At 71.5% G+C, this 56,430-nt stretch carries 53 protein-coding genes; 19 read left to right on the top strand and 34 right to left on the bottom strand.

The window, feature by feature from the left end:
* Positions 1–26: 26 nt before the first annotated feature.
* From ABZ016_RS00265 to ABZ016_RS00230, 8 genes are all read right to left on the bottom strand, one after another.
* The gene (locus tag ABZ016_RS00265; protein WP_356914265.1) at positions 27–1,667 is read right to left on the bottom strand and encodes an alpha/beta fold hydrolase; all 1,641 of its coding nucleotides are present in this window, start codon (positions 1,665–1,667) and stop codon (positions 27–29) included.
* Between the two features lie 40 nt (positions 1,668–1,707).
* Positions 1,708–2,292 carry a hypothetical protein gene (locus tag ABZ016_RS00260; RefSeq protein ID WP_356914264.1) on the bottom strand — a complete coding sequence of 195 codons (585 nt, stop codon included), beginning with the start codon at positions 2,290–2,292 and terminating at the stop codon, positions 1,708–1,710.
* A 4-nt stretch (positions 2,293–2,296) separates the two neighbouring features.
* Positions 2,297–3,214, bottom strand: coding sequence for a zinc metalloprotease HtpX (gene htpX / locus ABZ016_RS00255; RefSeq protein ID WP_356914263.1), 918 nt, complete (start codon positions 3,212–3,214; stop codon positions 2,297–2,299).
* A 99-nt stretch (positions 3,215–3,313) separates the two neighbouring features.
* Positions 3,314–3,694 (bottom strand): signal peptidase I, encoded by a 381-nt coding sequence (locus ABZ016_RS00250; protein ID WP_356914262.1) that lies wholly within the window; start codon positions 3,692–3,694, stop codon positions 3,314–3,316.
* 11 nt (positions 3,695–3,705) lie between these two features.
* Entirely contained in the window at positions 3,706–5,169 is a 1,464-nt protein-coding gene (locus tag ABZ016_RS00245; RefSeq protein ID WP_356914261.1) for a hypothetical protein, read from the bottom strand.
* 77 nt (positions 5,170–5,246) lie between these two features.
* Complete coding sequence (locus ABZ016_RS00240) at positions 5,247–5,513, bottom strand: hypothetical protein (protein ID WP_356914260.1); 267 nt, start codon at positions 5,511–5,513, stop codon at positions 5,247–5,249.
* A gap of 27 nt (positions 5,514–5,540) precedes the next feature.
* Positions 5,541–5,747 (bottom strand): hypothetical protein, encoded by a 207-nt coding sequence (locus tag ABZ016_RS00235; protein WP_356914259.1) that lies wholly within the window; start codon positions 5,745–5,747, stop codon positions 5,541–5,543.
* A 10-nt stretch (positions 5,748–5,757) separates the two neighbouring features.
* Complete coding sequence (locus ABZ016_RS00230; protein ID WP_356914258.1) at positions 5,758–7,155, bottom strand: hypothetical protein; 1,398 nt, start codon at positions 7,153–7,155, stop codon at positions 5,758–5,760.
* 281 nt (positions 7,156–7,436) lie between these two features.
* On the opposite strand from ABZ016_RS00230, the gene ABZ016_RS00225 reads away from it, so the two are divergent.
* On the top strand, positions 7,437–8,294 hold the full coding sequence (locus ABZ016_RS00225; protein WP_356914257.1) for a hypothetical protein: 858 nt from the start codon (positions 7,437–7,439) through the stop codon (positions 8,292–8,294).
* Positions 8,295–8,367: 73 nt separating this feature from the next.
* Here ABZ016_RS00225 and glnA read toward each other — a convergent pair whose 3' ends face one another.
* Complete coding sequence (glnA, locus tag ABZ016_RS00220) at positions 8,368–9,777, bottom strand: type I glutamate--ammonia ligase (protein ID WP_356914256.1); 1,410 nt, start codon at positions 9,775–9,777, stop codon at positions 8,368–8,370.
* Positions 9,778–9,986: 209 nt separating this feature from the next.
* Here glnA and ABZ016_RS00215 point away from each other — a divergent pair, with 209 nt between their 5' ends.
* Complete coding sequence (locus ABZ016_RS00215; RefSeq protein ID WP_356914255.1) at positions 9,987–10,454, top strand: RDD family protein; 468 nt, start codon at positions 9,987–9,989, stop codon at positions 10,452–10,454.
* A 108-nt stretch (positions 10,455–10,562) separates the two neighbouring features.
* On the opposite strand, the gene ABZ016_RS00210 is transcribed toward ABZ016_RS00215, so the two are convergent.
* From ABZ016_RS00210 to lipB, 4 genes are all read right to left on the bottom strand, one after another.
* Complete coding sequence (locus ABZ016_RS00210) at positions 10,563–11,264, bottom strand: DUF4191 domain-containing protein (protein ID WP_356914254.1); 702 nt, start codon at positions 11,262–11,264, stop codon at positions 10,563–10,565.
* Between the two features lie 79 nt (positions 11,265–11,343).
* A complete protein-coding gene (locus ABZ016_RS00205; protein WP_345659245.1) occupies positions 11,344–11,550 on the bottom strand; it encodes a hypothetical protein in 207 nt (68 codons plus the stop codon).
* A 262-nt stretch (positions 11,551–11,812) separates the two neighbouring features.
* Entirely contained in the window at positions 11,813–12,778 is a 966-nt protein-coding gene (lipA, locus tag ABZ016_RS00200; RefSeq protein ID WP_356914253.1) for a lipoyl synthase, read from the bottom strand.
* A 93-nt stretch (positions 12,779–12,871) separates the two neighbouring features.
* The gene (gene lipB, locus ABZ016_RS00195; RefSeq protein ID WP_356914252.1) at positions 12,872–13,672 is read right to left on the bottom strand and encodes a lipoyl(octanoyl) transferase LipB; all 801 of its coding nucleotides are present in this window, start codon (positions 13,670–13,672) and stop codon (positions 12,872–12,874) included.
* Between the two features lie 248 nt (positions 13,673–13,920).
* On the opposite strand from lipB, the gene ABZ016_RS00190 reads away from it, so the two are divergent.
* Positions 13,921–15,390 carry a regulator gene (locus ABZ016_RS00190; protein WP_356914251.1) on the top strand — a complete coding sequence of 490 codons (1,470 nt, stop codon included), beginning with the start codon at positions 13,921–13,923 and terminating at the stop codon, positions 15,388–15,390.
* A gap of 96 nt (positions 15,391–15,486) precedes the next feature.
* Here the strand turns inward: ABZ016_RS00190 and ABZ016_RS00185 are convergent, their stop codons facing one another.
* Together ABZ016_RS00185 and ABZ016_RS00180 are read right to left on the bottom strand one after the other, a co-directional pair.
* Positions 15,487–16,893, bottom strand: a complete 1,407-nt coding sequence (locus ABZ016_RS00185; RefSeq protein WP_356914250.1) for an NAD(P)/FAD-dependent oxidoreductase — start codon at positions 16,891–16,893, stop codon at positions 15,487–15,489.
* A 240-nt stretch (positions 16,894–17,133) separates the two neighbouring features.
* On the bottom strand, positions 17,134–18,030 hold the full coding sequence (locus tag ABZ016_RS00180) for a TIGR01777 family oxidoreductase (protein ID WP_356914249.1): 897 nt from the start codon (positions 18,028–18,030) through the stop codon (positions 17,134–17,136).
* A 70-nt stretch (positions 18,031–18,100) separates the two neighbouring features.
* Between ABZ016_RS00180 and ABZ016_RS00175 the strand changes: the two genes are divergently transcribed.
* The gene (locus ABZ016_RS00175) at positions 18,101–18,598 is read left to right on the top strand and encodes a GNAT family N-acetyltransferase (RefSeq protein ID WP_356914248.1); all 498 of its coding nucleotides are present in this window, start codon (positions 18,101–18,103) and stop codon (positions 18,596–18,598) included.
* Positions 18,599–18,604: 6 nt separating this feature from the next.
* Here the strand turns inward: ABZ016_RS00175 and ABZ016_RS00170 are convergent, their stop codons facing one another.
* Entirely contained in the window at positions 18,605–19,789 is a 1,185-nt protein-coding gene (locus ABZ016_RS00170; RefSeq protein ID WP_356914247.1) for a MarP family serine protease, read from the bottom strand.
* Between the two features lie 190 nt (positions 19,790–19,979).
* Here ABZ016_RS00170 and ABZ016_RS00165 point away from each other — a divergent pair, with 190 nt between their 5' ends.
* Positions 19,980–20,897, top strand: coding sequence for a peptidoglycan recognition protein (locus tag ABZ016_RS00165; protein ID WP_356914246.1), 918 nt, complete (start codon positions 19,980–19,982; stop codon positions 20,895–20,897).
* Positions 20,894–21,118 carry a hypothetical protein gene (locus tag ABZ016_RS00160; RefSeq protein ID WP_356914245.1) on the top strand — a complete coding sequence of 75 codons (225 nt, stop codon included), beginning with the start codon at positions 20,894–20,896 and terminating at the stop codon, positions 21,116–21,118. The genes ABZ016_RS00165 and ABZ016_RS00160 overlap by 4 nt, the downstream gene beginning before the upstream one ends.
* On the opposite strand, the gene ABZ016_RS00155 is transcribed toward ABZ016_RS00160, so the two are convergent.
* The 7 genes from ABZ016_RS00155 to ABZ016_RS00125 all read right to left on the bottom strand — a co-directional run bounded on the left by ABZ016_RS00155 (position 21,119) and on the right by ABZ016_RS00125 (position 31,652).
* Positions 21,119–21,637, bottom strand: coding sequence for a DUF4240 domain-containing protein (locus ABZ016_RS00155; RefSeq protein ID WP_356915023.1), 519 nt, complete (start codon positions 21,635–21,637; stop codon positions 21,119–21,121).
* A gap of 56 nt (positions 21,638–21,693) precedes the next feature.
* Positions 21,694–22,695 (bottom strand): WYL domain-containing protein, encoded by a 1,002-nt coding sequence (locus tag ABZ016_RS00150; RefSeq protein WP_356914244.1) that lies wholly within the window; start codon positions 22,693–22,695, stop codon positions 21,694–21,696.
* Positions 22,696–22,772: 77 nt separating this feature from the next.
* Positions 22,773–25,475 carry a pyruvate dehydrogenase (acetyl-transferring), homodimeric type gene (gene aceE, locus ABZ016_RS00145; RefSeq protein WP_356914243.1) on the bottom strand — a complete coding sequence of 901 codons (2,703 nt, stop codon included), beginning with the start codon at positions 25,473–25,475 and terminating at the stop codon, positions 22,773–22,775.
* 270 nt (positions 25,476–25,745) lie between these two features.
* A complete protein-coding gene (locus ABZ016_RS00140) occupies positions 25,746–26,369 on the bottom strand; it encodes a GntR family transcriptional regulator (RefSeq protein ID WP_356914242.1) in 624 nt (207 codons plus the stop codon).
* A 251-nt stretch (positions 26,370–26,620) separates the two neighbouring features.
* Positions 26,621–28,384, bottom strand: coding sequence for a 2-oxoglutarate dehydrogenase, E2 component, dihydrolipoamide succinyltransferase (sucB, locus tag ABZ016_RS00135; protein WP_356914241.1), 1,764 nt, complete (start codon positions 28,382–28,384; stop codon positions 26,621–26,623).
* Positions 28,385–28,445: 61 nt separating this feature from the next.
* The gene (gene lpdA, locus ABZ016_RS00130) at positions 28,446–29,834 is read right to left on the bottom strand and encodes a dihydrolipoyl dehydrogenase (RefSeq protein ID WP_356914240.1); all 1,389 of its coding nucleotides are present in this window, start codon (positions 29,832–29,834) and stop codon (positions 28,446–28,448) included.
* 291 nt (positions 29,835–30,125) lie between these two features.
* Positions 30,126–31,652, bottom strand: a complete 1,527-nt coding sequence (locus ABZ016_RS00125) for a leucyl aminopeptidase (RefSeq protein ID WP_356914239.1) — start codon at positions 31,650–31,652, stop codon at positions 30,126–30,128.
* Between the two features lie 376 nt (positions 31,653–32,028).
* Here ABZ016_RS00125 and ABZ016_RS00120 point away from each other — a divergent pair, with 376 nt between their 5' ends.
* Positions 32,029–32,808: an endo alpha-1,4 polygalactosaminidase gene (locus ABZ016_RS00120; protein ID WP_356914238.1), complete on the top strand. Its 780-nt coding sequence runs from the start codon at positions 32,029–32,031 to the stop codon at positions 32,806–32,808.
* On the opposite strand, the gene ABZ016_RS00115 is transcribed toward ABZ016_RS00120, so the two are convergent.
* On the bottom strand, positions 32,768–33,016 hold the full coding sequence (locus ABZ016_RS00115; protein ID WP_356914237.1) for a hypothetical protein: 249 nt from the start codon (positions 33,014–33,016) through the stop codon (positions 32,768–32,770). The genes ABZ016_RS00120 and ABZ016_RS00115 overlap by 41 nt on opposite strands.
* Positions 33,017–33,457: 441 nt before the next feature.
* Positions 33,458–34,240, bottom strand: a complete 783-nt coding sequence (locus ABZ016_RS00110; protein WP_356914236.1) for an adenosylcobinamide-GDP ribazoletransferase — start codon at positions 34,238–34,240, stop codon at positions 33,458–33,460.
* Between the two features lie 60 nt (positions 34,241–34,300).
* Here ABZ016_RS00110 and ABZ016_RS00105 point away from each other — a divergent pair, with 60 nt between their 5' ends.
* Positions 34,301–35,062, top strand: coding sequence for a hypothetical protein (locus ABZ016_RS00105; RefSeq protein ID WP_356914235.1), 762 nt, complete (start codon positions 34,301–34,303; stop codon positions 35,060–35,062).
* Here ABZ016_RS00105 and ABZ016_RS00100 read toward each other — a convergent pair.
* Both ABZ016_RS00100 and cobT read right to left on the bottom strand, forming a co-directional pair.
* Complete coding sequence (locus tag ABZ016_RS00100; protein WP_356914234.1) at positions 34,963–35,700, bottom strand: hypothetical protein; 738 nt, start codon at positions 35,698–35,700, stop codon at positions 34,963–34,965. The two genes, ABZ016_RS00105 and ABZ016_RS00100, sit on opposite strands and share 100 nt — an antisense overlap.
* Positions 35,701–35,836: 136 nt before the next feature.
* Positions 35,837–36,955, bottom strand: a complete 1,119-nt coding sequence (cobT, locus tag ABZ016_RS00095) for a nicotinate-nucleotide--dimethylbenzimidazole phosphoribosyltransferase (protein ID WP_356914233.1) — start codon at positions 36,953–36,955, stop codon at positions 35,837–35,839.
* 156 nt (positions 36,956–37,111) lie between these two features.
* On the opposite strand from cobT, the gene ABZ016_RS00090 reads away from it, so the two are divergent.
* Positions 37,112–38,158 (top strand): class I SAM-dependent methyltransferase, encoded by a 1,047-nt coding sequence (locus ABZ016_RS00090; protein ID WP_356914232.1) that lies wholly within the window; start codon positions 37,112–37,114, stop codon positions 38,156–38,158.
* A 168-nt stretch (positions 38,159–38,326) separates the two neighbouring features.
* On the opposite strand, the gene ABZ016_RS00085 is transcribed toward ABZ016_RS00090, so the two are convergent.
* Positions 38,327–39,526: a bifunctional adenosylcobinamide kinase/adenosylcobinamide-phosphate guanylyltransferase gene (locus tag ABZ016_RS00085; protein ID WP_356914231.1), complete on the bottom strand. Its 1,200-nt coding sequence runs from the start codon at positions 39,524–39,526 to the stop codon at positions 38,327–38,329.
* A 174-nt stretch (positions 39,527–39,700) separates the two neighbouring features.
* Between ABZ016_RS00085 and ABZ016_RS00080 the strand changes: the two genes are divergently transcribed.
* Positions 39,701–39,913: a hypothetical protein gene (locus ABZ016_RS00080; protein WP_356914230.1), complete on the top strand. Its 213-nt coding sequence runs from the start codon at positions 39,701–39,703 to the stop codon at positions 39,911–39,913.
* A 54-nt stretch (positions 39,914–39,967) separates the two neighbouring features.
* On the opposite strand, the gene ABZ016_RS00075 is transcribed toward ABZ016_RS00080, so the two are convergent.
* Both ABZ016_RS00075 and ABZ016_RS00070 read right to left on the bottom strand, forming a co-directional pair.
* Entirely contained in the window at positions 39,968–40,669 is a 702-nt protein-coding gene (locus ABZ016_RS00075; protein WP_356914229.1) for a methyltransferase domain-containing protein, read from the bottom strand.
* Positions 40,670–40,752: 83 nt separating this feature from the next.
* The gene (locus ABZ016_RS00070) at positions 40,753–41,352 is read right to left on the bottom strand and encodes a DUF3043 domain-containing protein (RefSeq protein ID WP_356914228.1); all 600 of its coding nucleotides are present in this window, start codon (positions 41,350–41,352) and stop codon (positions 40,753–40,755) included.
* Between the two features lie 333 nt (positions 41,353–41,685).
* On the opposite strand from ABZ016_RS00070, the gene ABZ016_RS00065 reads away from it, so the two are divergent.
* From ABZ016_RS00065 to ABZ016_RS00045, 5 genes are all read left to right on the top strand, one after another.
* Entirely contained in the window at positions 41,686–42,453 is a 768-nt protein-coding gene (locus tag ABZ016_RS00065; protein WP_356915022.1) for a PspA/IM30 family protein, read from the top strand.
* 23 nt (positions 42,454–42,476) lie between these two features.
* Positions 42,477–42,755, top strand: a complete 279-nt coding sequence (locus tag ABZ016_RS00060) for a hypothetical protein (protein WP_356914227.1) — start codon at positions 42,477–42,479, stop codon at positions 42,753–42,755.
* A gap of 220 nt (positions 42,756–42,975) precedes the next feature.
* Positions 42,976–44,196 (top strand): sensor histidine kinase, encoded by a 1,221-nt coding sequence (locus tag ABZ016_RS00055; protein WP_356914226.1) that lies wholly within the window; start codon positions 42,976–42,978, stop codon positions 44,194–44,196.
* On the top strand, positions 44,193–44,879 hold the full coding sequence (locus ABZ016_RS00050; RefSeq protein ID WP_356914225.1) for a response regulator transcription factor: 687 nt from the start codon (positions 44,193–44,195) through the stop codon (positions 44,877–44,879). The genes ABZ016_RS00055 and ABZ016_RS00050 overlap by 4 nt, the downstream gene beginning before the upstream one ends.
* A 159-nt stretch (positions 44,880–45,038) precedes the next feature.
* Positions 45,039–48,155: an efflux RND transporter permease subunit gene (locus ABZ016_RS00045; RefSeq protein WP_356914224.1), complete on the top strand. Its 3,117-nt coding sequence runs from the start codon at positions 45,039–45,041 to the stop codon at positions 48,153–48,155.
* 67 nt (positions 48,156–48,222) lie between these two features.
* Here ABZ016_RS00045 and nadA read toward each other — a convergent pair whose 3' ends face one another.
* The gene (gene nadA, locus ABZ016_RS00040; protein WP_356914223.1) at positions 48,223–49,407 is read right to left on the bottom strand and encodes a quinolinate synthase NadA; all 1,185 of its coding nucleotides are present in this window, start codon (positions 49,405–49,407) and stop codon (positions 48,223–48,225) included.
* Between the two features lie 281 nt (positions 49,408–49,688).
* On the opposite strand from nadA, the gene ABZ016_RS00035 reads away from it, so the two are divergent.
* Entirely contained in the window at positions 49,689–50,045 is a 357-nt protein-coding gene (locus ABZ016_RS00035; protein WP_003989692.1) for an iron-sulfur cluster assembly accessory protein, read from the top strand.
* Positions 50,046–50,171: 126 nt separating this feature from the next.
* Here ABZ016_RS00035 and ABZ016_RS00030 read toward each other — a convergent pair whose 3' ends face one another.
* Both ABZ016_RS00030 and ABZ016_RS00025 read right to left on the bottom strand, forming a co-directional pair.
* A complete protein-coding gene (locus ABZ016_RS00030; protein ID WP_356914222.1) occupies positions 50,172–52,064 on the bottom strand; it encodes a hypothetical protein in 1,893 nt (630 codons plus the stop codon).
* A gap of 147 nt (positions 52,065–52,211) precedes the next feature.
* On the bottom strand, positions 52,212–52,421 hold the full coding sequence (locus tag ABZ016_RS00025) for a hypothetical protein (protein ID WP_356914221.1): 210 nt from the start codon (positions 52,419–52,421) through the stop codon (positions 52,212–52,214).
* Between the two features lie 132 nt (positions 52,422–52,553).
* Between ABZ016_RS00025 and ABZ016_RS00020 the strand changes: the two genes are divergently transcribed.
* Entirely contained in the window at positions 52,554–53,528 is a 975-nt protein-coding gene (locus ABZ016_RS00020; RefSeq protein ID WP_356914220.1) for a carbohydrate kinase family protein, read from the top strand.
* Between the two features lie 24 nt (positions 53,529–53,552).
* On the opposite strand, the gene ABZ016_RS00015 is transcribed toward ABZ016_RS00020, so the two are convergent.
* A complete protein-coding gene (locus ABZ016_RS00015) occupies positions 53,553–54,932 on the bottom strand; it encodes an aminotransferase class V-fold PLP-dependent enzyme (protein ID WP_356914219.1) in 1,380 nt (459 codons plus the stop codon).
* Positions 54,933–55,196: 264 nt separating this feature from the next.
* Between ABZ016_RS00015 and coxB the strand changes: the two genes are divergently transcribed.
* Both coxB and ABZ016_RS00005 read left to right on the top strand, forming a co-directional pair.
* Entirely contained in the window at positions 55,197–56,162 is a 966-nt protein-coding gene (gene coxB, locus ABZ016_RS00010; RefSeq protein ID WP_356914218.1) for a cytochrome c oxidase subunit II, read from the top strand.
* A partial coding sequence (locus ABZ016_RS00005) for a cbb3-type cytochrome c oxidase subunit I (RefSeq protein WP_356914217.1) occupies positions 56,159–56,430 on the top strand: 272 nt, incomplete at its 3' end. The genes coxB and ABZ016_RS00005, both read left to right, overlap by 4 nt.

Below are 56,430 nucleotides of genomic sequence, written 5' to 3'. Positions count from 1 at the left end.
GACCGCCGTCCGCCCCCAGCCGTCGCTCAGGCGTACCGCTCCAGCAGCTCCGCCACATACGCCTCCAGCCGCCCGGCCAGCACCTCGGGCGTCAGATCGGTGCGGCCCAGCTCCCGCCAGGGGCCCGCCAGTTTCGCCGCGTCGGGGACGTAGGCCAGCGTGTCGAGCAGCCGCCAGTACAGATGGTCCGGCCCGTCGGAGAGCGGGCGCCCGCCGTGCGCCTCGTAGCGCTCCCGGAAACGGAGGCCGTGCTCCGGCCCGTGCAGCAGTGCGAGTCCCGTCGAGCAGTGGGCGACGTCCAGATCGGCGGGTCCCCACGAGGTCTCCACCCAGTCGACGACACCGCTGATCAGCAGACCGTCCCCCGAGCCCGTGAACAGCACGTTCCCGGGGTGGAAGTCCCGGTGCAGGAAGCAGCCCTCGTACGCCGGCGGATCCCGGCGGATCACGTCCACCGCCCGCTCCCACATCGCCCCCTCCGGGGCGCGCACCCGCTCGGGAGAGGTCCACGCCTGGTAGGCACGGGGCCGCACCCCGGGAACCACCCGATGGATCCGGGCCAACTGGGCCGCCAGCAGGTCCACCCGGCGGTCCAGGTCCTCCTCGTCGACCCGGACCCGCCCCGGCAGCAGGGACATCAGCAGGGACGGGTGGTCGCAGTGCTCGGCGGTCGCGTCCACACCGACCAGCCCGGGAGCCGGCACACCGTCCTCCCCGGCCAGCAGGGTGAACATCTCCGCCTCGCGGGCCAGCAGCCCGGGTGCGTGCCGCCGGAAGAAGGGCTTCACGAAGGTCCGCAGGGCGAGAGCGGTGCCGTCGTCCAGGGTGAGCCGCCGCATCTGGGCGCTCCAACCACCCGACAGGAACGTCGACTTGTCGACGGTACGCCCCTCCGGGAGCTGCTTGGCCACCCACGCGCGGGTCGCCGTCCAGCCCCGCTCGCCGAGCCCGGTCAGTACCGCGCCGACGAACTCCCGTCCGTCCTCGGGATGGTCGCGGAACCACAGACCCAGCCGGTGCTCCGCCTCGGGAAGCTCCCAGTGGGTGAACTGTGCACGCCGGGCCAGCGCCTCCGAGACGGCCTCCGTCACGGCGGGCGGGATGACCTCGTCCGTGCCCGGCACCGCGAGCACGGCCCGCCCCTCGTACGCCCGCAGTACGTCGAGCGCGGGCGACCCCCGCCAGCTGCCCGGCCGCCGGATGATCTCGCTGAACCGCCCGTCGCCCGCGCCGAACGGCACCTCCCAGGCCTCCGCCGCGTACACCGCGGGCGCACACAGGCCCAGCGCCTCGACCCGCTCCCCGTAGTGCCGTACGAGGTCGGCCACCGTCTGGCCGCTCATGCTGAACCCGACCAGGACCAGCGGCTCGTCCCCGCGCGCGTGCGCGTCGATGACGGAGACGGCCTGTTCGAAACGGCGGCGCAGGCTCAGCTCGCGCAGCCGGCCGGTGCTCTCGCCGTGCCCGGAGAAGTCGAAGGCGAGGGCGCGGCAACCATGCGCGGCGAACTCCGAGAGCAGCGGCACCAGCCGTTCCTTGCTGCCGCTGCCCGCGCCGTGCAGCAGGACGGCGGTCGCTCTCGCCGGCTCACCGGCAGGAGCGCCGCCGTACCACCCGCTGAGGCGTTCTCCGTCGACGGCATGCGTGAAGGGGATCAGCTCGCTCATACGGCCATTCACTCACGCGGGGCGGCACCCTGAACCGTGATCACAGGCCCGGGGCTCCCCAGACCGGGAACCAGCGGCTCAGGTCCTGCTCGATGCGCAGATCGTCACCGAGCACGGCCCGCACCTGCAGTTCCAGCGCGTTGTCGCGCCGCTGCGCCCTGCCCGGCAGGGGCGCGAACGCGTAGAACGTGCCGCGCTTGTAGAGGTAGACCAGCGCGAGCCGCCGGCCCGACCGGTCCCGGAACCCGGCCAGGGAGCACAGCAGTTGGGGACCGAACCCGTTGACCTCCATCTGACTGTTGACGGCGTGCAGGTCGTTCACGAGCTCGGGAAGCCGGCCGGGGGCGCGGTGCGAGACCAGCCAGGAGTAGCCGTAGTCGTCCTGCCGGAGCTCCACCGGCGGGCCGTCGCGGTCGGTGTCCGCGTCCAGCAGCGCCTGCACCTCGCGGTGGGTCTGCTCGAAGGCCGCACCCTCGACCGTGGCGAAGCAGACCGCGCCCTGACCGGTCGGGGTGAAGCCCGCGGCGGCCTCCAGCGTCACGGCCGCCGACGGAAGGGCGAAGAGCCGGTCGAGATCCGGCGCGACCGGCTTCGTCCTGCCGAGCAGAATGTCCAGCAGCCCCATTCGCTCACACCCCTCCGGGTGTCGCCGCCTCGCCCAGCTCGGCGGAGATCCGGCCCAGCTGGTCGAGCCGCTGCTCCAGGCTCGGGTGGGTCGAGAAGAGCCGCACGACACCGGGCTCGCTGCCCAGCGCCGGAGTGAAGTAGAAGGCGTTGAAGGCCTGCGCGGTGCGCAGGTCGTCCGTGGGGATGCGGGCGATGTCCCCCGACACCTTGGTCAGCGCGGAGGCCAGTGCCGAGGGCCGGCCGGTGAGCAGCGCCGCCGCCCGGTCCGCCGCCAGCTCCCGGTACCGGGACAGGGCCCGGATCAGCAGAAAGCTGATCGCGTACACGGCCGCCGACACACCCATCACGACGGCGAAGACGGCAGCCGCGTTCTGATCCCTCCTGGCCCCGCCGAACACCTGGGAGTAGAAGGCGAACCGCACGATCAGCCCCGCGATCACGCCCAGGAACGACGCGACCGTGATCACGGCGACGTCCTTGTGCGCCACGTGTGACAGCTCGTGCGCGAGCACGCCCTCCAGCTCGGCGGGCTCCAGCCGCCGGAGCAGCCCGGTCGTCACACAGACCACGGCATGATCGGGATTTCGCCCGGTCGCGAACGCGTTCGGCATGTCCATAGCGGACACGGCGACCACCGGCTTGGGCATGTCGGCGATGGCACACAGCCGGTCGATCACGCTGTGCAGCTCGGGATACTCCTCCCGCTCCACGACCCGCCCGCGCATCGCGAACAGCGCCACGCGGTCCGAGAACCAGTACTGAGCGCCCAGCAGCCCCGCCGCGACCACCACGACCAGCACCCACGACTTCAGCACCACGATCAGCGCGGCGACGAAGCCCACGTACAACAACCCGAGCAGAAACAGCGTGATCCCCATCCGGGTGGTCAATCGCCGGTCGCTCCGGAAGCGGCTCTGCATCTGCATCACCCCGCAGTCAGGCACTCGTCCCACTGCCAGTGTGCACCCGCCGCCACCCATGAACGGGTCGCGCTCGCCCCCAGGACGAGCAAAGGAGCGCTACGGCGTGACCGGCTCCCCGCCCACCGCGTATCCGGGCACGGACGGCCATCGAACGGTCAGCACCACCGACTCCTCCTCCGCGAACCAGGAGTGATCGACTCCACGCCCCCACACGACGTAGTCCCCCTGCCGCTCCAGCAGCACACTGCGCCCGGGCAGCTCCACCCGGAACCGCCCACTGATCAGCACCAGCAGCGCGGTCCGCCCCTCCCCCCGCACCCACGCGGCACGCTCATCCCCCCGGGGATGAACCCCCCACTTGACCTCGACATCCTCACTGCGCCGCGGATCCCCGACGCCCTTGAAGTGCCCGAGTATCCATCCCCGGTCCAACGCGGCATCCGCACCGGCGTTGCCCACGTACACACTGTCGCTCACGGGGCCGGACGCTAGCAGCCGCTCTCGAGCAGTCGCCGGGCCCGTTCCAGCAGCTGACCGCCCTCGGCGTCGGCACGCACCGCCGCCGGGTACCAGGCCCCCGCCGACTGCGCCGCCCGAGTACGCAGTTTCCCGTCGGTGTCGCCCAACAGCCCGACCGCGGCCCGCAGCCGCACGATCCCACCCTGTGCCTCCAGCAGCCGGAACGCGGCGATACGCACGTGCCGGGGCGATTCCCGCGCGAGGCGCCGCGTCAGGTACGCCTCGGGCAACAGGGCCGCGGAGGGCAGCAGAGCGGCAGTGGTCTCCCGTACGACGGCGGGTGCGGGGTCGTCGAGCAGGGGTCGCAGCCGCTCCACGTCGGTCACCTCCAGCGTGCGCAACCCGGCTACCGCCCGGGCCCGCACCGACGGCGCAGGGTGCGTGAGCAGCGGGTACAGCAGCTCGGCGTCCGCGCGCTCCCCGCACTCCGCCAGTCCGATCGCCGCACCGGGAGGCAGGGCCGGGTCGCTCGCGTCGGCGCACAGGTCCCGGTAAAGGGGGAGCGGCTCCGCCCCGGACTGCCGTACGACATACCGTGCACAAGCCCGCACCAGGGCCGACCGGTCGCCCAGGAACTCCGGGGCCCGTTCGGTCCGGCCGGCCCGCCGCAGAGCGGTGACGCCGGCGGAACGGGCACGCGGGTTACGGGCCGCGAGCAGCGGTTCGAGCACGTCGTCGTGGTCGCAGTCCTCCCGCACTGCGGCCAGTGCGGCCTCGGCACACAGGGTCTGGACGACGACGTCGTCGTCCCAGGCGGCCGTGCGAGCCAGTCGCCCTGGGGACAGCAGGCCCTCCTCGCAGGCAAGCCGGTACGCGAACCGCCGCACTCCGCGGTCGGGGTGGACGAACAGGGAGGCGAGCCGCCCACGCGGCGATGCCTGGCGGAGCACTTCGGCGAGCAGCTCGACGCCGTACGCGCCCCGGTCGCGGCGGCCGATCCGCAGGACCAGGGGCGCGAGGGAGACGGCGGTCTCCACGTCGAGCCGTGTCCGCAGCAGTTCCCGTGCCCTGTCGCGCACCGGGGCGGCCCAGTCGGCGGCGCGTATGACGATCAGGGGCAAGAGAGCCGGATATTCCGCGGCCCGGGCGAGGGCCGCCTCGCGGGTCCGGCCGTCCGGGTGGCAGAGGGCGAGCGCGAGTCGCGGCTCGAGCGCCACCTCGGTGTCGCCGGGCTCGGCGCCGGGCTCGGGCCGCCGCCGGGCGAGCCGGAGGAGACCGCGGCCTGCGGTGCCCGTCGACTCCGGGGCGTGGCCCCGGGCGTCGACCCAGGCCGTGTCCGGCAGTTCCCCGGGCCGGTACCACGCCCAGGTCCTCACACCGATGTCCAAGGCGGTCCACGCACCCGGATCTGCCATGTCCAGAACTTCGTCGAGCAGCACTCCGCGAGCCAGCCGTGCCGCAGCCGCTTCACCGCTCAGGAGATCCTCGTCCATCCCCGCCCCCGCTTGACCTGCCGTTTCGGGGATAGTAGGGCGAACAGCCGCGGCCGGTCGCGCGATTATCCGGCCCCCTAGTACGGCGCCCGGAAGTTGATGTACCCGAGGAGCAGGATCACCGCCGCGACGCTGCCGAGGACGATGGCCGTGGAGATTAAGGACGACCGGGAGCGGCGGCCGGAGGATCTGTGGTCGGGGTCAGGCCGGAAGGGGACGGGCCCGGGCGGATTGTGCTTCCAGCGGGCGGCGAGCATACGGGCCCGTGCCGAGGGCTCCTTGTGTTCGGCCCGGTCCGCCCATCTGAGGTCGAACTCGCGCTGGTTGTCGTCCTGCTCAGGCATCCCCGTTACCTCTCTCGAACAACAGTGTCAGGGACAATCCTCCCCCGACGACTGGCCGTCTGTGAAGCCGGATTCATCGGACGTACCGCTACCGCCGCTGAGCTCCCGGCGCACCTCACGCCAGGCCCGGATGATCTGTGGCAACCGCCCCAGCACTTCGCTGACCTGCGACAACAGCAGTGTCACGCAGCCGCACGCGGCGAGGATCGCCAGGGTGACGTCGTCCCATTCCATGGAGCGCCCCTCAGCCGAACAGAGAACGGGCGGCGATCCAGTCCAGCGCGGCCGTGCCCAGCCGGTCGGGCGCTTCGAGCAGGGCGGCCTCCACAGCAGCGAGGTCGCCGAGCGCATCAGGGGCGTCGGACCGGTCCAGTGCGGTGAGCCGCTCCATCGCCGAGGCGACGGCCGCGGGCCAACCCGGCATGCCGAAGTGGCCCGGGTCCCTGAACACGGCCGGCGCGGCTCTGTGCAGCAACGCCGCCCGCCACCCCTGTTCGCGCATGACCTTCGCGGTGAACCAGACCCGGTCGTCGACGTGCCGTGAGAACTCTGCCGTCGGCTCACCACTCGCCCGCAGCGTGAAGCGCGACCCGCCCGCCCACGGCAGGTCCACGTCCGCGGCGACAGCCTGGAAGGCGAGCAGTGCCTCGGGGCCGTTCTCCCGCGCCGCGACGAGCGCGGCCCGGGCCCTGCGGTAGAGATCGACGCTCTGCGCGAAGACCTCCCCGTCGCTCGGCCCGCCGGCGGCGACGTGGATCTCGTCCAGCGGGCCGTTCCGCCATGCATCGGCCACGAGACCGACCGCTGCGACGCTGACGAGCGTCTCCGTGTCGTCCGGGTCGATACCGAAGTGCGCCAGCACGCCGAGGAGTTCGCTCATGTCGAGGGCCTGCCGCTCGGGCGTCGCGGAGGGCGCCTGTTCCCCGTCGTACGCATGGGCGGGGGCTGCGCGCTCCACTACGACTCCATACTCGGCCAAATCCTCGAACACGGCGTCCGGACCGCAGTCGATGTGCTCGGTGTCGTGCCGCCCCGAGCAGTCCTCCGGGCACTCCAACTCCGCGCACACCTCCGGCTCCTCCGGCGCGGCCTGGTTGATCACGTGGTAGGCCAGCCGGTCCGCCACCGTCTCCCTCGCCGAGGTCATCTCCAGAAGCAGCCGGAACTCGGCTTCCCGCAGTGCGCTGTCCGCATCAATGGCGGCCGGCGGCTCGGGCTTGTCGTCCGTCGCCCAGGCGTGTGCCGACTCCAGCGACACCAGAAGCCAGGCGATCCGCAGCGGCTCGATGTCCTCGTCCCCGGCGAGCCGGGCCACGGCTTCAGCGGCCTCGCGTACGCGCTCGACGCCGGCCACGTACCGTTCCCGCGTCCGTGCCCAGGCGACCGCCTCCGCCTGCGCCCGCTCGGCGTCCTGCACGCGTGCCGCGTCTCGCGTCCGCCGCGCTCGCGCCACCAGACGGGTCAGACAGGGCCGGCAGCCGTACGGCCCGGACGTCATCCCCGGGCCCAGCGGCACGGGCGCGAGTTCCTTGCCGAACAGCCCGGCACACAGGCAGCATGCCAGGCCACCCACCTGCCGGGAGGTGGGCACGGCCGGCAGCGCGGTGCGAATGGTGGCATGGGCGTAGGAGGGGATGTGCATGGTCGGCAGCTCCTCGGACGAAGGCGCCGACCCCCATCGGCGCTGCCTTACATGGTGCTCGGCCCGATCCCTCGTTTGACAGTCACAGCTCTAATTGGCAAAAACTGACATGCCATCTGGCCTGCGGATCCTATGATTTGGCGAAACTTGACGACGCTCCGGAAGGCAGGTTACCCACGGTGGCCACAACATCGTCCGTCCAACCGGTCGGAGCACACCGGGAGTTGGTCGAAGCCCTCCAAGAGCTGCACCGGGCAGCGGGCCGGCCGAGTGTGCGACGGGTGAGCGCACTCACCGAGAATCGGGACGATCTCCCGGACAGCGTCAGCCATGAGGGAGTCCGGACCCTTCTCAAGGGCCTGCGCGTTCCTCGCTGGGAGACCGTTCACACGATCGTCGCCGTGCTGGCCGAACAGTGCACACCGCCCCGTGACCCGCAGGAGGAGGTGGCCCGGTTCCTTCCACTGTGGCGCATGATCGGCGAGGGCGAGGCAGGGGCGCTGAAGTCCGCGAGAGAACTGGTTCTCGGCGGCTGGGGCGGTGAGGACGGCCGGTGGACACCCGAGCAGGTCGCCGGCATGTTGATCAACCCGTTCAACGCGATCGAGATCCATCCCTCACTCGCGGCTCCGCACGAGCCGGTGCTGTCGGAGGACGAATGGGTTCGCGTGGGCGTGCGGCTCATCGAGGAGAGCGGAGCCGAGTTCGCGCTGCGAGCTCTGCTGCGCAATCTGAAGGGCGACTACGTGGGGGCCGAGGGCGGTGCGCCGTACGGTTACCAGGATCCGAGCTTCGAGGCCGCGCAGGCGTTCGCGGCGTTCCGGTACGGCTGCCAGGAGATCCTCCGGCGCCTCCGTGACGAGCCCAACCTCCTCGCGGATTCCATCCGCGCGATGCGCACCGACGAGACGATGGACCGCGACGACCGGGCCGAGCTGCTGGAGTCCGAGTCGGACGTGAGCCTCATGCGCGAGGTGATGATCGTGACTCCGGACACCTGGGACGAGGTTTCGGAGGAGGCGCATCACATGATCTTCGGCTACCTCATCAAGTCGATCAGCCCGGTGGGCCCGCCGGGCCTCCCCGACGTCGAAAGGTTCCAGATCGTCTGGCGCGTACCCGAGCCGTCGGCCCAGTGACCCCGGTACGGAACGGCGGAGGGCCGCCCCCCTCGCGGGTGGCGGCCCTCGGGCGCTGTCGGTAGCGCGTCGATCACACGTCGAAGTACAGCTCGAACTCGTGCGGGTGCGGGCGCAGCTGGAGCGGAGCGATCTCGTTCGTGCGCTTGTAGTCGATCCACGTCTCGATCAGGTCCGGCGTGAAGACGTCGCCCGCGAGCAGGAACTCGTGGTCGGCCTCCAGGCGGTCGAGAACGGCCGGGAGCGAGGTCGGGACCTGCGGGACGCCCGCGTGCTCCTCGGGGGCGAGCTCGTAGAGGTCCTTGTCGATCGGCTCGGCCGGCTCGATCTTGTTCTTGATGCCGTCCAGGCCCGCGAGGAGCAGCGCCGAGAAGGCCAGGTACGGGTTGCCGGAGGAGTCGGGCGCGCGGAACTCGACGCGCTTGGCCTTCGGGTTCGAGCCCGTGATCGGGATACGCATGGCCGCGGAGCGGTTGCGCTGCGAGTAGACCAGGTTGACCGGCGCCTCGAAGCCCGGCACCAGACGGTGGTACGAGTTCACCGTCGGGTTGGTGAAGGCCAGCAGCGACGGGGCGTGCTTGAGGATGCCGCCGATGTAGTAGCGGGCGGTGTCCGACAGGCCCGCGTAACCGGCCTCGTCGTAGAAGAGCGGCTGGCCGCCGGTCCACAGCGACTGGTGGACGTGCATGCCCGAGCCGTTGTCACCGAAGATCGGCTTCGGCATGAAGGTCGCGGTCTTGCCGTTCTGCCACGCCACGTTCTTCACGATGTACTTGAAGAGCTGCAGGTCGTCGGCCGCGGCGAGCAGCGTGTTGAACTTGTAGTTGATCTCGGCCTGGCCGGCGGTGCCCACTTCGTGGTGCTGGCGCTCGACCTGCAGGCCGGCGCGGTCCAGCTCGAGGGAGATCTGGGCACGCAGGTCGGCGAAGTGGTCGACCGGCGGGACCGGGAAGTAGCCGCCCTTGTAGCGGACCTTGTAACCACGGTTGTTCTCGATGGCGCCGGTGTTCCAGGCGCCGGCCTCGGAGTCGATGTGGTAGAAGGACTCGTTCGCGCTGGTCGCGAAGCGGACGGAGTCGAAGACGTAGAACTCGGCCTCGGGACCGAAGTACGCGGTGTCCGCGATACCGGTCGACGCGAGGTAGGCCTCGGCCTTCTTCGCCACGTTGCGCGGGTCACGGGAGTACTGCTCACCCGTGATCGGGTCGTGGATGAAGAAGTTGATGTTGACCGTCTTGTCGCGGCGGAACGGGTCGACCCGGGCGGTCGACAGGTCCGCGCGCAGCGCCATGTCGGACTCGTGGATGGCCTGGAAGCCGCGGATCGAGGAGCCGTCGAAGGCCAGCTCCTCGGCCGGGTCGAAGGCCGATGCAGGGATCGTGAAGTGCTGCATCACGCCCGGCAGGTCGCAGAAGCGGACGTCGATGAACTTGACGTCCTCGTCCGCGATGAACTTCTTGGCCTCGTCGGCGTTCTGGAACATCCAGCTCCTCCTACTCCCGACCGTCCCGCCGGGGTGGTAGTTCGATCGTGCGGCCAGTGCGGGTGGCACACGCTGACCTAGACCCTAGGGACGGGTGATTTCTCTGGCGTGACCCATTTGTTTCGCACAAGTTAACCGGCTCCCTCCCACCGTAGCCCGGACCCACCCCGACGTGCGCTGGTCATTTACGGGCGCAGTACCGTGGACGGGTGGACAACAGGCAAGCACTCGGATCGTGGCTTTCCGGGCCCCGCGCGGCCGCGGAAGAGGCCGGTGTCGACTTCGGATACCGGGGCGAGCAGCTCGGTCTGCCCGAAGAGGGGTCCGGCTCGATCGCCCGCCCGGGCCGGCGGCTCGGCGCACTCGCCGTGGACTGGGGGCTGAGCCTCCTGATCGCATACGGTCTCATCACGCAGAGCTACAACGAGGCGGCCCAGGTCTGGGCGCCGCTCATCATGTTCGCGCTGATGGTGCTCACGGTCGGTACGGTCGGCTTCACACCGGGCAAGCGGCTCCTCGGCCTGCGGGTGCTCGCCCTGGACACCGGCCGTGTCAGCCCGTGGCGCGCGGTGCTGCGCACGGTCCTGCTCTTCCTCGCGATCCCCGCCCTGATCTGGGACCGTGACGGCCGCGGCCTGCACGACCGGCTGGCCGGCACGGTCGAGGTCCGCATCTGACCCGGACGGCCGGCTGAACGAACGACGCTGAACGAACGACGCTGAACGAACGACCGAGGGGCGCCCGGAGTGATCCGGGCGCCCCTCGGTCATGTCGTGTGCGGGCGGTCAGCGGCCGTTCGGCCCGCCCCTCGGCATCCGCATGCCCTTCGGCATGGGCCCCTTCGGCAGCGGCATGTTGCTCATCAGGTCGCCGAGGGCGCGCAGCCGGTCGTTGGTGGAGGTGACCTGCGGGCCGGTCAGCACGCGCGGCAGCTTCAGCATGGTCGTGCGCAGCTTCTTCAGCTCGACCTGGCCCTCGCCCGTGCCCACCAGCAGGTCGTGCACCGGGACGTCCGCGACGATGCGGTTCATCTTCTTCTTCTCGGCGGCGAGCAGGGACTTCACCCGGTTCGGGTTGCCCTCGGCGACCAGGACGATGCCGGCCTTGCCGACCGCGCGGTGCACCACGTCCTGGTTGCGGTTCATCGCCACCGCGGGGGTCGTCGTCCAGCCCCGGCCGATGTTGTCGAGCACCGCCGCGGCAGCGCCGGGCTGGCCCTCCATCTGCCCGAAGGCGGCCCGCTCGGCTCGGCGCCCGAACACGATCGCCATCGCGAGGAAGGCGAGCAGGAGGCCCAGGATGCCGAGATAGATGGGGTGACCGATCAAGAAACCGATCGCGAGGAAGACACCGAAGGTGACGATTCCGATTGCCGCGAGTACAAGACCGATCTTCTTGTCGGCCTTGCGGGTCATCTTGTAGGTCAGAGCGATCTGCTTCAGTCGCCCGGGGTTCGCAGCGTCCGCTGCAGGTTCCTTCCTCGCCATGGCACGAAGTCTACGTGGCCCCACGAACGCCTACGACGGCAGTGTCCGCGGGGTGCCCGCGGGGGGAGGAGGGCGGAGGTCAGTGCCGGACGGAAACGGACACGGACTGTTCGAGGACGCGCTGCGCCTCGACCCGGTCCTTGGCGCGCCTGCGGTCCTCCAGCACGGAGGTCCAGGCGTTGCGGCGGGCGGTGCGCTGACCGCTGCTCATCAGCAGCGACTCGACTGCACGCAGGGCGGTGGTGAACGACGGGATCGCGGTGGCGCGAACGGGCGCGGCCTGCATGGGTGAGGTCCCCCCTCGGGAGCGGGTGTACGTGCTGTGAGTTCAGCGTCACTGATTGGTGTTACCAGGGCGTGACCGACCGGTCAAACACCCATGAAGTCCTGGCGGGGGAGGGGGGAACGCGGACGCGGTCCTGACATGTGCCCTCATCTGCGAGGACGGTCAGGACCGCGTCGATTCGGTCGCTACCTGCGAGTAGCCTCTTGTGCGCGAATTCACACGCTTGTCTCGCCCCGTGGTGGGCAGGGGCGGTGACGGTTCGTCAGACGGCCTGGGTGGCGATGCGCGCGTCCCGCTGCTCCATGGCCATCTTGTAGAGCCGCCCCGCGCGGTACGAGGAGCGCACCAGCGGGCCGGACATCACGCCGGAGAAGCCGATCTGCTCGGCCTCCTCCTGCAGCTCCACGAACTCGTGCGGCTTGACCCAGCGCTCCACCGGGTGGTGGCGCACGGAGGGGCGCAGGTACTGCGTGATGGTGACCAGCTCGCAGCCCGCGTCGTGCAGCTGCTTCAGCGCGTCGCTGACCTCCTCGCGGGTCTCGCCCATGCCGAGGATGAGGTTGGACTTGGTGACCAGGCCGAAGTCGCGCGCCTGCGTGATCACCTTCAGGGAGCGCTCGTAGCGGAAGCCGGGGCGGATCCGCTTGAAGATCCGCGGGACCGTCTCGACGTTGTGCGCGAAGACCTCGGGGCGGGAGGAGAAGACCTCCGCCAGCTGCTCCGGGACGGCGTTGAAGTCGGGGGCCAGCAGCTCGACCTTGGTGCGGCCTGCCTCACGCCCCGCGGTCTGCTCGTGGATCTGGCGCACGGTCTCGGCGTACAGCCAGGCGCCGCCGTCCTCCAGGTCGTCGCGGGCGACGCCGGTGATCGTGGCGTAGTTCAGGTCCATGGTGACCACGGACTCGCCGACCCGGCGCGGTTCGTCACGGTCGAGCGCCTCGGGCTTGCCGGTGTCGATCTGACAGAAGTCACAGCGCCGGGTGCACTGGTCGCCGCCGATGAGGAAGGTCGCCTCGCGGTCCTCCCAGCACTCGTAGATGTTCGGGCAGCCGGCTTCCTGGCAGACCGTGTGCAGGCCCTCGCTCTTCACGAGGTTCTGCATCTTGGTGTACTCGGGACCCATTTTCGCCCGGGTCTTGATCCACTCGGGCTTGCGCTCGATGGGGGTCTGGCTGTTGCGGACCTCCAGGCGCAGCATCTTGCGTCCGTCGGGTGCGACTGCGGACACGACCGGCTCCCTAGCGTTTGATTCTTCGGCGCCCTCAAGGGTACGCCCGTCGATTTGAATGCCGTGTGGGCGCTAACCCCTCCACGCGCGCACTTATGCCGCGGGCGTCTTCTCGATCTCCCGGGGCTTCAGCTCTGCGTTCTCCAGGACCTCCCGCAGGTGGCGCTCCACCACCGGCAGGACCTCCTCGATCGTCACGTCCCTGCCGAGCTCGTAGGCCAGCGACGCCACGCCGGCGTCGCGGATGCCACAGGGGATGATCCGGTCGAACCACTTCATGTCGGGGTTCACGTTGAACGAGAAGCCGTGCATCGTGACGCCCTTGGCCACCCGGATGCCGATCTGGGCGATCTTGCGGTCCTCCCGGCGCTGGCCCGCGTTGGAGGGCGCGTACTCCGGGCCGTTCATACGAGGGTCGAACTCCTCGTCGTCCAGACGGGGGTCGAGGTCCAGCGACAAACCGCCGAGCGCGGGGCGCTGTTCGACCGGGTCGCCCAGGACCCACACGCCGCTGCGCCCCTCGACCCGGGTGGTCTCCAGGCCGAACTCCGCGCACGTGCGGATCAGGGCCTCTTCGAGCCGGCGTACGTGGGCCACGACGTCCACCGGCCGCGGGAGCTTCTGGATGGGGTAGCCCACCAGCTGGCCGGGGCCGTGCCAGGTGATCTTGCCGCCGCGGTCCACGTCGATGACCGGCGTGCCGTCGAGGGGCCGCTCGCTGTCCGCCGTGCGCCGTCCCGCCGTGTAGACCGGAGGGTGCTCCAGCAGCAGAACGGTGTCGGGGACCTCGTCCGTGAAGCGCGCCGCGTGCACCCGGCGCTGCTCGTCCCACGCCTCCTGGTACTCGACGGCCTCGTCACCGAACCCCATGCGGACGAACCGCAACTCACTCACGGCAAGCGCCTCCCTCGAACGGGTGTGTAAGGCACGTGAAGCGCCCAAGCCACTGTACGTCCGGCCCGGACGCGTCAGTCCCGGGGGCAATCCTCACACGATCGGATGAATGTGCGGGAAAATGTGTGATGGGGTGCTTACTCTCCGCTACATTCGCGCCGTCCAGCAAGGCATAAGGCCTGCTCACAGGCGATCCGCGCACATCGCGAAACATCACGAAGGCCGGAAGGCAGGAGACCGCACCGCAGATGACGGAACGACCCGCGCAGCGCACCCCCAACCGACAGCTCGCCGCGCTCATCGCAGAAGCGGGGTTCTCCAACGCGGGTCTCGCCCGTCGCGTGGACCAGCTCGGTCTCGAACACGGCCTCGATCTCAGATACGACAAGACGTCCGTCACCCGGTGGCTGCGGGGCCAGCAGCCCCGGGGCACCACGCCCGCGCTGATCGCCGAGGTCTTCACCCGGCGCCTCGGCCGCCGCCTCACCGCCCAGGACCTCGGCCTGGACGCCTGCGCCCCTGTCTACGCGGGGCTGGAGTTCGCCGCCACCCCCGAGGAGGCCGTCGACATCGTCAGCGGGCTGTGGCGCAAGGACTCCGGCAGCCACGCCGAGCTCCGCAAGATCGCCTTCACACCGGCCGGGCTCGTCGTGCCGAGCCGGGACTGGCTGATCGGCCGGGCCGACGAGAAGGTGGCCCGCGGTGAGCCGGCCGCCGCCCGCATCCCGGCGCAGGGCCGCGCCGCCCTCCGGCCCCCGGCCGCGGCCGAGCAGGGCCTGCCCCGCCAGCGCGCCCAGGCAGAGCGCGGCCCCGGCCAGAGGGTGACCGCCGGCGACATCTCCGCCCTGCGCTCGGTCGGCGAGCTCTTCCGCACCCTCGACGACACCTACGGCGGCGGCCACGCCCGCCAGGCCCTCGTGCGCTATCTGGAGCACGAGTGCGAGCCGATGCTGCGCGGCACCTACGGCGAGCAGACCGGCCGCCGCCTCTTCGCCGCCGCCGCCGACCTGACCCGGCTCGCGGGCTGGACGTCGTACGACATCGCCGCGCACGGACTCGCCCAGCGCTACTTCGTGCAGGCGCTCCGGCTCGCCCAGGCGGCCGGAGACCGCGCGTACGGGGCGTACGTGCTGGTCACCATGAGCCGGCAGGCCGTCTACCTCGGGCACGGACGGGAGGCCGTGCAACTCGCGCGGGTGGCACAGCAGGGCGTCGGCACCTCCGCCCCGCCCGTCGTCCAGACACTGCTGCACGCCTGCGAGGCGCGCGGGCACGGGGTGCTGGGCGAGGTGCGGGCCTGCACAGCCGCACTGGTCCGGGCCGAGCGCGCCCTGGAGACGGCCCGGCCCGGTGACGACGTACCGCACTGGGCGCGGTTCTTCGACGAGGCCCAGCTCGCCGACGAGTTCGGACACTGCCACCGGGACCTGCAGCAGTTCCGCGCCGCCGCCCAGCACGCGGAGCGCTCACTCCAGCTCCGCGCCCCCTCCTACGCCCGCAGCCGCCTCTTCTGCCGCGTGGTCCTGGCCACCGCCCGCCTGGGCCTGGGCGAACTCGATCAGGCCTGCCAACTGGCGGCGGAGGCCGCCGGCCAGGCCGCGGAGATGCGTTCGGTGCGGGCGGTGGAGTACGTGAGGGACTTCGAGCGCCGCCTGGAGCCGTACAAGGACGCGGCCCCGGTGCGGACTTACCGCGACAAGGTAGCGGCCTTGGGGTAAGGGACTTCCTTTTTTTGGGGGCGCGGGGCTGTGCTGATGTGCGGCTCCGCCGCGTGGGCGCGATCAACCCCCACGCGCCCGCACCCGGCGAACCACCTAGGCAGCCCTTGGCACAGTCGGCACGGGGTCGGCGACATGCATGGACCGCCCTGCCCCGAGATCCGCCAAGATCGCCGCCGACGCCCGATGCCCCGAGTGCAAAGCCCCTTGCACCGTGCTGGTATCCCGGTGATCACCACACACATACAGCCCGGCCAGCAACCGCACCGGCCGCCGCAGATCATGCGGCGGCCGCATCGCCGGCACCGCCTCGGCCGTGTGACGCACGGCCAACGTCTCCCACCGAGCCGTCGACACCCCGTACAGCCGCGCCAGATGCATCCGCACAGCCGTGTCGACATCCCCCGGCGGCCGCCCCAGTACCGTCGAGGACACCAGCGTCCGCCCCGCCGGGGCACGAGACGGATCGACCCGGCTGATCACGGCCGTATGGGCGACCGGCCCGCCGAGATCCGCGTCGAGCAGCAGGGACGCCCCGGTCCCCGGCGGCTCGTCCGTGGTGTGGTGCACCACCGTCACCGGATGGAACTCCGGCACCCGCAACCCGGGCAGCAGCTCGGCCGCCGCCCGGGCGTCCGTGGCCACCAGCACGGCCCGGCAGCGGATCTCGCCGTGCTCGGCGGTCGTCACCGAGGTCGTGGAGACGGAGGTGACGCGCACGCCGGTGTGCACGGAGCCCGGCGGCAGCGTGCTCGCCAGCAGCTCCGGCAGGGCCTCCGCGCCGCCCTCCGGCACACACAGCCGCCCGCTCGCGAAGGAGCGCAGCGCCAGGTCCGCGCACCGGCTGGACGTTGTCAGGTCCGGGTCGCACAACAGGGCGGCGAGCAGCGGACGCAGGAAACCGTCGATCGTCCGGGCGGGCAGCCCGCGGGCCGCCAGGGCCTCGCCGGCGGGCAGTTCCGGGCGGGCCAGCAGCCGTTCGGCCGGGGTGCCCGCCAGCCGGGTCAGCGCGGCTCCCAGACGGGCCTGGTCGACGGCCGTGCCCAGCGGGGCGCCGGACCGGCTCCGGGGCACCGAGACCTGCCGGCCGGGCACGGCCACCGGCCTCCTGGGCGGGCGGGGCGCCGACGGCGGCCGAGGGGCGCTCGCCAGGGCACGCACTGCATGCAATGCGCCCCGTGCGCCCCCGGCACCGGGCTGGAGGCCCGCGCGATGGTGGCGTCCGTCGCCGTGCAGCAGGACACCGGGTGCGAAGGGGCGCAGCACGAGTCCGTCGAGGCCGGGTGTCTGCCGTAGCTCCGGATACGCCGTGGACAGCAACTGGCCGACCCTGTCGAGCCGGAAGCCGTCGACCTTCTCCGTCGCCATGCGGCCGCCGACGCCGTGGGCGGCCTCCAGGACCATGGTCGTCACTCCTGCGACGGTCAGCCGGTGCGCGGCCGAGAGTCCGGCGACCCCGGCCCCCACGACGACCACGTCCGCCTGGTACGCGGGCTCAAGCACGTGCCCCTCCTCGAGGTTGCGCGGGCGCTGGAGACGTCATGCCCTCAACAGGCCGCAGGGATACGCGAGTTCTGGTCGAGGGTAGGACCGTGATCGGTCAGGGGGAGTCGCGCATCGACAGGGCACGGTCGCACAGCGGTCGCATATGGACGCCTGGTGGGCATGAAGTGGTCGCAGGGGGCTGGTGTGCGGCGCGAAGCGCTGTCTCAGAACGACCGGTCGGGGTGCGCGCGAACGCCCTCACAGGGCCGCCCGGATGGCCCCCTCGATCTCCGGGAAGGCGAACCGAAAACCCGACTCCAGCAGTCGTGCCGGCAGCACCCGGGCGCTGCCGAGCACATCGCCCGACATCTCGCCGAGCACGGTCCGCAACACCGGCGCGGGCACGGCGAACAGGGTCGGACGGTGCAGCACGCGCCCCATGGCCGCCGTGATCTCACCGTTCGTCAGGGGGTTGGGGGCGGTGACGTTGAACGGCCCGGACAGGCCGTCGGTGTCGATGAGATGCCGGATCGCCGCCACCTCGTCGTGCAGCGCGACGAACGACCAGTACTGCCGCCCGTCCCCCATCCGCCCGCCGAGTCCCGCCCGGAACAGCGGGAACAGCCGCCCCCACGCCCCGCCCCGGCGGGACACGACCAGCCCGGTCCGGCTGAACACCGTGCGCACGCCCGCCTCCTGGGCCGGTGCCGCGGCGCCCTCCCACTCCACGCACAGGTCGGGCAGGAAGCCCTCGCCCGCCGGTGCGCTCTCGTCGACGGCACGGTCCCCGGTCTCGCCGTAGTAGCCGATGGCGCTGCCATTGACGAAGACCCGGGGCCGGTTCCGCTCGTCCAGCGAGGCGACCGCGCGGGCGAGCGCCGCGGTGCCGTTCACCCTGCTGTCCCGGATCCGCTGCTTGTAGGCGTCCGTCCAGCGGCGGTCGCCGACCCCGGCCCCCGCGAGGTTGACCACCGCGTGGCACCCGGCGAGCCCGTCCGCGTCCACGCGCCCGCCGTCGGGGTCCCACCGGACCTCGTCCGCCGCCCTGGGCGTTCGGCGCACGAGGCGCACCACTTCGTGCCCGTCCGCGGTCAGGGACCGCACCAGGGCGCTGCCGATGAGACCGGAGGCGCCGGTCACCGCGATGCGTCGCATGACTCAATCTTGCCGGTCGCCACCGTAAAACCCCCGTTGGCAGCGGCTGCCGCCGACGTAGATTGCCGCCATGCCGACTCCACACATACGCCCCGCACGGCTCGACGACGAGGAGACCCTGGGGCGGCTCGACCGCGAGACCTGGGCGCCGCTGCACTCCGTCCAGCCCCGCCCCGAGCCGCCGTACGGACCCTTCTTCGACGAACAGCACCCGCCGCGGGAGGTGCTCGTCGCCGAGCTCGCCGGAACCGTCGCCGGCTACCTCCGGCTGGGAACCGCCACACCGCTCGCCTGCAACGCCCACGTACGGATGATCCGGGGGCTCGCCGTCGCGGCGGAGGCCCGCGGACACGGCGTCGCGCGGGCCCTGCTGCGGGCGGCGGGAGAGGAGGCACGGCGGCAGGGAGCGCGGCGCATCACCCTGCGCGTGCTCGGGCACAACGCGCCGGCCCGAGGGCTCTACGAGTCCGAGGGCTTCGTGGTGGAGGGAGTCCTGCCGGAGGAGTTCTTCCTCGACGGCGCCTACGTCGACGACGTGTTCATGGGGCGCTCTCTGACGGTCGGCTGACGGCGGTCATGACGGGGCGAGATCTCCCGTGTCCACCGGGGACGTCGCGCCCGCCGCGCGCTCCGCGTCGGAGGAGACCTCGGCCGCCGTCAGGACGTAGCCCGTCTCCGCGTCCGAGGTGGAGCGGGCGAAGACCACGCCGAACACCCGGCCGTCCGTGGTCAGGAGGGGGCCTCCGGAGTTGCCGGGGCGGACCGTGGAGCGGATCGAGTAGATCTCCCGGGTGACGGTGTCGTCGTTGTAGATGTTCTGGCCCGTCGCGCGGACCCGGTTCGCCACCGTGGCCGCCTGGAGGTTCAGGTCGCCGTCCTGCGGGTAGCCCGCGACGACCGCCGAGTCGCCGCGCTCGGCGTTGTCGTCGAAGCGCAGCACGGGCGCCTCGAGGCCGGGCACGTACAGCACGGCCACGTCCTTCTGCGGATCGAAGAGCACCACCCGCGCCTCGTACGTCCGCCCGACCCCGCCGATCTGCACGGTCGGCTCGTCGATGCCGGCCACCACGTGGGCGTTGGTCATCACGTGCTCACGCGCGTACACGAAGCCGCTGCCCTCGCGGCCCTGGGTGCCGGCGATGCCCTCGACCTTCACCGTGCTCCGCTTGGCGGCGTTGGTGGCGGCGGCCGTGACACTGTCGCCGGAGGGCTCGGCGACCTCCGCCGTCGACTCGTTCTCGAACGGGTTGAAGACCTGCGGGAAGCCGGCCTCGGTCAGCGCCGACGTGGCCCCCGAGAACCACGCCGGCGTGGTGTCCGGCATCGTCCGCTGCACGGCGCCCAGCAGCCGTGAGTCCCGGATCGCCGACGTGACCAGCGGCGACGAGGACGCGCCCAGGACGCTCGCGGCCACCCACGCCACGATCAGCACGGCGACCGAGTTGGCCACGGCCCCGCCGATCCCGTCCGCCACCCTGAGCGGCCCCCTGTCCAGCTCCCGCCGCAGCCTGAGCGCGAGACGCCCCGCCAGCTCGTGCCCCACCACCGCCGGGAGCAGCACCGTGAACACCGCCGTCAGGGTCGCCGTCGTCGTCCCCGGCTCCACCAGGTCCATCACCCACGGCAGGACCCACACGCCGACGACCGCGCCGCCGACGAAACCCGCCAGCGACACACAGCCGGCCACCAGCCCGCGCCGGTACCCGGACGCCGCATACGCCAGGACGACCAGCAACAGCAGGATGTCGAGCAGGTCCACGCACGCCTTCTTTCTCTCGGAACCCCTTAATACGTGAGGGGAGGGCCCGGTGATCAGTCACGCGCGCACGGATGATCAGAACCGGCCACCCACCCGTGCACCTGGAAAAACGTCGCGGACCGTGACGATGGTTCCACCGGGTGGCACATCACACATCGCGGACGCACCGGATCGGGCCGACAGTGGGTCTATGCGTGTCTTCCGAAGACGGCGAGGTGCGCACAGGCACCGCGCCGCCCGGACACCCGGCATAGCCGGCCTGCCGCGCGCCGCCCGGGTGACACTCGGCTGCCTGCCGGGCCTCGCCGCCGTCGCCGCCCTGGTGCTGTGCGCGTACGGCGTCGAGAACGCCGCCGACACCACCGCACGCCCGGCCACGCCCCGCCCCACCGCCACGGCCTACGCCGCCCCCCGGCCGCACATCGTGCCGCGATCGCACTGGCTGGACGACCCCCACCCGCAGCCGCGCCCGCGCTACGACGACCGGGTCGCCGCCGTCTTCGTCCACCACACCGACTCGCCCAACGGCTACGACTGCGCCGACGCGCCCGGCATCATCCAGGACCTGTACACCGGCCAGACCGGCACCCGCGACTGGGACGACATCGGCTACAACTTCGTCGTCGACCGCTGCGGCACCATCTACGAGGGCCGCGCCGGCGGCGTCGAGCGCGCCGTCACCGGCGCCCACACCCAGGGCTTCAACCACCGCACCACGGGCATCGCCGCCCTCGGCACCTTCACCGCGGGCCTGCCCGTACCGAAGGCCATGGTGCAGGCCATCGCCGCGCTGTCCGCCTGGAAGCTGGGTCTGACCGGCATCGACCCGCGGGCGAGCGTCCGCCTGGTCTCCAGCAACGGCCTGAGCCGGTACGCGGCCGGCACCACCGCCGAGCTGCCCGCCCTGGCGGGCCACAACGACGGCTACATGACCAGCTGCCCCGGTGCCGCCCTGCACGCCCGCCTGCCGGAGATCAGGGAGCTGGCGGCCCGGATGCAGGGCCGGACGGGGGACCCACAGCAAGACCACAGCCGGCGCGCAGTGTCCTCAGAGCCCGGCGCCCTACGGTCGTCCCCACAGCCGGCCGACCCGAGGTGGGGATCATGAACAGCAGCCTTACGAAGGACGAGGCGGTGCACACCCGGCCCGGGGCGCCCCGGGGTCCCTGGGCGGTACTCTGCGCGGCCGTCACCGTCGTCCTGGGCCCGGCGGCGGTCACCGCCTCCGCCCTCGACCAGGCCAACGCGGCGCCGCTGCACCGGGCCGTCGAACCCGGCGGGACGCACGCGTACCTCCCGGCCGACACCAGCCGACGCAAGGCCGCCTGATCAGCCCCTGAAGCGCTCCCACAGCCGCGGATAGCGCTCCGCCAGCCGCCGCTCGTTCTCGAAGTCGAGCGGGGTGCCCTCCGGTTCCGCCGGCGCGGGCGGGATCTCCAGATCGGGGGCGACCACGCCGGTGAGCTGCTCGTAGGCCTCGTCGGCCACGTAGCCGAGCTCCTCGCCGTCGCCGTCGATCTCCTCGTCGAAGTCGCCCAGCAGGTCGGCGAGCGCGTCCGGGTCGTGCAGGGCGCCCTCGAAGACCTCCCGGCCCTGGCCGATCAGCCAGCACCGGAAGAAGTCGAAGGCGTCGTCGCTCGCCCCGTCCAGGAGCACCCACGCGGCACCCCACAGGTCCCAGCGGTAGGCCCGGTTGTAGCGGGACTCGAAGTGACGGGCGAAGTCCAGGACCATGTCGGGGTCGAGTTCCAGAAGCCGCGCCACGAGCAGGTCGGCCTGCTCCTCCGGGTCGCCCTCGGCGGCCTCCCGGGCGTCGTCCACCAGCTCCCAGAACTCCGTCTCGTCCATCACGGGTCAAGCATCGGCCCTGGGGCACAGGGACGCACCCGGAGTGCGCGGGATCGTTATGCGCCGTCCCGGGGGTGACGGGTCCCGGAGTGGTACAACCCTGCCAGCCGCAGCGCGTCCCCGGCGAACCGCTCGCGCAGGCTCTCCGGGGCCAGCACCTCCACCTCCGGGCCCAGCGCCGTCAGCTGGGTGTGGGCGACCTCCTCGGACTCCACCGGCAGGTCCACCGTCACCCATCCGTCGTCGTCCGGGCCGTCCGCCTCCGCCAGGGCCTCCCGGGCGGTCAGCGAGTCGAGGGCGTGCGGCAGTCCGCGCACCCCCTCGGGGGACAGCCGCACCACGACCCGCGCCCGCAAGATGGACCGGGCGAACTGCTCCGCCCGCTCCTCCCAGAACGCGGGCAGGTCGAACTCCGGCTCCCGCTCGAAGCGCTCGCCGTCCGCCTCCACCGCCGTGAACCGGTCGATGCGGTACACCCGGAAGGACGCGGACCCCGCCACCCGCGCGCACAGGTACCAGACGCCGGCCTTCAGCACGAGCCCGTACGGCTCCAGCTCCCGGACGACCTCGTCCTCCCCGCGCCGGTAGCGCGCGCCGATCCGCCGGTCGTCCCACACCGCGTCGGCCACGGCCGGCAGCAGCGCGGGCGTCTTCGGCTCCTTGAACCAGTTCGGCGCGTCCAGATGGAACCGCTGCGCCGCCGTCCGCGAGGCGTCCCGCAGGGAGGGCAGCAGGGCGGCCGACACCTTCAGCCGGGCGGCGGAGGCGGCGTCCTCCAGCCCCATCTCGCGCAGCGCACCCGGCACCCCCGACAGGAACAGCGCCTCGGCCTCACCGCGGTGCAGCCCGGTCAGCCGGGTCCGGTACCCGCCGACCAGCCGGTACCCGCCGGCCCGGCCCCGGTCCGCGTACACCGGCACCCCCGCCTCCGACAGGGCCTGCGCGTCCCGCGTGACCGTCCGCTCCGACACCTCCAGCTCACGGGCGAGCTCGGCGGCCGTCATGGCGGGCCGGGACTGGAGCAGCAGCACCATCTTGATGAGCCGGGCAGCACGCATGGCCACATCATGCAGCAGGCCCCCGCCCGAGGGGTCCTCGGGCGGGGGCCTGCCGGCGGCCGGTCCTTGGGGAGTCCTTACAGACCGTACTTCGCGCGCGCTTCCTTCACGGCCGTCGCCTTGACCTCGCCCTTCTTGGCGAGCTGGGCCAGGGCCGCGACGACGATCGACTCGGCGTCGACGCCGAAGTGGCGGCGGGCCGCCTCACGGGTGTCCGACAGGCCGAAGCCGTCGGCGCCCAGCGAGGACCAGTCCTGCTCGACCCACTGCGCGATCTGGTCCGGGACCTGGCGCATGTAGTCGGAGACCGCCAGCACCGGGCCCTCGGCACCCTGGAGCGCCTGCCGGACGAACGGCACCCGCTCCTCGCCGCGCAGCAGCGCCTCGTCCGCCTCCAGGGCGTCCCGGCGCAGTTCGCTCCAGGACGTCGCCGACCAGACGTCGGCCGCCACGCCCCACTCCTCGGCGAGCAGCGCTTGCGCCTTGAGCGCCCAGTGGATCGCCGTACCCGAGCCGAGCAGCTGGATCCGCGGGGCGTTGGCCGGGGGCGTGATGCCCGCGGACTCCGCCGTGTTGAAGCGGTACAGACCCTTGACGATGCCCTCGTCGACGCCCTCGACGGACGGCTTCGCGGGCTGCGGCAGCGGCTCGTTGTAGACGGTCAGGTAGTAGAAGACGTTCTGGTCCTCGCCCGGGGCCGCCTCGCCGTACATCCGGCGCAGACCGTCCTTGACGATGGCCGCGACCTCGTACGCGAACGCCGGGTCGTACGTCAGCGCCGCCGGGTTGGTCGCCGCGATGACGGGGGAGTGGCCGTCGGCGTGCTGGAGGCCCTCACCGGTCAGGGTGGTGCGGCCGGCCGTGGCGCCGACGAGGAAGCCGCGGCCGAGCTGGTCGCCGAGCTGCCACATCTGGTCGGCCGTGCGCTGCCAGCCGAACATCGAGTAGAAGATGTAGAACGGGATCATCGCCTCGCCGTGCGTCGCGTACGACGTCGAAGCGGCGATGAAGTCGGCCATCGAACCGGCCTCGGTGATCCCCTCGTTGAGGATCTGGCCGTTCTGGGCCTCCTTGTAGTACATCAGCTGGTCGCGGTCGACCGGCTCGTACGTCTGCCCCTTGGGCGAGTAGATGCCGAGCGACGGGAACAGCGACTCCATGCCGAAGGTGCGTGCCTCGTCCGGGACGATCGGCACCCAGCGCTTGCCCGACTCCTTGTCGCGGACCAGGTCCTTGACCAGACGGACGAACGCCATGGTGGTGGCCACGTTCTGCGAGCCGGAGCCCTTGTCGAAGGAGGCGAACGCCTTCTCCGCCGGGGCGGGCAGCGGGGCGACCGGGTGCACACGGCGGGCCGGGGCCGGACCGCCGAGGGCGGCACGGCGCTCTTGGAGGTAGCGGACCTCGGGGGAGTCAGCGCCCGGGTGGCCGTAGGGGACCACGCCGTCGACGAACGCGCTGTCGGAGATCGGCAGCTCCAGCAGGTCGCGCATGTTCTTGAACTCGTCCACCGTCAGCTTCTTCATCTGGTGGTTGGCGTTCTTCGACGCGAAGCCCTCACCGAGGGTGTGGCCCTTGACCGTCTGGGCCAGGATCACGGTCGGCGCGCCCTTGTGCTCGACGGCCGCACGGTATGCGGCGTACACCTTGCGCGCCTCGTGACCACCGCGCGAGAGGTGGAAACACTCGAGGATCTTGTCGTCGCTCAGCAGCTTCGCCAGCTCCACGAGGGCCGGGTCGGCGCCGAAGAAGTCCTGGCGGATGTAGGCCGCGTCGCGGGTCTGGTACGTCTGGATCTGCGCGTCCGGTACCTGGCGCAGCCGGCGTACCAGCGCGCCCGTGGTGTCGAGCTGGAACAGCTCGTCCCAGGCCGTGCCCCACAGCGTCTTGATCACGTTCCAGCCGGCGCCGCGGAACTGGGCCTCCAGCTCCTGCACGATCTTGAAGTTGGCGCGGACCGGGCCGTCGAGGCGCTGCAGGTTGCAGTTGATGACGAAGGTGAGGTTGTCCAGCTCCTCACGGGCCGCCAGCGCGAGGGCCGCCGTCGACTCGGGCTCGTCCATCTCGCCGTCGCCGAGGAACGCCCACACGTGCGAGGCGGAGGTGTCCTTGATACCGCGGTTGGCCAGGTAGCGGTTGAAGCGCGCCTGGTAGATGGCCGAGAGCGGGCCGAGGCCCATCGAGACCGTCGGGAACTCCCACAGCCAGGGCAGCCGGCGCGGGTGCGGGTAGGACGGCAGGCCGTCGCCGCCCGCCTCGCGGCGGAAGTTGTCGAGCTGGGCCTCGTTCAGCCGGCCGTCGAGGAAGGCGCGGGCGTAGATGCCGGGGGAGGCGTGGCCCTGGATGTAGAGCTGGTCGCCGGAGCCGTCGGCCTCTTTGCCCTTGAAGAAGTGGTTGAAGCCGGTCTCGTACAGCCACGCGGCGGAGGCGAAGGTGGCGATGTGGCCGCCGACGCCGTACTTGCTGCCGCGGGTCACCATCGCGGCCGCGTTCCAGCGGTTCCACGCGGTGATGCGCTGCTCCATCGCCTCGTCACCGGGCACGGCCGGCTCGGCGGAGGTGGGGATGGAGTTGACGTAGTCGGTCTCGAGGAGCTTCGGCAGCGCGATGCCGGCGCCCTCTGCGCGCTCCAGCGTGCGGCGCATCAGGTACGCGGCACGGTGCGGCCCGGCAGCCTTGGTGACCGCGTCCAGCGAGGCCTGCCATTCGGCGGTCTCCTCCGGGTCGCGGTCCGGGAGCTGGTCGAGCTCGCTCGGCTGGATGGCGTTGGGGTCGGTCATGTCGCCGCCTTCCTCAGTCGAAGGGGGTTCCCTCATCGGTAAGGGGATCGGGGTGCCCTTTGTCTTTGGCAGGACAGGGCTGAGGCTTGGGTGGCAAGCCCGTGGAGGACTGTAACTCCCTGATCGATGATCGATCAAAGGGTTGAGGGGCAAAACCTCTTGATCACGAGAAAGTCGGCACGGGGTGCCTTCGGCGATGGCACGGAGTGACCGCCCCGATCTGGAGTTTTCGCAGGTCGGAAGGCGTTTGAGCGGGGTCGTGCTCGGGTGTCACGCCCGGGGCGCGCAGCCCAGGACGTGAGCCTTCACCAGTTCCGCGATACGGGGGTCACGGCGCTTGAAGGCGGCGACGAGCTCCTCGTGCTCCTCCGCGTACGACTGCTGCTGGGTGCCCAGCCAGCGGATCGACAGGGCGGTGAACACCTCGATGCCGAGGCCTTCCCAGGTGTGCAGCAGGACGGAGTTGCCGGCCGCGCGGACCAGCTCGCGGTGGAAGGCGACGGTGTGGCGCACCTGGGCGGTGCCGTCGGCGACGCGGTCGGCCTCGTACAGGGCGGTGACGTGCGGCTCCAGGGCCGAGCAGTCCGTCGCCAGGCCCTGCGCGGCCAGCTCCGCCGCGATGGCCTCCAGACCGGCCCGGACCGGGTAGCTCTCCTCCAGGTCGGCGGCGGTGAGGTTGCGGACCCGGACGCCCTTGTTCGGAGCGGACTCGATGAGGCGCAGCGACTCCAGTTCCCGCAGGGCCTCGCGGACCGGGGTCTGGCTGACCTCCAGCTCGGTGGCGATCCGGCGCTCCACGATCCGCTCGCCCGGCTGCCAGCGTCCGCTGATGATCCCCTCCAGGATGTGCTCGCGGATCTGCTCGCGCAGCGAGTGGATGACGGGCGCGGTCATGTGAGCTCCTTAGGCGGGATTGACGTTTAGACAATACGGCCGGTTCGCTCCGTGGGTGTGGCCGACGTGGGCGCTGTCGCGCAGGTGAGACGAGGCGCACATGGTGTTTGCGGCGCCTGTGAGCTCGGACCGGACGGTCTACGGGCGGCTGCGGGCCGTCGGTGCTCGATCGCGCAGTTCGCGCCCCTGGGTACGACGGTGCCCCGCCCGGAAGATCCGGACGGGGCACCGATCAGCCGTGGATCCGAAGATCAGAGGCCGAGTTCGACCTCGAACTCGCCTGCTTCCAGGATGGCCTTGACCGCCGTCAGGTAGCGGGCGGCGTCGGCGCCGTCCACCAGGCGGTGGTCGTAGGACAGGGTCAGGTACGTCATGTCGCGGACGCCGATGACCGTGCCCTCCTCCGTCTCGATGACGGCGGGGCGCTTGACCGTGGCGCCGATGCCGAGGATCGCGACCTGGCCCGGCGGCACGATGATCGTGTCGAAGAGCGCACCGCGCGACCCGGTGTTGGAGATGGTGAAGGTCGCGCCGGACAGCTCGTCCGGGGTGATCTTGTTGGCGCGGACCTTGCCCGCCAGGTCGGCCGTGGCCTTCGCGATACCGGCGAGGTTGAGGTCGCCGGCGTTCTTGATGACCGGGGTCATCAGGCCCTTCTCGGAGTCCACCGCGATACCGACGTTCTCGGTGTCGAAGTAGGTGATGGTCCCCTCGGCCTCGTTGATCTTGGCGTTGATCGGCGCGTGCGCCTTCAGCGCCTGGGCCGCGGCCTTGACGAAGAACGGCATCGGGGAGAGCTTGACGCCCTCACGCGACGCGAACGCGTCCTTGGCACGGGCGCGCAGCTTCATCAGCCGCGTGACGTCGACCTCGACGACCGAGGACAGCTGGGCCTGCTCGTGCAGGGCCTTGACCATGTTGTCGCCGATGACCTTGCGGATCCGCGGCATCTTGACGGTCTGGCCGCGCAGCGGGGACGCCTCCAGCACCGGAGCCTTCTTGGTGGCGGCCGGAGCGGCAGCCGCGGCCGGGGCCGGGGCAGCGGCGGCGGTCTTCGCGGCCTCGGCGGCGGCGACGACATCCTGCTTGCGGATACGGCCACCGACACCGGTGCCCTTGACGGTGGCCAGGTCGACGCCCTGCTCGGCGGCGAGCTTGCGCACCAGCGGGGTGACGTAGGCACCGTCGTCGGCCGGCTTGGCGGCTGCCGGAGCGGCCGGGGCCTGGGCCGGAGCCGGGGCGGGCGCCGGAGCGGACGGGGCCGGCTCGGGAGCCGGGGTGACCTGCTGCTGCGGGGCCGGGGCGGGCTGCGCCGGGGCCGGAGCCGGGGTGGGCTCGGGCTGGGCCGGGGCGGCCGGGGCCTCCTGCGCCGGGGCGGCGGCCGGAGCGGCACCCGCCTCACCGATGACGGCGAGCTTGGCGCCGACCTCGGCGGTCTCGTCCTCGCCGACCACGATCTCCAGCAGGGTGCCGGAGGCGGGGGCGGGGATCTCGGTGTCGACCTTGTCCGTCGACACCTCCAGCAGCGGCTCGTCGGCCTCGACGCTGTCACCGACCGACTTCAGCCAGCGGGTGACGGTGCCCTCGGTGACGGACTCGCCGAGCGCGGGCAGGACCACGTCCGTGCCCTCGGCGGAGCCGCCGCCGGCGGCGGCGTCGGCGGTGGGAGCGGGCGCCGGGGCGGCCTGCTCGGTGGACGGGGCGGCCGGGGCCGGCTCGGGAGCGGGCTCGGCGACCTCCTCGGCCTGCGGGGCCGGGGCGGCAGCGGGCGCGCCGCTGCCGTCGTCGATCAGGGCCAGCTCGGCGCCGACCTCGACGGTCTCGTCCTCGGCGACCTTGATGGAGGCCAGGACGCCGGCGGCGGGGGAGGGGATCTCGGTGTCGACCTTGTCGGTGGAGACCTCGAGCAGCGGCTCGTCGGCCTCGACGCGCTCGCCCTCGGCCTTCAGCCAGCGAGTGACAGTGCCCTCGGTGACGCTCTCACCGAGCGCCGGAAGGGTTACGGAAACCGCCATGGTTTCGGTTGCTCCTTACGGAAAGTGCGGAAGTCTGTGTCGTCGCTTCTCGACCGAGGGGTCAGTCGTGCGAGTGGAGGGGCTTGCCGGCCAGGGCCAGGTGGGCCTCGCCGAGCGCCTCGTTCTGCGTCGGGTGGGCGTGGACGAGCTGCGCGACCTCGGCCGGCAGCGCCTCCCAGTTGTAGATCAGCTGGGCTTCGCCGACCTGCTCGCCCATGCGGTCGCCGACCATGTGGACGCCGACCACGGCACCGTCCTTGACCTGGACCAGCTTGATCTCGCCCGAGGTGTTCAGGATCTTGCTCTTGCCGTTGCCGGCGAGGTTGTACTTCAGAGCGACGACCTTGTCCGCGCCGTAGATCTCCTTGGCCTTGGCCTCGGTGATGCCGACGGAGGCGACCTCGGGGTGGCAGTACGTCACCCGCGGGACACCGTCGTAGTCGATCGGAACGGTCTTCAGACCGGCCAGACGCTCCGCCACCAGGATGCCCTCGGCGAAGCCGACGTGCGCGAGCTGGAGGGTCGGGACCAGGTCACCGACGGCGGAGATGGTCGGCACGTTGGTGCGCATGTACTCGTCGACCAGGACGTAGCCGCGGTCCATCGCGACGCCCTGCTCCTCGTAACCGAGGCCCTGGGAGACCGGGCCGCGGCCCACCGCCACCAGCAGGACCTCGGACTCGAACTCCTTGCCGTCGGCGAGCGTGACCTTGACACCGTCCTGGGTGTACTCGGCCTTCTCGAAGAAGGTGCCCAGGTTGAACTTGATGCCGCGCTTGCGGAAGGCGCGCTCGAGCAGCTTGGAGGAGTTCTCGTCCTCGACCGGGACGAGGTGCTTCAGGCCCTCGATGACCGTGACGTCCGCGCCGAAGGACTTCCAGGCGGAGGCGAACTCGACGCCGATGACACCGCCGCCGAGGATGATCGCGGACTTGGGCACACGGTCCAGGACGAGGGCGTGGTCGGAGGAGATGATCCGGTCGCCGTCGATCTCCAGGCCCGGCAGCGACTTCGGCACGGAGCCGGTCGCGAGGAGGACGTGGCGGCCCTGGACGCGCTGACCGTTCACATCGACGGAGGTGGGGGAGGACAGCCGGCCCTCACCCTCGATGTAGGTCACCTTGCGGGAGGCGACGAGTCCCTGCAGGCCCTTGTACAGGCCGGAGATCACGCCGTCCTTGTACTTGTGGACACCGGCGATGTCGATGCCCTCGAACGTGGCCTTCACACCGAACTGCTCGCTCTCGCGCGCCTGGTCGGCGATCTCGCCCGCGTGCAGCAGGGCCTTGGTGGGGATGCATCCTCGGTGCAGGCAGGTGCCGCCGACCTTGTCCTTCTCGATCAGGGCGACGTCCAGGCCCAGCTGTGCCCCGCGCAGGGCCGCGGCGTAACCACCGCTGCCACCGCCGAGGATCACTAGGTCGAAAACGGTGCTGGCGTCGTTCGCCACGTCACGTCCTCCATGCATGTGCGCCGTACGCCGGCCTTCACTGACCGGCAGGCGGCTGGTGTCCGGCCGCTCGTTCTTCGGCCCTTAGGTGGGGCCCTGTCCTGCCGAGCCCCATCTTCGCACTTGTCGACACACAAAGAGACGCCGGGCTGCTGTGTGAGACGCCCCACGTTCAGATGAGAGACGCCCCTTGCGAGGCGTCGCCCCGAAGGGGCGCGGGGAACTGCGCGAACAGCCCCCACGCCCCCGCACTCGCCACACAACGGGCGAGACCGGGCTCTCAGGCGCCGATCAGCCCAGGTCACCCGCAGCGGTCAGCTCGGCCAGCCGTACCAGCGTCCGCACACCACTGCCGGTCCCACCCTTCGGCGTGTACCCGAAGGGCCCGCCCTCATTGAAGGCCGGCCCGGCGATGTCGAGGTGCGCCCACGTGATCCCCTCGCCCACGAACTCCCGCAGGAACAGCCCGGCGACCAGCCCGCCGCCCATCCGCTCACCCATGTTCGCGATGTCGGCCGTGGCCGAGTCCATTCCCTTGCGCAGGTGCTCCGGCAGCGGCATCGGCCACGCCGGCTCCCCGACCTCCTCCGCGGCCTCGTGCAGCGCCGAACGGAAGGCGTCGTCGTTGCCCATGATCCCGAACGTCCGGTTGCCCAGCGCCAGCATCATCGCCCCGGTCAGCGTCGCCACGTCCACGATCGCGTCCGGCTTCTCCTGCGACGCCGCCCACAGCGCGTCGGCCAGCACCAGCCGGCCCTCCGCGTCGGTGTTGAGCACCTCCACCGTCTTGCCGCTGTACATCCGCAGCACGTCACCCGGACGAGTCGCGGAACCGGAGGGCATGTTCTCGGCCAGGGCCAGCCAGCCCGTGACGTTGACCTCCAGCCCCAGCCGGGCGGCGGCGACGACCGCGGCGAAGACCGACGCCGCGCCGCTCATGTCGCACTTCATCGTCTCGTTGTGACCGGCCGGCTTCAGCGAGATACCGCCCGAGTCGTACGTGATGCCCTTGCCGACGAAGGCGAGGTGCTTCTTCGCCTTCGAGGAGGTGTACGACAGCTTCACCAGGCGCGGCCCCGACGCCGAGCCGGCGCCGACGCCGAGGATGCCGCCGTAGCCGCCCTTGGTCAGGGCCTTCTCGTCGAGCACCTGCACCTTGATGCCGTGCTCCTTGGCCGCAGCCTGCGCGATCGCGGCGAACGCCTCCGGGTTCAGGTCGTTCGGCGGGGTGTTGACCAGGTCGCGGGCGCGGTTGAGCTCCTCGGCGACGGCGACCGCACGCTCGACGGCGGCCTTGTAGGCCTTGTCGCGGGGCTTGCCGCCGAGCAGGGCGACCTCGGCGAGAGGGGCCTTGCCGTTCTTCGCCTTGGGGTCCTTGCCGTTGTCCTTGTAGGTGTCGAAGGAGTACGCGCCGAGCAGCGCGCCCTCACCGATCGCGCCGGCGTCGGCGGCGTCGGTCAGCGGCAGGGCGAAGGCGGCCTTCTTGGAGCCGGTCAGGGTGCGGGCGGCGATGCCGGCGGCCTTGCGCAGGACCTCGGTGTCGTAGTCGGCGTCCTTCTCGGGCACCGCGCCCAGGCCCACCGCCAGCACGAGCGGTGCCTTGAAGCCGGACGGCGCCGGCAGCTTCGTCACCTCACCCTCGGCGCCCGAGGCACCGAGAGTCTCCAGAACGCCGGCCAGCCTGCCGTCGTACGCCTTGTCCACGGCCTCGGCGCCCGGTGCGACGACCGGCCCCTTGGCACCCTTGGCGACACCGATCACGATGGCGTCGGCCCGCAGACCGGGCGCCGCGGCGGTGCTGAGAGTGAGAGCAGTCACGGTGGTGAAATCTCGCTTCCGATGTGAAGTTGCGATGGTCGAACGGTGTGGGTCGACCGGGCCCGACAGCCGACCCTATTCCGACCTCAGGGTTCGGGTACTTACGGGGCCTTCCCCGGTGCGGCGAACACTCGACGTCGAGACTACGCGCGTGGCCCGGTTCGCTCATTCCTTCGGGTGTTCACCTCTGGGGGGCATGGTGGCCATTTCTTGATCCCTCACACCGGTGACCTGAGTCACACTCGTCGCGATCCGGAGTTCCCGGCGAGTGCAACCGCGTGTGACCTCGCGGCGTCGGTGGTGTGCGGCCCCGAGATCATCTTTGGGGCACACTGCCGTACATCCCGCACCGCACGAAAAGCACGGAGAACGCCCCGTGAAACGCCCGTCTTTGCTCGTCGCCCTGCTGCTCCTGCTGCTCGCGGGCTGTACCCAGGACCCCGACGACAAGCCCGGCCCCCGCTGGCAGCCCCGCCCCGGCACCGCCTGGCAGTGGCAGCTCAGCGGGCGCCTCGACACCTCGGTCGACGTGCCGGTCTACGACATCGACGGCTTCGACCACTCCGAGGACACGGTCGCCCGGCTGCACGACGACGGGCGCAAGGTCATCTGCTACCTCTCCACGGGCGCCTGGGAGGAGTTCCGCCCGGACGCGGGGAGGTTCCCGAAGAAGGTGCTCGGCCGGGGCAACGGCTGGAAGGGCGAGCGCTGGCTCGACATCCGCCGCACCGACGTCCTGGAGCCGCTCATGGCGGCGCGCATCGACATGTGCCGCGACAAGGGCTTCGACGCCGTGGAGCCCGACAACATGGACGGCTACCGCAACGACACCGGTTTCCCGCTCACGGCAGCCGACCAGCTCCGCTACAACCGCCTCGTCGCCCGCCTGGCCCACGACCGGGGCATGGCCGTCGGCCTGAAGAACGACCTGGACCAGATCCCGGAACTGGTAGGGGACTTCGACTTCGCGGTCAACGAACAGTGCGCCCAGTACGGCGAGTGCGCGGCCCTGAAGCCGTTCGTCGAGGCGGACAAGGCCGTCTTCCACGTCGAGTACGAGGTGCCGACCGCCCGCTTCTGTGCCGAGTCCCGTCGGCTGCGCCTGAGTTCGCTGCTCAAGAAGTACGAACTAGGGGTGTGGCGGCAGGCGTGCTGAGCCCGATCCCGGTGACCGACGTGCCCGCCACCCGGTCGGCGAGGGACCGGCGGCCGGGGGAGAGCACCGGCAGCGCGTTCAGCAGGAACAGCAGCACCGCCACCGCCCACACCAGCACCGACAACACGACCTGCCCCTCGACCAGCAGCACACAGGCCACCGCGTACACGGCGACGTCCGCGGCGGTGGTGACGGCGGCCCGCAGCACGGCCCGGCGCGGGGGGGCTCGGGGTGACCTTCAGCCCCGTGAGGGCCTTGCCGACCGTGCGCCCGGCCAGGGCCAGGCACGCCCACTGGTAGAGGAACACCGTCACGACCAGCAGCCCGAAGGCCTGCTCGACGTACAGCACCGACTTGTCCCACAGCCTGAGCCCCAGGCCCTGAGACGCGTCGAGCACGTCGCCGCGCGAGGTCAGCAGGTCGAGACCGCCGCGGGCGGCGAGCTCGGGCACGTCGGTGACGAGCGCGGAGACCCGGTGGAAGGTGAGCACGGCGAGCGCCGAGGCCAGCGCCACCACCAGCGCGAAGTCGACGGACCAGGCCACGACGCGGCGCAGCTTCGGCATGAACATCCCCCGATCACTTGTGTGTTCGGGGCAGGAAACTAGCGGCTGGGCGGCCGGGGCGGGTGGCGGAGCGGGAGATCGTTTCAGCCCAGTGACAGAACGACCAGGGCCGTGGTCGCCGCCGTCTCCGCGAGGCCGCCGAACACATCACCGGTGACCCCGCCGAAGCGGCGCGTGCAGTGGCGCAGGAGCGCTTCGGCGGCGGCCAGGGCCAGCACGACCGCGAGCACGGTCCGGGCCACGTCGTACGGTCCGCAGGAGGCGCTCGCCGCGGCCGCGGCCCCCGCGACCACGACGGCGGCGACCAGTGCCGCCCGCACCGGCACCACACCCGCGACCGCCGCCCCCAGCCCCTCCGGCCGGGCCGCCGGCACCCCGGCCCGGGCCGCCAGGGTCAGGGCCAGCCGGGCCACGGCCGCGGAGACGACGGCGGCCAGCGCGCCCCGGGTCCAGGAGGCGTCGTAGATCTGGGCGAGCGCGGCGGCCTGGGCGAACAGGGTGAGGACGAGGGTGATGACCCCGAACGGTCCGATGTCCGACTGCTTCATGATCCGCAGCGCGTCCTCGGCGGGCTTCCCGCTGCCCAGCCCGTCGGCCGTGTCCGCCAGCCCGTCCAGGTGCAGCCCCCGGGTGAGGACGGCCGGCACGGCGACGGTGGCCACGGCCGCGAGCAGACCTCCCGCACCGAGGAACAGCAGCACCAGCCCGGCGGCGGCAGCAGCGGCACCGACCGCCAGCCCGGCCGCCGGAGCCCACAGCATTCCGCCGCGCGCCGCCTCCCGGTCCCAGCGGGTCACCCGGACCGGGAACACCGTGAGGGTGCCGAAGGCGAAGCGGAGGCCGTCGAGGGGCGAGGTTCTGGACATCGGCGCAGGCTACCGGCCGGTCAGGAGAGCGGGCACGGCGGCCGAGGATAAAGTTCGCATATGGGATGGTTCGAGCGGAACATCACGGAACCCGGCAAGCTGCCGCTGCTCCTCGCTCTCATCTCCTTCGTGCTGACCTTCCTGATCACCCGGAGCATCACCCGCCTCATCCGGGCGGGCAAAGGCCCCTTCGGCAACGTCAGCAGTGGCGGCGTCCATGTCCACCACGTGGTCCCCGGCGTCATCCTGACGATCGTCGGCGGCTTCGGCGCCGTCGCCGGCGGTCAGTACGGTTTCGGCTCGTGCCTGGCCGCGGTGTTCTTCGGCATCGGCGCGGGCCTCGTGCTCGACGAGTTCGCCCTGGTCCTGCACCTCGCCGACGTCTACTGGACCCCGGACGGCCGCAAGAGCGTCGAGATGGTCGTCCTCACCGCCTCCCTCGTCGGACTGCTCCTGATCGGCTTCTCGCCGCTGGGCGTCAACGACCTCTCCGAGGGCCAGCAGGAGAACCGCGCCGTCGTCCTCGTCAACATCCTGGTGAACTTCCTGTTCGCCCTCGTCGCGCTGTTCAAGGGCAAGGTCCGTCTCGCGGTCCTGGGGGTGATCGTCCCGGTCGTGGCTCTGATCGCCGCCGTACGGCTGGCCCGTCCCGCCTCCGCCTGGGCCAAGCGGTTCTACCGGAACCGCCCCCGCGCCCGCGCGAAATCCGTCCTGCGGGCCTATCACCACGACCGCCGCTGGGTGGGCCCGCGGCGCGCATTCCAGGACTGGATCGGCGGCGCGCCCGACCCCGAGCCGGCCCGGTCCCTCGAACGCCGCTGACGCAGCTCGCCGGCCGCGCACAGCACCAGTACGGCCGCGATCGCCGCCAGGTGCTCCTTGCCCGCGAGGTTCTCCTTCACGGCGACCTCGACCGCCATCGCCCCGATCACCGCCCCGGCCGTGACGTACGCGCGGTAGCGCAGGCCCAGGTACACGGCCAGCCCCACCACCGCCGCCGACGGCCCGGTGTCCACCACGCGTGCGTCCGAGATGGGCAGCCCCAGCGGGAAGTCCGGGCCCAGCCAGATGCCGAGGCGCGCGTACAGGGTGCCGGCGAGCGTCGCGACGTAGGCGATGAGCAGCGTCCGCCACCGGCCCAGGCAGATCTCCGCGACACCGAACACCACCAGGATCTGCGCCAGCGCACCCCACACCGGCAGATCGAGCGCGGGCACGAACAGCGACAGCGGCGTCCGCAGCAGCGCGAGCCACAGCGGGTCCTCGGCGCGCACGGCACCGATGTCCTGCACGAACCGGTAGCCCCACGACTGGTTGTGCACGCAGTGCAGCACCGCCGTGAGGCACACGGCCGTGACCGCCGTCGGCACGGCCCGCCACCGGCGCTCCCGCAGCCGCCCGCGCACGGCCGTGAACAGCGGCTCCCATTCGGCGCGGGCCCAGCGGGCGAGCGTGGTCATCGAGCGGTCGTCCTCGTCCGTGCGGCGGTACGTCTGAGGGAGTCCGCGACTCAGTCGAACCGACCCCACGTTCCAAGACCGACCGGAACGGGACGAAGTTGAGCCAGGCGTGCGTGACCTGGCTCTCTCGCGGGCGCTACTGCTCGGCGGGCGCCTCGGAGACCCCGGGCTCCACCGGCTCCTCGGGTCCGTTCGGCGCCTCGGACTCCTTCGGCTTCTCGGGCAGCTCCGCCGCCAGCGCGGCCGCTGCCTGCACCAGGGGGAGCGCCAGCAGGCCGCCCGCGCCCTCGCCGACGGTCACGCCCTGGGTCAGCAGCGGCTCCATGGCCATCCGGTCCAGGGCCTTGGCCTGCCCGGGCTCTCCGCTGTCGTGCGCGGCCAGCCACCAGTCCGGTGCCCGGAACGCGACCCGCTGCGCGACCAGCGCGCACGCGGCCGTCACGACCCCGTCCAGCACCACCGGCAGCTTCCGCACGGCGCTCTGCAGCAGGAAGCCCGTCATCGCCGTGAGATCGGCGCCGCCCACCGTCGCCAGCAGCCGCAACTGGTCCCCGAGCACCGGCCGGGCCCGGCGCAGCGCGTCACGGATCGCCGCGCACTTGCGCATCCACGCCAGGTCGTCGATCGCCAGCCCACCCCGCCCGGTGACGACCGACGCGTCGACCCCGCACAGCGCCGCGACCAGCACGCCCGCCGCAGTGGTGCCGCCGACGCTCACATCGCCGAGCACCACCAGATCCGTACCGGAGTCGGCCTCCTCGTCGGCGACCGCGATCCCGGCCCGGAACGCGGCCTCGGCCTCCTCGAGCGTCAGCGCGTCCTCGACGTCGATCCGCCCGCTGCCGCGCCGCACCCGGTGCCGTACGACGTCCTCGGGCAGCGCCTCCGGGTCGCAGTCCAGGGCCATGTCGACGATCCGCACGGACACGCCCAGCCGCCGCGCCAGCACCGACACGGGCCGGCCGCCCTCCAGCACCTCGCGCACCAACTCCCCGGCACCGCCCGCCGGACGAGCCGAGACGCCCAGCTCGGCCACGCCGTGGTCACCGGCGAAGAGCACCACCCGCGGCCGCTCGACCGGCCGCACCGGCACGGCGGACTGCGCCGCCGCCAGCCACTCACCCAGGTCGTCGAGGCGGCCCAGGGCTCCGGGCGGCACGATCTGTCGCTCCCGGCGCGCCTCGGCGTCACGGCGGATCCCGCCGTCCGGACGCTCGATCAGATCGGTGAAGTCGTCGAGATTAAGCGAGCTCATTCGCCGAACAGTACCGGCACGGGTCGAACAGCACGGCGCCACATCGCGACTCCGTCACCGCGACGTCGTTGCACCCAAGATCGGCATCCCATACGTTCCGGTTTGCAGCGGATTGTCGTACGTCCCTGCCGTACGCCTCGCGCCCGGGAGCCGCCCATGCCCGAACCCTCCACCCCCACCGTTCCGTCCGCCGCCCAGGCGACCACCCGCGTCCACGAACCACACCGGGACGACTGCCCCTGGTGCGGCTCCACCCGTCTGCGGAACCGGGTGCGCAGCGGTGACCTGCGGCAGTACAAGCCGGGCAGCTTCACCGTCGACCAGTGCCGCGACTGCGGCCACACCTTCCAGAACCCCCGCCTCACCTTCGAAGGCCTCGCGCTCTACCACCGCACCGCGCGCGGAACACCCATGGACCCCGCGTCCGACGCGCTCCTCGCCCTGCGCGCGAGCCGGCACCGCCACCGCTCGGCCGCCCGCGCGATGCTGTGCGCCGGGGAGCCGGAGAGCTGGCTGGACGTGGGCACGGGCCACGCCCGCTTCCCGGCGACGGCACAGGAGTTCTTCCCCTACACGTCCTTCGACGGCCTCGACCCCACCCCACGCGTGGTCCGGGCCCGGACGGCCGAGCGCGTCGAGGAGGCCCACGTGGGCCGCCTGACGGACCCTCGGATCGCGGGCCCGCTGCGCGCCCGCTACGACGTGGTCAGCATGCTCCACCACCTGGAGGGCACCACCGACCCCCGGGCGGAACTCCACGCGGCCCTCGGCGTGCTGCGCCCCGGCGGTCATCTGCTCGTCGAGACCGTGAACCCCCGCAGCGTGTACGCCACGCTCCTCGGCCGCTGGTGGCTCGCCTACGACCAGCCCCGCCATCTGCACCTGCTCCCCCCGCAGAACCTCAGGGCCGAACTGGAGGCCACCGGCTGCACGATCGTCGTCCTGGACCACCGCCCCACCCACGTCCCCCACGACCTCGCGGGCGCCACCGCCCTCGCCCTCTCCCACGCCCTGCCGGCCCCCGACGCCCCCTGGCGCTCGGTCCCCCCACCCCACGCCCACCAACACCTGCGCCGGGCACTGCTACGCGCCGGCCTCCCCCTGATCACCCTGGCCTCAACAGCAGACCACCTCCTGACCCCCTTGTCCCACCACCCCCGCTTCACGAACACCTACCGCCTGATCGCCCGTAAAGCCACTTAGCTGCGGGGCTCCGGTACCGCCCTAGCTGCGGGCAGTCGTGCCGCTGGGGCGATGGGGGTCCCCCCTGCTCGAGCGAAGCCGAGAGCTTGGGGGAGGGTGGGCGCAGGCGGCACCCCGCTACGCCGGGCTGCGCAACGCCCCACCCCCAACCCCCACGCCGAGCACCCGTCACCCCCGCAAAACCACCGCCTGCCCCGCCACCACCAACAACACCTGCTCACACTCACCGGCGAACCCCGCATTGAGCCGCCCGAGCTCATCCCGATACCGCCGCCCCGACGCGGTCGACGGCACGATCCCCGACCCCACCTCGTTCGACACGGCCACCACCGTCCGCCGCGTCGCCCGCACCGCCTCCGTCAGCTCCCGCACCCGCTCCCGCAACACCTTCTCCCCCCGCTCCGCCCACACCGCGTCGTCCCACGCCCCGGCGGAATCCATCGCGTCCGTCAGCCACAACGACAGACAGTCGATGAGCAGCGGCGGCCCCTCGGCCTTCAGCAACGGCACCAGATCGCACGTCTCCACCGTCCGCCACGACCCCGGCCGCCGCTCCCGATGCGCGGCCACCCGCGCCGACCACTCGGTGTCCCCGTTCCGCGACCCACCCGTCGCCACGTACAGCACGCCCGGAAAGGCCTCCAGCCTCCGCTCGGCCTCCACCGACTTCCCCGACCGCGCCCCGCCCAGCACCAGCGTCCGCCGCGGCACGTCCGGCACGTCCTCGTACGCCCCCACCGCCAGCGTCGCCCCGTCCGGCACGGCCCGCGCCCCGGCCGCCGCGAGCCGCCGCGCGAGCTCGGGCCCCGGAGGCACGTCGTGGTCCAGATGGACGGCGACCACATCCGTCGTCGGCCCCACCGCTCCCACCGCCCGCAGCTTCGCCAGCGCGTCCGGCCGCCCCACCACGTCCAGGCAGACCATGTCGTAGGGCTCGGCCGGCTCCTCGAGCCCCGCGGGCGCCCCGCCCGGCGGCAGATACAGCAGCCGCTGCCCCTCCGGCCCGGTCACCGCGTATCCCGTGCCCGGCGCGTCCATCGCCACCGCCCGCACCCGATGCCCCGTCAGCAACGTCAACTCCCGACCGTCCGGCACCCGACCGGGTTGCGGCAGTCCGGCCGGCACCTCGACGGCGGGCCCGTCGTGCGGATGCGACAGCAGCACCTGCCGTACACCGGTCAGGGAACGGCCCGCCCGCGCCGCCGCGAACGCCGCCCCGGGCGTCAGGTCGAGCAGCAGCGCCCCGTCCAGGAGCAGCGCGGTGGCCGCCCGCGCGTCGGGGCCGAGGGCGGCCGCACAGGCCGCGCAGGGACAGTCGGGGCGGGGGAGTCCCGCGGGGGCGCCGGTGCCGAGGAGAGTGAGTTCCACGCCCCGATTCTCACCCGTCCGCACTGGTCCTGCGTGGCGGAAGCGCCCCGCGGGGCACTCGCAGTCCGGTAACGGTGACGACCCACACGGGACGGAGCGCATAGGCTCGGACGGGAGCCGGACCAAGATCCGGCTTTTCGCTGTGCAGTGTGCTCATACACATGGGAGGCGTACATGGCGGCATGGACGTGGCGGTTCGAGAAGGCCGACGGGGCGGAGGTCCAGCCCGCGGTGCCGCCGGAGGAGTTCCCCACGCAGGGGGACGCCGAGTCCTGGATCGGAGAGCACTGGAAGGCCCTGCAGGAGGGCGGTGCCGATCAGGTGCGGCTGTTCGAGGACACCACGGAGATCTACGGGCCGATGAGCCTGCACGCGGCCGAGGCGTGAGCCCGGGGCGGGGGCCGGCGGACGGTCCTCGCCCCCTCCGGAAGCCCTGCGGCCTCAGCCCCGTACGCCGCACAGGTGCAGCAGCGCGGCCACCCCGCGGTACGGATCCGTCCGCCCGGCCCTCTCCTCCACCGCGAGCAGCGTCTCCGCGTCGGCCGGGACCTCCGCGCCGTCCGCCGCCGTGTCGGTGAACACGCGCACCCCGTACCAGGCGTGCAGCGGAGCCCCGATCCCGGCGAGCGTCGCCGTCAGGTCCTTCAGCCGGTCGGCCCGGACGTCGAGCCCGAGACGATTGCGGTAGGAGACCGTGTCGAAGGCGCTCAGCGCGCCCGCCCAGTCACCGGAGAGCCCCGGCCGTATCGCGAGCGCGTCCCCGTTGCGCACCAGCAGGGACAGCAGCCCACCGGGCGCGAGCATCCGGGCCAGCCCCGCCAGCAGCGGATCGGGCTCCTCCACGTACATGAGGACGCCGTGGCACAGCACCACGTCGAAACTGCCGGGCAGGAAGTGCACCCCGGTGTCCCGGCCGTCGCCCTCGACGATCCGCATCCGCTCCCGGATGCCCTCGGGTTCTCCCGCGAGGGCATCCCGGACCACGGCGACCATCTTCGGGTCCTGCTCGACACCGGTCACCTGGTGCCCGGCCCGGACCAGCCGCAGCGCCTGCGTGCCCTGGCCCATGCCCACGTCGAGCACCCGCAGCCGCTGACCGACCGGGAAACGCCCGACTATCTGCTCGTCCAGCTGGCGGGCCACCAGCTCCTGCCGGACGACATCGCGCAGCCCGCCCGGCTCGTCCAGCCGGGCATCCGCCGCACCCCCGGAGAACGGCGTCGTGGTCAGGGCCGCTCTCCGCGCTTGACCTGCGGCTTCGGCAGCCGGAGCCGGCGCATCTGGAGGGAGCGCATCAGGGCGTAGGCGACGGCGCCACGCTTGTTCTCACCCGCGAAGCGCTCGTTCAGCTGCTTCTTCAGCCGGAAGGCCGAGACGAACGAGTCGAGCACGATCAGCACGATCACCACGAGCCACAGCAGCAGCGCGATGTTCTGCAGCGAGGCCACCCGCACCATGCTCAGCACGAGGATGACCACGGCCATCGGCAGGAAGAACTCCGCGATGTTGAACCGCGAGTCGACGAAGTCGCGGGCGAACCGGCGGACCGGTCCCTTGTCACGCGCGGGCAGGTACCGCTCGTCGCCGCTGGCCAGCGCCTGGCGCTGGCGCTCCAGCGCGGCACGGCGCTCCTCGCGCTGACGCTTGGACGCCTCCTTGCGCGTCGTCGACGTGTTGGCCACGCTGCGGCGCTGCGACTGGGCCGCACTGCGCTTGGGCGTGGGGCGGCCCTTGGGGGCCTCGGGGTGACGGGGCTGACTGGAGTCGGTCACCGGCGCCTTGTCGGCTGCCTGGGCCTTCTCATCCTTCGCACGGCTACGGAACACAAAACCCAAGGGTAAGGGCTTCCCGGGCATGGACCCCAGCCCCGTGGGGAACGATCCGGCAACACCAGTCGTCAGTAAGGGGACAGAGGGGACGTTGCGTACGGCTTCGGCCGTTCCCCGGGATGTACGCCTCCGGTAACCCCGGGGACCACCTACTCCCTACGCCGGAGCAGGGGCCGGTGCAGTCGTCCTTGGGGATGAGCGCATCCGTCCCCGAACAGTGCGGTAATGGATGCAGGGCCCGTACTGTGGGTTCTGTCGCAGGAGCAGCTGCCGGAGTCGGTCAGAAGGGGGCGCGCGAAGCCCATGAGCGGTGTCATGAAGCGTATGGGGATGATCTTCCGCGCGAAGGCGAACAAGGCCCTTGACCGGGCCGAGGACCCGCGCGAGACCCTCGATTACTCGTATCAGAAGCAGCTGGAGCTGCTCCAGAAGGTCCGCCGTGGCGTCGCCGACGTGGCGACCTCCCGCAAGCGCCTGGAGCTCCAGCTGAACCAGCTGCAGTCGCAGTCCACCAAGCTGGAGGACCAGGGCCGCAAGGCGCTCGCGCTGGGCCGTGAGGACCTGGCCCGCGAAGCGCTGTCCCGCCGCGCCGCCCTCCAGCAGCAGGTGACCGACCTGGAGACCCAGCACGCGACGCTCCAGGGCGAGGAGGAGAAACTCACTCTCGCGGCCCAGCGGCTCCAGGCCAAGGTCGACGCCTTCCGTACGAAGAAGGAGACGATCAAGGCGACGTACACGGCCGCGCAGGCGCAGACCCGGATCGGTGAGGCCTTCTCCGGCATCTCCGAGGAGATGGGCGACGTCGGCCTGGCCATCCAGCGCGCCGAGGACAAGACCGCACAGCTCCAGGCCCGCGCCGGCGCCATCGACGAACTCCTCGCCTCCGGCGCCCTCGACGACCAGTCCGGCATGCACAAGGACGACATCCAGGCCGAGCTGGACCGGCTCTCCGGTGGTACGGATGTAGAGCTGGAACTGCAGCGCATGAAGGCCGAGCTGGCCGGGGGTTCCGGTGACGCTCAGCAGGCCATCGAAGGTGGCACGAGCAAGCAGCAGTCGCAGCAGCCGCAGGACACCCCGCGCTTCGACAAGCAGTAGGGGCCCACGCCTAGGAGGGCGACATGATCGTACGGATCATGGGGGAGGGCCAGGTGAGGCTGGCCGACGGCCACCTCACCGAGCTGAACAGGCTGGACGACGAACTCCTCGCGGAAATGGAGAACGGCGACGGCCCCGGCTTCCGCCGCACCCTCCAGGCCCTGCTGACCCGAGTCCGCGACCTGGGCGACCCCCTCCCCGACGACTCCCTGGAACCCTCAGAACTGATCCTCCCGTCCCCGGACGCGACCCTGGAGGAAGTCAGAGAACTGCTCAGCGACGACGGGCTGATCCCAGGCTGACCAGCATGCTGAGCTGCGGGCAATCGTGCCGCCAAGGGCGATGGGGGTCCCCCCTGCTCGAGCGAAGCCGAGAGCTTGGGGGAGGGTGGGCGCAGCGGCACCCCGCAGCGCCGGGTTGCACGAACGCCCCGCCCCCAGCCCCCACCCCGAGCACCTCACACCCGACCCCTGCCCCCACCCCCATACCCCCGCACACCCACCCCGGCTACCGTAAACAGCCGTGAGCACCCTCCAGCGGGCCAAACGCCAGGCCAAGGCCCACCCCCTGGCCCTGGACGCCACCCTCGCCGCGGCCGTCCTGACCTGCATGGTCGCCGGTTCCTTCGTGGAACCCCGCCACCCCGGCAACGTCAGCTGGAGCCTCCGCACCCCCGACTCCCTCAGCCTCGTCCTCATCACCCTCGGCGCCGCCGCCCTGGTCTTCCGCCGCAGCGCCCCCATGACGGTCCTCGTCCTCACCGGCACGGTCTCCGTCATCGAGTCCGTCACCGGCGACCCCCGCGCCCCCGTCGCCATGTCCGCGGTCATCGCCCTGTACACCGTCGCCTCCACCACCGACCGCCCCACCACCTGGCGCGTCGGCCTGCTCACCATGACCGTCCTGACCGGTGCGGCCATGTCCGCCGGCCCCCTGCCCTGGTACGCCCAGGAGAACCTCGCGATCTTCGCCTGGACCGGCATCGGCGCCACCGCCGGCGACGCGGTCCGCAGCCGCCGCGCTTTCATCCAGGCCATCCGCGAACGCGCCGAGCGCGCCGAACGCACCCGTGAGGAGGAGGCCCGCCGGAGGGTCGCCGAGGAGCGCCTGCGCATCGCCCGCGACCTGCACGACGTCGTCGCCCACCACATCGCCCTGGTCAACGTCCAGGCCGGCGTCGCCTCGCACGTCATGGACAAGCGCCCCGACCAGGCCAAGGAGGCCCTCGCCCACGTCCGGGAGGCAAGCCGCTCCGCCCTCAACGAGCTGCGCGCCACCGTCGGACTGCTCAGACAGTCCGGCGATCCGGCGGCCCCCACCGAACCCGCCCCCGGCCTGGACCGCCTCGACGAACTCACCGGCACCTTCCGCAACGCGGGCCTGCACATCGAGGTCGCCCGCGCCGACCAGGGCACCACCCTCCCCGCAGCCGTCGACCTGGCCGCCTACCGGGTCATCCAGGAGGCCCTCACCAACGTGCAGAAGCACGCCGGCCCCCAGGCCAAGGCCGAGGTCAGCGTCGTCCGGGTGGGGCCGAACATCGAGATCACCGTGCTCGACGACGGCACCGGCGAGGACGAGGCCCCGGACAGCGGTGGCGGGCACGGGCTCCTCGGCATGCGGGAACGCGTCACCGCCCTGCGCGGCACCCTCACCACCGGTCCCCGCTACGGAGGCGGCTTCCGCGTCCATGCGATCCTGCCGGTCAAGAACCGCACAGCCACCGGGGAGGAGCCCGCATGACCATCCGTGTCCTGCTCGCCGACGACCAGGCGCTGCTCCGCAGCGCCTTCCGGGTGCTCGTCGACTCCGAGCCCGACATGGAGGTGGTGGGGGAGGCGTCCGACGGCGCCGAAGCGGTGCGGATGACGAAGGAGCAGCACGCCGACGTCGTCCTGATGGACATCCGGATGCCCGGCACGGACGGACTCGCGGCGACTCGCATGATCAGCGCCGACCCGGACCTCGCGGACGTCCGCGTGGTGATCCTGACGACGTTCGAGGTCGACGACTACGTGGTGCAGTCGCTGCGTGCCGGCGCCTCCGGGTTCCTCGGCAAGGGCTCCGAGCCCGAGGAACTGCTGACCGCCATCCGGATCGCGGCCGGCGGCCAGGCCCTGCTGTCCCCGGCCGCCACCACGGGCCTGATCGCCCGGTTCCTCGCCACGGAGGACCCGGCCGACGCCGGCGACCGCGACCCGGCCCGCGGCGAGCGGCTGGCCTCGCTCACCGGCCGGGAGCGCGAGGTGCTGGTCCAGGTCGCGGGTGGACACTCCAACGACGAGATCGCCGAGCGGCTGGAGGTCAGCCCCCTGACGGTGAAGACGCACGTCAACCGGGCCATGGCCAAGCTGGGCGCCCGCGACCGGGCCCAGCTCGTGGTCATCGCGTACGAGTCCGGCCTGGTCCGTCCAAGGGTGGAGTGAACTCGAGCCGGGTGTACTGCGCCCGGAGTATGCGCCGCATAAGGAACGGGACCTGGGGCCTACGGATCGCCCCTCCCCTATGGCTCAGGGTGTAAGGGCGGGTGCTCATCTGCGCGCTCGCTGCCGCTTCTGCCGTTAACAGAAGAGAGACCCTCACCCATGTCCTGGCTGTCGAAATTCAGCCTCGCGCAACGGGCCCTCATCGGGCTGATGTCGATCATCGCGCTCGTCTTCGGGGCGATCGCGATACCCCAGCTCAAGCAGCAGCTGCTGCCCACCATCGAACTGCCCATGGTGTCCGTGCTGGCGCCGTACCAGGGCGCGTCCCCGGACGTGGTCGAGAAGCAGGTCGTCGAACCCATCGAGGACAACCTCGAAGCCGTCGACGGCATCAGCGGCGTCACCTCCACCGCCAGTGAGGGCAACGCCGTGATCATGGCGTCCTTCGACTACGGCAACGACACGAAGCAGCTGGTCGCCGACGTCCAGCAGGCCGTCAACCGGGCCCGCGTCCAGCTCCCGGACGACGTCGACCCGCAGGTCGTCGCCGGTTCCACGGACGACATCCCCACCGTCGTCCTCGCCGTCACCTCCGGCCAGGACCAGCAGGCCCTGGCCGACCGGCTCGACAAGACCGTCGTGCCGGAGCTGAAGAGCATCGACGGCGTCGGACAGGTGACGGTCGACGGTGTGCGGGACCTCCAGGTCGCCGTCACGCCCGACGACGCGAAGCTGGCCAAGGCCGGCCTCACCCCGCAGTCCCTCGTCCAGGCCCTCCAGGCGGGCGGCGCGACCGTCCCGGCCGGCTCCTTCGACGAGGGCGGCGCCAACCGCACCGTCCAGGTCGGCGGCGGCTTCACCTCGCTGAAGCAGATCCAGGACCTGATGGTCACGGGCGAGCCCGGCAAGGGCGAGCCGGTGCGCCTCGGCAGCGTCGCCAAGGTGACGCAGCAGGAGGCCCCGGCCGACTCCATCACCCGCACGGACGGCAAGCCCAGCCTCGCCGTCGCCGTCACCATGGACCGCGACGGCAGCGCGGTCGCGATCTCCGACGCCGTCCAGGACAAGCTCCCGGACCTCCGCAAGGACCTCGGCTCCGGCGCCACCCTCACGGTCGTCAGCGACCAGGGCCCGGCCGTGTCGAAGTCCATCAAGGGCCTGACCACCGAGGGCGCGCTCGGCCTGCTCTTCGCGGTCCTGGTGATCCTGGTCTTCCTGGCCTCGATCCGCTCCACCCTCGTGACGGCCGTGTCCATCCCGCTTTCCGTGGTCCTCGCCCTGATCGTGCTGTGGACCCGTGACCTGTCGCTGAACGTCCTGACGCTCGGCGCCCTGACCATCGCCATCGGCCGGGTCGTCGACGACTCGATCGTGGTCCTGGAGAACATCAAGCGGCACCTCGGCTACGGCGAGGAACGCAACGCGGCCATTCTCAACGCGGTGCGTGAGGTCGCCGGCGCGGTGACCTCCTCGACGCTCACCACGGTCGCGGTGTTCCTGCCGATCGGCCTGGTCGGCGGCATGGTGGGCGAGCTGTTCGGCTCGTTCAGCCTGACGGTCACGGCCGCGCTGCTGGCCTCCCTGCTCGTCTCCCTGACGGTCGTACCGGTCCTGTCGTACTGGTTCCTGCGGCCGCCGAAGGGCACCCCGCAGGACGCGGCCGAGGCACGCCGGATCGCGGAGGAGAAGGAGGCCAAGAGCCGCCTCCAGCGCATCTACGTCCCGGTCCTGCGGTTCGCGACGCGCCGCCGTCTCACCAGCGTGGCCCTCGCGATCGTCGTCCTCGTCGGCACGTTCGGCATGGCGCCGCTGTTGAAGACGAACTTCTTCGACCAGGGCGAGGTCGAGGTCCTCTCCGTCAAGCAGGAGCTGAAGCCCGGCACCAGCCTGGAGGCGACGAACGCCCAGGCGAAGAAGGTCGAGCAGCTGCTCGCCGACACCGAGGGCGTGAAGGACTACCAGGTCACCATCGGCTCGTCCGGCTTCATGGCGGCCTTCGGCGGCGGCACCGACACCAACCAGGCGTCGTACCAGGTGATGCTGGACGACTCGGCGTCGGCCGAGGACGTCCAGGACAGCATCGAGAAGGGCCTGGCCGGGCTGAAGGGCATCGGCACGACCACCATCGCCGCCGGTGACGGCTTCGGCAGCCAGGACCTCAGCGTCGTGGTGAAGGCCGCCGACGCCGACGTCCTGCGCACGGCGTCCGAGGAGGTCCGCAAGACGGTCGCGAAGCTCGACGACGTCAAGGACGTCACCAGCGACCTCTCGCAGAGCGTGCCGCGCATCTCGGTGAAGGCGAACGACAAGGCGGCCGCGGCCGGCTTCAACGATCAGACCCTCGGCGCCGCCGTCGCCCAGGCTGTCCGCGGCACCAACGCCGCCAAGGCGGTCCTGGACGACACCGAGCGCGACGTCGTCATCCGCTCGGCGAAGCCCGCCACGACCCTGAAGCAGCTCCAGAACCTGCGCCTCGGCACGGCGAAGCTCGGCGACATCGCCACCGTGCGGATGGTCGACGGGCCGGTGTCCATGACCCGAATCGACGGCCAGCGCGCGGCCACCATCACCGCGAAGCCGACCGGCGACAACACGGGCGCGGTGAGCACCAAGCTCCAGTCCGAGATCAACGCGCTGAAGCTCCCGGAGGGTGCCACGGCGTCGATCGGCGGTGTCTCCGAGGACCAGGACGAAGCGTTCGCCAACCTGGGCCTGGCGATGCTCGCGGCCATCGCGATCGTCTTCATGCTGCTGGTCAGCACCTTCCGGTCGCTGGTCCAGCCGCTGATCCTGCTCGTCTCCATCCCGTTCGCGGCCACCGGCGCGATCGGTCTGCTGATCGCCACCGGCACGCCGATGGGCGTCCCCGCGATGATCGGCATGCTGATGCTGATCGGCATCGTGGTGACGAACGCGATCGTGCTGATCGACCTCATCAACCAGTACCGCAAGCAGGGCTACGGAGTCGTCGAGGCCGTGGTCGAGGGTGGCCGCCACCGGCTGCGCCCGATCCTCATGACGGCCCTGGCGACGATCTTCGCCCTGCTGCCGATGGCCCTCGGCATCACGGGCGAGGGCGGCTTCATCGCCCAGCCGCTGGCCGTGGTCGTGATCGGCGGTCTGGTGACGTCGACCCTGCTGACGCTGCTGCTGGTGCCGACGCTGTACGCGATGGTCGAACTCCGCAAGGAACGCCGGGCGAAGAAGCGCGCGGCGAAGAAGGGCCTTCCCGCCCAGCGGGAGTCCGAGCGGGAGCAGGAGCCGGCTCAGGTCTGACCCCCCGTACGATCCGAAAGGCCCCACCCGGACACCGGGTGGGGCCTTTCGCTCTGCGCGGGGGCCGTTACGGCAGCGCCAGCATCCGCTCCAGCGCCAGCTTCGCGAACGCCTCCGTCTCCTTGTCCACCTCGATGCGGTTGACCAGGTTGCCCTCGGCCAGCGACTCCAGGGCCCAGACCAGGTGGGGGAGGTCGATGCGGTTCATGGTCGAGCAGAAACAGACCGTCTTGTCGAGGAAGACGATCTCCTTGCCCTCGGGCGCGAAACGGTTCGCCAGGCGCCGGACCAGGTTCAGCTCCGTGCCGATGGCCCACTTGGAGCCGGCCGGGGCGGCCTCCAGGGCCTTGATGATGTACTCCGTCGAGCCGACGTAGTCCGCCGCGGCCACGACCTCGTGCTTGCACTCCGGGTGCACCAGGACGTTCACGCCCGGGATGCGCTCGCGGACGTCGTTCACCGAGTCCAGGCTGAAGCGGCCGTGCACCGAGCAGTGACCGCGCCACAGGATCATCTTCGCGGCGCGCAGCTCGTCGGCGGTCAGGCCGCCGTTCGGCTTGTGCGGGTTGTAGACGACGCAGTCCTCCAGGGACATGCCCATGTCCCGCACCGCGGTGTTGCGGCCGAGGTGCTGGTCCGGCAGGAAGAGGACCTTCTCACCCTGCTCGAACGCCCAGTCCAGGGCCCGTTTGGCGTTGGAGGAGGTGCAGATCGTGCCGCCGTGCTTGCCGGTGAACGCCTTGATGTCGGCGGACGAGTTCATGTACGAGACGGGCACGACCTGCTCGGCTATGCCGGCCTCGGTCAGCACGTCCCAGCACTCGGCGACCTGCTCGGCCGTCGCCATGTCGGCCATCGAGCAGCCGGCGGCGAGGTCGGGCAGGACGACCTTCTGGTCGTCGGACGTCAAAATGTCCGCGGACTCCGCCATGAAGTGCACACCGCAGAACACGATGTACTCGGCCTCCGGACGCGCCGCCGCGTCCCGGGCCAGCTTGAAGGAGTCCCCGGTGACGTCAGCGAACTGGATGACCTCGTCGCGCTGGTAGTGGTGCCCCAGAACGAAGACCTTGTTCCCGAGCTTCTCCTTCGCCTTGCGGGCGCGCTCCACCAGATCCGGGTCGGACGGCGAGGGCAGGTCGCCGGGGCAGTCCACGCCGCGCTCGCTCTTCGGGTCGGCCTCACGGCCGAGGAGCAGCAGGGCGAGGGGCGTCGGCTGTACGTCGAGCTCCTGGGGCTGGGCGGTGGTCACTACACGCACCCTTTCTGTTCCGCGACTTTTCGTCGATTTGACGCTATCTATCATAACCGCTTCACGTCACGTTGACGATGGCCATAGCGTCTGTGTGACGTGAATCCCGACGAGTCGCCGTTCATTCCCGGGAACACCCGGAAAGAGCCGTTTTCCGGTTCCCGGTGCGTGTGCGAGCATGAAAAGGAGCCGAGATCGAGCGCCCGGCCCGGAATGAATCCGCGGCCCCGCCGGTTGGACCCGTCGGCAAGCAGTCTCCGTACAACCCGGGAGAGATGTAGATGTCCGTATCGGACGAGACCACCACCGTCAGCGACGGCATCATCCTGACCGACGCCGCCGCGGACAAGGTCAAGACCCTGCTCGACCAGGAAGGCCGCGACGACCTCGCGCTGCGCGTCGCCGTCCAGCCCGGCGGCTGCTCCGGTCTGCGTTACCAGCTCTTCTTCGACGAGCGTTCCCTCGACGGTGACGTGGAGAAGGACTTCGGCGGTGTGAAGGTCGTCACCGACCGCATGAGCGCCCCGTACCTGGGCGGTGCCACGATCGACTTCGTGGACACCATCGAGAAGCAGGGCTTCACGATCGACAACCCGAACGCGACCGGCTCCTGCGCCTGCGGCGACTCGTTCAGCTGAACCGGCCGTCGCCGCCCACGGCGGCAGCGGACATGACGAAGGCGGCGGCCCCCTCCGACGGGGCCGCCGCCTTCGCGTGTGCGTACTGCCTTCGCGCCGCGTGTGCCGCCTTGGCGCTGTGCGGTCCTACCGTGCCCGCGTCGGGGGAGCCGGCAGCCGCGCGCCCTCCTTGGCCATCGGGATCGCCTTGCCGTCCGAGCCCACGACCGCGCGGTCGCCGAGCGGCTCGTCCAGCCGCACCGTCTGCTGGAACTTCTTCGCGATCATGATGCAGACCTTGTCGGGCCAGGCCTTCGAGGTCACCGTGACCGTCACCTCGTCCGCCTTCCCGCTCGCCTTCACGTCGTAGTCGGCGCACACCCCGCCCGTGAAGGTCACCGTCAGCTCCGAGCCCTCGGCGCGGTAGCCGTCCACCTCGACGTTCCGCGGCCCGGGCGCCGACGTCGGCTTGTCACCCGGCCGGCTCGACTCGGGCGCGGCCAGGTACTTCGGGTCGACCGCCGGGTACGTCACCGTGAACGCGTCCTTCGCGCCCGGCGCCACCACCTCGAACAGCCAGGACGGCACCAGCGCCTGCCGCCCGTCCACGAAGTGCGAGGCCAGCCCGAACACGGCCTTCTCGACCGTCACCGCGTCCTGCTCGGGAGCGCCGCTCGGCGACGACCCGCAGGGCTGCTCCAGCCGGTCCTTCTGCGGCACGGGGCTGGCGCAGCCGCCGATGCCCATGCGGTGGTCGCTCTGCGGCCGCTCCTCCATCAGCTCCAGCGCCTTCTTGGCGCTGACCACGGGGTAGGTGTCGCCCTTCACCGGCGTGCTCAGCTGTCCGCTGCCGCCGACGATCTCGCCGTCGGGGCCGACCGTCACCCCGGTGGTCCAGCCGTGCGTGGGCAGTCCGCCGACCTCGGGAGCGGCGTTCACCACCCGCTGGGCGCCCATGACCTGGCTCGCGTCCTGCTTCGCGTCGTCCTGACCCAATGCCTTCAGCACGGGCGCCGCGGCCTTCTCGGCTTCCGCCTCGCTCACGGGCGTGCCGTCCGCCCGCGGAGCGTCGCAGCGGTCGGTGCCCTTGCAGTTGTCGGTGCCCGGGGCGTACCGGCTGAAGGTCCAGGCCCCCGGCGCCTCCTTGTTCACCTGGAGGTTCGGCCCCGTGCCGTCCTGGCCGGCCCCGACCTTCCAGACCTCCCCCTGCGCCACCGGCGCCCCGTCGACCCCGAGGGCCTTCGCCAGCCGGGTCACGTCCGCCTTGGAGACCTCGCCCTGAGCCCGGTACACAGGGGCTTCGCCCGGGCCGTCCGGGAGCGTGCCCTCGACCCGGTAGGTGGCGCCGTACGGGTTGGGCTCGCCGGGTGCGATGCCGTTGCCCTCGCCCGGCGTCGACTCCGAGTACCCGTCGAGCGCGAGCGGCGGGGGAGTGTCGTCCCCACCCGGCGCACCCGACGTCGCACCTCCGCCGGACCCGCCCGAGGCGTTGGCGGCGAGCCAGGCACCACCACCGCCGATCAGCAGCACGGCCGCGGCGACGGAGGCGATGATCGCGGGGGTCCGGGGACGCCTACCGCCGTGCCGGACCAGGTCCTCCTCACCCCGCGGGATGTCCCCGTGCGGGGCGGGGGCCGAGGGCTCCGGGGTCGCCTTGGCCTCAGTCTTCTGCGGGGTGACCTCGTGGCCGGAGGCTGGGCTGGTGTCGGTGTCGGTGTCGGTCTGCTCGTCCTCGGCGGCACCGGCCTTCCCGGCGGCACCGGCCGCACCGGCCTTTTCGGCTGCCGGGGCCGCCTCGCTCTTCCCGGCCTCGGTCACGTCGGCGTCCGTCACGTGTGCCTCGGAGGCCTCTGCCTCGTCACCCGGCGTCTCGGCGACCTGAGCCGCCTCCTCGGGCTCAGCGGCATCTGCAGACGCCTCGGTCTCGGCAGCATCCCCGGCGTCCGCCGAACCCCGCTTCCCGACCTCCGGGGCGTCTGCGGTTCCGGCGTCGCCCGCTGCCCTGGCGTCGTCGTCGTTCTCGGGTCGCTCGGTGTTCACCGCATCGCTCCTTCGGCTGCACAGCTGTCCCATCGGGACCCTGCCCGGTCGGAATCGGGCCGCTGGTGGGTCGTATCCCGCCTCCCCTTTACGGGGGACGGCGATGGGACGCAGCGGGGGAGCGCGCGGTTCCCCCAAGGGCGCCGCTCAGTCCCCGTAGTCCGACATCGCGTCGAGCAGCCGCGCCGACGCCTGGGGTACGTTCACACCGTGGATCAGGGCCGGGGACACCGGCCGGGAGGCGATCCGGTCGGGGACCGCCCAGTGCGGGGCCATCCGGGCGCCGTCACCCGGCAGCGATGCCAGCTCGCCTTCGAGATCGACCGGAGCGGGCATCTGGACCTTGAGGTTCGTCATAGCGGCACCGTAGGCACGGTCGAGCTCATGGAGAAAGATCTACTATCAGGTAGTTTCGACGCCTTCAGAGCGGCCCCGCCCACCCGATAGCGTGAAGTGTCAAGGTCCGCCTCCCTCAGGAGAGTCCACGCCGTGCGCATCGCAGTCACCGGCTCCATCGCCACCGACCACCTCATGACCTTCCCCGGCCGCTTCGCCGACCAGCTCGTAGCGGACCAACTGCACACGGTCTCGCTGTCGTTCCTGGTCGACAAGCTCGACGTCCGCCGTGGCGGCGTCGCGGCGAACATCGCCTTCGGGATGGGCCAGCTCGGCACCCACCCGATCCTGGTCGGCGCCGCGGGCGCGGACTTCGACGAGTACCGGGCCTGGCTCGACCGGCACGGCGTCGACACGGAGTCCGTCCGCATCTCCGACACGCTGCACACCGCCCGCTTCGTGTGCACGACCGACGCCGACCACAACCAGATCGGCTCCTTCTACACCGGCGCCATGAGCGAGGCCCGCCTGATCGAGCTGAAGACCGTCGCCGACCGCGTCGGCGGTCTGGACCTGGTCTCCATCGGCGCGGACGACCCGGAGGCCATGCTCCGCCACACCGAGGAGTGCCGCTCCCGGTCCATCCCGTTCGCCGCCGACTTCTCCCAGCAGATCGCCCGTATGGACGGCGAGGAGATCCGCATCCTGCTGGACGGGGCGACGTACCTCTTCTCCAACGAGTACGAGAAGGGCCTCATCGAGACCAAGACCGGCTGGACCGACGCGGAGATCCTGTCCCGGGTGGGCCACCGTGTGACCACCCTCGGCGCGCAGGGCGTGCGCATCGAGCGGGCCGGCGAGGACCCGATCGAGGTCGGCACGCCGGACGAGGAGCGCAAGGCCGACCCCACGGGTGTCGGCGACGCCTTCCGGGCGGGGTTCCTGTCCGGACTCGCCTGGGGTGTGTCCCTGGAGCGTGCGGCTCAGGTCGGCTGCATGCTGGCGACGCTCGTCATCGAGACCGTGGGGACGCAGGAGTACCAGCTGCGTCGGGGGCACTTCATGGAGCGGTTCACCAAGGCATACGGGGATGAGGCCGCGCAGGAGGTTCAGGCGCACCTGGCCTGAACAAGAGACTTTCCCCGAGCTTTCTCAGCTCGCTCGGCGGACCAAGTACGCCGTTCCTTGGTCCGCCGGCTCCTCACCGACGTACTCCTGGTTCCTCATCTCGCACCACGCCGGGATGTCCAGCCGGGCCGCCTCGTCGTCCGACAGGACCCGGACCAGGCCTCCCACCGGCACCTCACCGATGACCTTGGCGAGCTCGATGACCGGAATCGGGCACCTCTTGCCCAGGGAGTCCACGACGAGCGTGTCGGCCTCCCGCACCACCGCCTCCGAGACCGGCGCCCCCAGCTTCTCCCGCACCGCCGACACCGCCCCGGGGAGAACCGCCAGGAACCGCTCCACGTCCTCCTCCGCCACCCCGAGCGGCAGCGACACCCGCACGTTCCCCTCGCTCAGTACGCCCATCGCCCGCAGCACATGGCTCGGCGTCAGCGTGCTGCTCGTGCAGGACGATCCGGACGAAACGGAGAAACCCTCCCGGTCCAGCTCGTGCAGCAGCGCCTCCCCGTCGACGTAGAGGCAGGAGAAGGTGACGACTCCGGGCAGCCGGCGCACCGGATCGCCGACCACCTCGACGTCGGGCACCAGCTCCGGTACCCGCGCCCGGATCCGTTCCGTCAGCTCCCGCAGCCGTGCGGCCTCCTCGGCCGCCTCCGCCCGTACGGCCCGCAGCGACGCGGCCGCCGCGACGACGGCCGGGATGTTCTCGAAACCGGGCGCCCGCCCCGACTCCCGCTCGTCCACCGGCCCTTGCGAGGCGAACCGCACCCCCTTGCGGACCACGAGCAGCCCCACCCCGGAGGGGCCGCCCCACTTGTGCGCGCTGGCCGTCAGCACCGACCAGTCCCCGTCCACCGGCCCCCATCCCAGCGACTGCGCGGCGTCCACCAGCAACGGCACCCCGGCCGCCCGGCACAGGCCGGCCACGGCCGTCACCGGCTGCTCGGTCCCCACCTCGTGGTTGGCCGACTGAAGGCAGGCCAGCGCGGTGTCCGCGCGCAGGGCGGCCCCGTACGCCTCCGGGTCCACCGCTCCGCCCCGGTCGACCGGCACCTGCGTGACGGTGCCGCCGTCGGCCTCGTGCACCTCGGCGGAGTGCAGCACGGAGGAATGTTCGACCGCCGACACGATCAGGTGACGCCCGACCCGCCGCCGCCCGGCCAACGCCCCCGCGATGCCGGTGTGAACGGCACGGGTCCCGGACGAGGTGAACACCAGTTCGTCCACCCGGCACCCCACCGCCTCGGCGGCAGCCTCCCGCGCCGCGTCCAGCAGCATCCGCGCCCGGCGTCCCTCCCTGTACAGACGTGCGGGATCCGCCCACCCCTCGTCGAGCGAGGCCAGCAGGGCCTGCCGCGCGATCGGATGAAGCGGAGCAGCGGAAGCAGCATCGAAGTAACCCACACAACAACGCTAGAACGCCCGGCACACAGACGTCCCTCAGGGGCGCGGGGAACTGCGCGACAGGCCACAACGACCGCCGCACCCGCCAATCAAGCGAACACCCCACCCCACTAGGCACCCCTCCTCGATAACCCCCAGACGGCGTCGGCTAGGGTTTGGTCCGCATAAACATCCAAACCCCTGCCCGACGCAGGGCGGCGACCGACCAGCGAGAAGGCCAGGCCGCAGCCGACCGCGCGGGCGAGACTCTCGGGAAGGCGCTACGTGAGTCCCAACGGCTCCGACCGCTCGCCGCGGCGCCCGATGCGGCGGAAGCTGCTGCAGGCACTGACCGCGGGCCTGGTCTTGGCGACAGCCACCGGTTGCTCGTACAACTGGGAAGACTTCCCCCGCCTTGGTATGCCCACCCCGACCACGGAAGAGGCTCCGCGGATCCTCTCCCTGTGGCAGGGGTCCTGGGCGGCTGCGCTCGCCGTCGGCGTGCTGGTGTGGGGTCTGATCCTGTGGAGTGCTTTCTTCCACCGGCGCAGTCGCACCAAGGTCGAGGTTCCTCCGCAGACCCGGTACAACATGCCCATCGAGGCGCTGTACACCGTGGTCCCGCTCATCATCGTCTCGGTGCTGTTCTACTTCACCGCCCGCGACGAGTCCGAGCTCCTCAGCCTGAAGAAGAAGCCCGACGTCACGGTCAACGTGGTCGGCTTCCAGTGGAGCTGGTGCTTCAACTACATCGAGCCGGTCGCCGGTTCCACCGGTGACGCCAAGAAGTCCCCGGACCTGGCGGCGATCCCGGACCGGTTCAAGGACGACTTCCCGGCCAACGCCGGCGGCGTCTACGACTGCGGCACCCCCGGCACGCGGAACCCGCAGACGGGCAACCCGGGCCCGACCCTGTGGCTGCCCAAGGGCAAGACGGTCCGCTTCGTCCTCACCTCTCGTGACGTCATCCACTCCTTCTGGGTGGTGCCGTTCCTGATGAAGCAGGACGTCATCCCGGGCCACACCAACGCCTTCGAGGTGACCCCCAACAAGGAGGGCACCTTCATGGGCAAGTGCGCCGAGCTCTGCGGCGTCGACCACTCTCGGATGCTGTTCAACGTGAAGGTCGTCTCCCCCGAGCGCTACGAGCAGCACCTCAAGGACCTCGTGGACAAGCAGCAGAACGGTTACGTTCCTGCCGGCATCGCGCAGACGAGCCACGAGAAGAACCGGGAGACGAACAACCTGTGAGCATCCTCAACGAACCCCAGGGTGCCGCGGCAGCAGGGTCCCACTACGAGGACGAGCTGCCGGTCCGGCGCCAGAAGCGCGGCAGCGTGGTCATCAAGTGGCTCACCACCACTGACCACAAGACGATCGGCACGCTGTACCTGGCCACCTCGTTCGCGTTCTTCGTCATCGGCGGCGTGATGGCGCTGCTCATGCGCGCCGAGCTCGCCCGGCCCGGTCTGCAGATCATGTCGAACGAGCAGTTCAACCAGGCGTTCACGATGCACGG

Source organism: Streptomyces sp. NPDC006372, from assembly GCF_040612515.1.
GTDB lineage: Bacteria > Actinomycetota > Actinomycetes > Streptomycetales > Streptomycetaceae > Streptomyces.
This window is presented reverse-complemented; position numbering and strand designations above follow the sequence as displayed.

What these genes read in the sequence shown, in the direction of transcription:
- ABZ016_RS00265 (WP_356914265.1), bottom strand. Translation starts at nt 1,667, where the DNA reads ATGAGCGAGCTGATCCCCTTCACGCATGCCGTCGACGGAGAACGCCTC.
- ABZ016_RS00260 (WP_356914264.1), bottom strand. Translation starts at nt 2,292, where the DNA reads ATGGGGCTGCTGGACATTCTGCTCGGCAGGACGAAGCCGGTCGCGCCG.
- htpX (WP_356914263.1), bottom strand. Translation starts at nt 3,214, where the DNA reads ATGCAGAGCCGCTTCCGGAGCGACCGGCGATTGACCACCCGGATGGGG.
- ABZ016_RS00245 (WP_356914261.1), bottom strand. Translation starts at nt 5,169, where the DNA reads ATGGACGAGGATCTCCTGAGCGGTGAAGCGGCTGCGGCACGGCTGGCT.
- ABZ016_RS00240 (WP_356914260.1), bottom strand. Translation starts at nt 5,513, where the DNA reads ATGCCTGAGCAGGACGACAACCAGCGCGAGTTCGACCTCAGATGGGCG.
- ABZ016_RS00235 (WP_356914259.1), bottom strand. Translation starts at nt 5,747, where the DNA reads ATGGAATGGGACGACGTCACCCTGGCGATCCTCGCCGCGTGCGGCTGC.
- ABZ016_RS00230 (WP_356914258.1), bottom strand. Translation starts at nt 7,155, where the DNA reads ATGCACATCCCCTCCTACGCCCATGCCACCATTCGCACCGCGCTGCCG.
- glnA (WP_356914256.1), bottom strand. Translation starts at nt 9,777, where the DNA reads ATGTTCCAGAACGCCGACGAGGCCAAGAAGTTCATCGCGGACGAGGAC.
- ABZ016_RS00210 (WP_356914254.1), bottom strand. Translation starts at nt 11,264, where the DNA reads ATGGCGAGGAAGGAACCTGCAGCGGACGCTGCGAACCCCGGGCGACTG.
- ABZ016_RS00205 (WP_345659245.1), bottom strand. Translation starts at nt 11,550, where the DNA reads ATGCAGGCCGCGCCCGTTCGCGCCACCGCGATCCCGTCGTTCACCACC.
- ABZ016_RS00190 (WP_356914251.1), top strand. Translation starts at nt 13,921, where the DNA reads ATGACGGAACGACCCGCGCAGCGCACCCCCAACCGACAGCTCGCCGCG.
- ABZ016_RS00180 (WP_356914249.1), bottom strand. Translation starts at nt 18,030, where the DNA reads ATGCGACGCATCGCGGTGACCGGCGCCTCCGGTCTCATCGGCAGCGCC.
- ABZ016_RS00175 (WP_356914248.1), top strand. Translation starts at nt 18,101, where the DNA reads ATGCCGACTCCACACATACGCCCCGCACGGCTCGACGACGAGGAGACC.
- ABZ016_RS00165 (WP_356914246.1), top strand. Translation starts at nt 19,980, where the DNA reads ATGCGTGTCTTCCGAAGACGGCGAGGTGCGCACAGGCACCGCGCCGCC.
- ABZ016_RS00160 (WP_356914245.1), top strand. Translation starts at nt 20,894, where the DNA reads ATGAACAGCAGCCTTACGAAGGACGAGGCGGTGCACACCCGGCCCGGG.
- ABZ016_RS00155 (WP_356915023.1), bottom strand. Translation starts at nt 21,637, where the DNA reads ATGGACGAGACGGAGTTCTGGGAGCTGGTGGACGACGCCCGGGAGGCC.
- ABZ016_RS00150 (WP_356914244.1), bottom strand. Translation starts at nt 22,695, where the DNA reads ATGCGTGCTGCCCGGCTCATCAAGATGGTGCTGCTGCTCCAGTCCCGG.
- aceE (WP_356914243.1), bottom strand. Translation starts at nt 25,475, where the DNA reads ATGACCGACCCCAACGCCATCCAGCCGAGCGAGCTCGACCAGCTCCCG.
- ABZ016_RS00140 (WP_356914242.1), bottom strand. Translation starts at nt 26,369, where the DNA reads ATGACCGCGCCCGTCATCCACTCGCTGCGCGAGCAGATCCGCGAGCAC.
- sucB (WP_356914241.1), bottom strand. Translation starts at nt 28,384, where the DNA reads ATGGCGGTTTCCGTAACCCTTCCGGCGCTCGGTGAGAGCGTCACCGAG.
- ABZ016_RS00110 (WP_356914236.1), bottom strand. Translation starts at nt 34,240, where the DNA reads ATGTCCAGAACCTCGCCCCTCGACGGCCTCCGCTTCGCCTTCGGCACC.
- ABZ016_RS00105 (WP_356914235.1), top strand. Translation starts at nt 34,301, where the DNA reads ATGGGATGGTTCGAGCGGAACATCACGGAACCCGGCAAGCTGCCGCTG.
- ABZ016_RS00100 (WP_356914234.1), bottom strand. Translation starts at nt 35,700, where the DNA reads ATGACCACGCTCGCCCGCTGGGCCCGCGCCGAATGGGAGCCGCTGTTC.
- cobT (WP_356914233.1), bottom strand. Translation starts at nt 36,955, where the DNA reads ATGAGCTCGCTTAATCTCGACGACTTCACCGATCTGATCGAGCGTCCG.
- ABZ016_RS00090 (WP_356914232.1), top strand. Translation starts at nt 37,112, where the DNA reads ATGCCCGAACCCTCCACCCCCACCGTTCCGTCCGCCGCCCAGGCGACC.
- ABZ016_RS00080 (WP_356914230.1), top strand. Translation starts at nt 39,701, where the DNA reads ATGGCGGCATGGACGTGGCGGTTCGAGAAGGCCGACGGGGCGGAGGTC.
- ABZ016_RS00065 (WP_356915022.1), top strand. Translation starts at nt 41,686, where the DNA reads ATGATCTTCCGCGCGAAGGCGAACAAGGCCCTTGACCGGGCCGAGGAC.
- ABZ016_RS00060 (WP_356914227.1), top strand. Translation starts at nt 42,477, where the DNA reads ATGATCGTACGGATCATGGGGGAGGGCCAGGTGAGGCTGGCCGACGGC.
- ABZ016_RS00050 (WP_356914225.1), top strand. Translation starts at nt 44,193, where the DNA reads ATGACCATCCGTGTCCTGCTCGCCGACGACCAGGCGCTGCTCCGCAGC.
- ABZ016_RS00045 (WP_356914224.1), top strand. Translation starts at nt 45,039, where the DNA reads ATGTCCTGGCTGTCGAAATTCAGCCTCGCGCAACGGGCCCTCATCGGG.
- ABZ016_RS00035 (WP_003989692.1), top strand. Translation starts at nt 49,689, where the DNA reads ATGTCCGTATCGGACGAGACCACCACCGTCAGCGACGGCATCATCCTG.
- ABZ016_RS00025 (WP_356914221.1), bottom strand. Translation starts at nt 52,421, where the DNA reads ATGACGAACCTCAAGGTCCAGATGCCCGCTCCGGTCGATCTCGAAGGC.